Annotated in this window: 65 protein-coding genes (1 of these 65 running past the window's edge); 43 read left to right on the forward strand and 22 right to left on the reverse strand. The window is 48.2% G+C overall.

Going from position 1 to position 56,608, the window contains the following annotated elements:
* Positions 1 to 5 precede the first annotated feature (5 nt).
* Positions 6 to 911 (reverse strand): peptidoglycan-binding domain-containing protein, encoded by a 906-nt coding sequence (locus C5S61_RS27040; RefSeq protein WP_205701354.1) that lies wholly within the window; start codon positions 909 to 911, stop codon positions 6 to 8.
* A 218-nt stretch (positions 912 to 1,129) separates the two neighbouring features.
* Between C5S61_RS27040 and C5S61_RS03440 the strand changes: the two genes are divergently transcribed.
* Positions 1,130 to 2,098, forward strand: a complete 969-nt coding sequence (locus C5S61_RS03440) for an HNH endonuclease (protein ID WP_110513712.1) — start codon at positions 1,130 to 1,132, stop codon at positions 2,096 to 2,098.
* Between the two features lie 81 nt (positions 2,099 to 2,179).
* Complete coding sequence (locus C5S61_RS27045) at positions 2,180 to 2,941, forward strand: hypothetical protein (RefSeq protein WP_205701355.1); 762 nt, start codon at positions 2,180 to 2,182, stop codon at positions 2,939 to 2,941.
* A 41-nt stretch (positions 2,942 to 2,982) separates the two neighbouring features.
* Here the strand turns inward: C5S61_RS27045 and C5S61_RS03450 are convergent, their stop codons facing one another.
* Positions 2,983 to 6,084, reverse strand: coding sequence for an SAVED domain-containing protein (locus tag C5S61_RS03450; RefSeq protein WP_110513713.1), 3,102 nt, complete (start codon positions 6,082 to 6,084; stop codon positions 2,983 to 2,985).
* 103 nt (positions 6,085 to 6,187) lie between these two features.
* Between C5S61_RS03450 and cas10 the strand changes: the two genes are divergently transcribed.
* From cas10 to cmr6, 6 genes are read left to right on the forward strand one after another with little or no spacing between them, the layout of a single operon-like run.
* Entirely contained in the window at positions 6,188 to 8,104 is a 1,917-nt protein-coding gene (cas10, locus tag C5S61_RS03455) for a type III-B CRISPR-associated protein Cas10/Cmr2 (protein ID WP_110513714.1), read from the forward strand.
* Positions 8,104 to 9,294, forward strand: coding sequence for a type III-B CRISPR module-associated protein Cmr3 (locus C5S61_RS03460; RefSeq protein WP_110513715.1), 1,191 nt, complete (start codon positions 8,104 to 8,106; stop codon positions 9,292 to 9,294). The genes cas10 and C5S61_RS03460 overlap by 1 nt, the downstream gene beginning before the upstream one ends.
* Positions 9,294 to 10,583 carry a type III-B CRISPR module RAMP protein Cmr1 gene (gene cmr1 / locus C5S61_RS03465; protein WP_110513716.1) on the forward strand — a complete coding sequence of 430 codons (1,290 nt, stop codon included), beginning with the start codon at positions 9,294 to 9,296 and terminating at the stop codon, positions 10,581 to 10,583. The genes C5S61_RS03460 and cmr1 overlap by 1 nt, the downstream gene beginning before the upstream one ends.
* Entirely contained in the window at positions 10,583 to 11,485 is a 903-nt protein-coding gene (cmr4, locus tag C5S61_RS03470) for a type III-B CRISPR module RAMP protein Cmr4 (RefSeq protein ID WP_110513717.1), read from the forward strand. The genes cmr1 and cmr4 overlap by 1 nt, the downstream gene beginning before the upstream one ends.
* Positions 11,482 to 11,886 (forward strand): type III-B CRISPR module-associated protein Cmr5, encoded by a 405-nt coding sequence (locus tag C5S61_RS03475; protein WP_164689205.1) that lies wholly within the window; start codon positions 11,482 to 11,484, stop codon positions 11,884 to 11,886. Before cmr4 ends, C5S61_RS03475 begins: the two co-directional genes overlap by 4 nt.
* Positions 11,886 to 12,890 (forward strand): type III-B CRISPR module RAMP protein Cmr6, encoded by a 1,005-nt coding sequence (gene cmr6 / locus C5S61_RS03480; RefSeq protein WP_110513719.1) that lies wholly within the window; start codon positions 11,886 to 11,888, stop codon positions 12,888 to 12,890. The genes C5S61_RS03475 and cmr6 overlap by 1 nt, the downstream gene beginning before the upstream one ends.
* Positions 12,891 to 12,943: 53 nt before the next feature.
* Here the strand turns inward: cmr6 and C5S61_RS03485 are convergent, their stop codons facing one another.
* Positions 12,944 to 13,501: a pyridoxamine 5'-phosphate oxidase family protein gene (locus C5S61_RS03485; RefSeq protein WP_110513720.1), complete on the reverse strand. Its 558-nt coding sequence runs from the start codon at positions 13,499 to 13,501 to the stop codon at positions 12,944 to 12,946.
* A 137-nt stretch (positions 13,502 to 13,638) separates the two neighbouring features.
* Here C5S61_RS03485 and C5S61_RS03490 point away from each other — a divergent pair, with 137 nt between their 5' ends.
* From C5S61_RS03490 to C5S61_RS03635, 31 genes are all read left to right on the forward strand, one after another.
* Positions 13,639 to 14,145: a DinB family protein gene (locus C5S61_RS03490; RefSeq protein WP_164689206.1), complete on the forward strand. Its 507-nt coding sequence runs from the start codon at positions 13,639 to 13,641 to the stop codon at positions 14,143 to 14,145.
* A gap of 141 nt (positions 14,146 to 14,286) precedes the next feature.
* A complete protein-coding gene (locus C5S61_RS03495) occupies positions 14,287 to 15,063 on the forward strand; it encodes an ArsR/SmtB family transcription factor (RefSeq protein WP_110513722.1) in 777 nt (258 codons plus the stop codon).
* 109 nt (positions 15,064 to 15,172) lie between these two features.
* Positions 15,173 to 15,673: a DinB family protein gene (locus C5S61_RS03500; protein WP_164689207.1), complete on the forward strand. Its 501-nt coding sequence runs from the start codon at positions 15,173 to 15,175 to the stop codon at positions 15,671 to 15,673.
* A gap of 156 nt (positions 15,674 to 15,829) precedes the next feature.
* Positions 15,830 to 16,618, forward strand: coding sequence for a hypothetical protein (locus C5S61_RS03505; protein WP_110513724.1), 789 nt, complete (start codon positions 15,830 to 15,832; stop codon positions 16,616 to 16,618).
* Between the two features lie 20 nt (positions 16,619 to 16,638).
* The gene (locus C5S61_RS03510; RefSeq protein ID WP_110513725.1) at positions 16,639 to 17,127 is read left to right on the forward strand and encodes a hypothetical protein; all 489 of its coding nucleotides are present in this window, start codon (positions 16,639 to 16,641) and stop codon (positions 17,125 to 17,127) included.
* 577 nt (positions 17,128 to 17,704) lie between these two features.
* A complete protein-coding gene (locus C5S61_RS03515) occupies positions 17,705 to 18,199 on the forward strand; it encodes a hypothetical protein (protein ID WP_110513726.1) in 495 nt (164 codons plus the stop codon).
* Positions 18,171 to 18,566, forward strand: a complete 396-nt coding sequence (locus C5S61_RS03520; RefSeq protein ID WP_110513727.1) for a hypothetical protein — start codon at positions 18,171 to 18,173, stop codon at positions 18,564 to 18,566. Before C5S61_RS03515 ends, C5S61_RS03520 begins: the two co-directional genes overlap by 29 nt.
* A gap of 3 nt (positions 18,567 to 18,569) precedes the next feature.
* A complete protein-coding gene (locus C5S61_RS03525; RefSeq protein WP_110513728.1) occupies positions 18,570 to 19,334 on the forward strand; it encodes a peptidoglycan recognition protein family protein in 765 nt (254 codons plus the stop codon).
* A gap of 161 nt (positions 19,335 to 19,495) precedes the next feature.
* Positions 19,496 to 20,128: a terminase small subunit gene (locus tag C5S61_RS03530; RefSeq protein ID WP_110513729.1), complete on the forward strand. Its 633-nt coding sequence runs from the start codon at positions 19,496 to 19,498 to the stop codon at positions 20,126 to 20,128.
* Positions 20,097 to 21,350, forward strand: a complete 1,254-nt coding sequence (locus tag C5S61_RS03535) for a terminase large subunit domain-containing protein (RefSeq protein WP_110513730.1) — start codon at positions 20,097 to 20,099, stop codon at positions 21,348 to 21,350. The genes C5S61_RS03530 and C5S61_RS03535 overlap by 32 nt, the downstream gene beginning before the upstream one ends.
* Positions 21,351 to 21,563 (forward strand): hypothetical protein, encoded by a 213-nt coding sequence (locus C5S61_RS03540; protein ID WP_110513731.1) that lies wholly within the window; start codon positions 21,351 to 21,353, stop codon positions 21,561 to 21,563.
* A 36-nt stretch (positions 21,564 to 21,599) separates the two neighbouring features.
* Positions 21,600 to 22,226, forward strand: coding sequence for a hypothetical protein (locus C5S61_RS03545; RefSeq protein ID WP_110513732.1), 627 nt, complete (start codon positions 21,600 to 21,602; stop codon positions 22,224 to 22,226).
* A gap of 29 nt (positions 22,227 to 22,255) precedes the next feature.
* Complete coding sequence (locus tag C5S61_RS03550; RefSeq protein WP_110513733.1) at positions 22,256 to 22,474, forward strand: hypothetical protein; 219 nt, start codon at positions 22,256 to 22,258, stop codon at positions 22,472 to 22,474.
* Positions 22,471 to 24,501 (forward strand): phage portal protein, encoded by a 2,031-nt coding sequence (locus C5S61_RS03555; RefSeq protein ID WP_110513734.1) that lies wholly within the window; start codon positions 22,471 to 22,473, stop codon positions 24,499 to 24,501. The genes C5S61_RS03550 and C5S61_RS03555 overlap by 4 nt, the downstream gene beginning before the upstream one ends.
* A 3-nt stretch (positions 24,502 to 24,504) precedes the next feature.
* Positions 24,505 to 25,635: a hypothetical protein gene (locus C5S61_RS03560; RefSeq protein WP_110513735.1), complete on the forward strand. Its 1,131-nt coding sequence runs from the start codon at positions 24,505 to 24,507 to the stop codon at positions 25,633 to 25,635.
* Between the two features lie 32 nt (positions 25,636 to 25,667).
* Complete coding sequence (locus C5S61_RS03565) at positions 25,668 to 27,050, forward strand: phage major capsid protein (protein WP_110513736.1); 1,383 nt, start codon at positions 25,668 to 25,670, stop codon at positions 27,048 to 27,050.
* 50 nt (positions 27,051 to 27,100) lie between these two features.
* On the forward strand, positions 27,101 to 27,514 hold the full coding sequence (locus C5S61_RS03570; RefSeq protein ID WP_110513737.1) for a hypothetical protein: 414 nt from the start codon (positions 27,101 to 27,103) through the stop codon (positions 27,512 to 27,514).
* A gap of 26 nt (positions 27,515 to 27,540) precedes the next feature.
* Positions 27,541 to 27,852 (forward strand): hypothetical protein, encoded by a 312-nt coding sequence (locus C5S61_RS03575; protein WP_110513738.1) that lies wholly within the window; start codon positions 27,541 to 27,543, stop codon positions 27,850 to 27,852.
* A 3-nt stretch (positions 27,853 to 27,855) separates the two neighbouring features.
* The gene (locus C5S61_RS03580; RefSeq protein ID WP_110513739.1) at positions 27,856 to 28,365 is read left to right on the forward strand and encodes a hypothetical protein; all 510 of its coding nucleotides are present in this window, start codon (positions 27,856 to 27,858) and stop codon (positions 28,363 to 28,365) included.
* Between the two features lie 3 nt (positions 28,366 to 28,368).
* On the forward strand, positions 28,369 to 28,704 hold the full coding sequence (locus C5S61_RS03585; RefSeq protein ID WP_110513740.1) for a hypothetical protein: 336 nt from the start codon (positions 28,369 to 28,371) through the stop codon (positions 28,702 to 28,704).
* Positions 28,705 to 28,706: 2 nt separating this feature from the next.
* Positions 28,707 to 29,066, forward strand: a complete 360-nt coding sequence (locus tag C5S61_RS03590) for a phage head completion protein (RefSeq protein WP_110513741.1) — start codon at positions 28,707 to 28,709, stop codon at positions 29,064 to 29,066.
* Positions 29,053 to 29,376, forward strand: a complete 324-nt coding sequence (locus C5S61_RS03595) for a hypothetical protein (RefSeq protein ID WP_164689200.1) — start codon at positions 29,053 to 29,055, stop codon at positions 29,374 to 29,376. The genes C5S61_RS03590 and C5S61_RS03595 overlap by 14 nt, the downstream gene beginning before the upstream one ends.
* Positions 29,294 to 29,638, forward strand: a complete 345-nt coding sequence (locus tag C5S61_RS03600; RefSeq protein ID WP_124033372.1) for a hypothetical protein — start codon at positions 29,294 to 29,296, stop codon at positions 29,636 to 29,638. The genes C5S61_RS03595 and C5S61_RS03600 overlap by 83 nt, the downstream gene beginning before the upstream one ends.
* Before the next feature lie 4 nt (positions 29,639 to 29,642).
* Positions 29,643 to 30,098 carry a hypothetical protein gene (locus C5S61_RS03605; protein ID WP_110513744.1) on the forward strand — a complete coding sequence of 152 codons (456 nt, stop codon included), beginning with the start codon at positions 29,643 to 29,645 and terminating at the stop codon, positions 30,096 to 30,098.
* Positions 30,098 to 30,682, forward strand: coding sequence for a phage tail tube protein (locus C5S61_RS03610; RefSeq protein WP_110513745.1), 585 nt, complete (start codon positions 30,098 to 30,100; stop codon positions 30,680 to 30,682). Before C5S61_RS03605 ends, C5S61_RS03610 begins: the two co-directional genes overlap by 1 nt.
* A 57-nt stretch (positions 30,683 to 30,739) precedes the next feature.
* A complete protein-coding gene (locus tag C5S61_RS03615; protein WP_110513746.1) occupies positions 30,740 to 31,177 on the forward strand; it encodes a hypothetical protein in 438 nt (145 codons plus the stop codon).
* Complete coding sequence (locus tag C5S61_RS03620; RefSeq protein ID WP_110513747.1) at positions 31,177 to 31,485, forward strand: hypothetical protein; 309 nt, start codon at positions 31,177 to 31,179, stop codon at positions 31,483 to 31,485. Before C5S61_RS03615 ends, C5S61_RS03620 begins: the two co-directional genes overlap by 1 nt.
* The gene (locus C5S61_RS26730; RefSeq protein WP_164689208.1) at positions 31,482 to 31,658 is read left to right on the forward strand and encodes a hypothetical protein; all 177 of its coding nucleotides are present in this window, start codon (positions 31,482 to 31,484) and stop codon (positions 31,656 to 31,658) included. The genes C5S61_RS03620 and C5S61_RS26730 overlap by 4 nt, the downstream gene beginning before the upstream one ends.
* A 106-nt stretch (positions 31,659 to 31,764) precedes the next feature.
* Positions 31,765 to 36,792, forward strand: coding sequence for a phage tail tape measure protein (locus C5S61_RS03625; RefSeq protein WP_110513748.1), 5,028 nt, complete (start codon positions 31,765 to 31,767; stop codon positions 36,790 to 36,792).
* Positions 36,793 to 36,795: 3 nt separating this feature from the next.
* Positions 36,796 to 38,166 (forward strand): hypothetical protein, encoded by a 1,371-nt coding sequence (locus C5S61_RS03630; RefSeq protein WP_110513749.1) that lies wholly within the window; start codon positions 36,796 to 36,798, stop codon positions 38,164 to 38,166.
* Positions 38,167 to 38,187: 21 nt separating this feature from the next.
* Positions 38,188 to 39,963, forward strand: a complete 1,776-nt coding sequence (locus C5S61_RS03635) for a hypothetical protein (RefSeq protein ID WP_110513750.1) — start codon at positions 38,188 to 38,190, stop codon at positions 39,961 to 39,963.
* An 83-nt stretch (positions 39,964 to 40,046) separates the two neighbouring features.
* Here the strand turns inward: C5S61_RS03635 and C5S61_RS03640 are convergent, their stop codons facing one another.
* Complete coding sequence (locus C5S61_RS03640) at positions 40,047 to 41,453, reverse strand: DUF8370 family protein (protein WP_110513751.1); 1,407 nt, start codon at positions 41,451 to 41,453, stop codon at positions 40,047 to 40,049.
* A gap of 1 nt (position 41,454) precedes the next feature.
* Positions 41,455 to 42,081, reverse strand: coding sequence for a hypothetical protein (locus C5S61_RS03645; protein WP_110513752.1), 627 nt, complete (start codon positions 42,079 to 42,081; stop codon positions 41,455 to 41,457).
* Positions 42,082 to 42,753: 672 nt separating this feature from the next.
* Between C5S61_RS03645 and C5S61_RS03650 the strand changes: the two genes are divergently transcribed.
* From C5S61_RS03650 to C5S61_RS03665, 4 genes are all read left to right on the forward strand, one after another.
* Positions 42,754 to 43,002, forward strand: coding sequence for a helix-turn-helix domain-containing protein (locus tag C5S61_RS03650; RefSeq protein ID WP_110513753.1), 249 nt, complete (start codon positions 42,754 to 42,756; stop codon positions 43,000 to 43,002).
* Between the two features lie 80 nt (positions 43,003 to 43,082).
* Entirely contained in the window at positions 43,083 to 44,240 is a 1,158-nt protein-coding gene (locus tag C5S61_RS03655; protein ID WP_110513754.1) for a DNA-processing protein DprA, read from the forward strand.
* The gene (locus tag C5S61_RS03660; protein ID WP_110513755.1) at positions 44,240 to 45,415 is read left to right on the forward strand and encodes an HAD hydrolase-like protein; all 1,176 of its coding nucleotides are present in this window, start codon (positions 44,240 to 44,242) and stop codon (positions 45,413 to 45,415) included. The genes C5S61_RS03655 and C5S61_RS03660 overlap by 1 nt, the downstream gene beginning before the upstream one ends.
* Positions 45,416 to 45,423: 8 nt before the next feature.
* Positions 45,424 to 46,107, forward strand: a complete 684-nt coding sequence (locus tag C5S61_RS03665; protein WP_110513756.1) for a S1 family peptidase — start codon at positions 45,424 to 45,426, stop codon at positions 46,105 to 46,107.
* A gap of 248 nt (positions 46,108 to 46,355) precedes the next feature.
* Here C5S61_RS03665 and C5S61_RS03670 read toward each other — a convergent pair whose 3' ends face one another.
* From C5S61_RS03670 to C5S61_RS03755, 17 genes are all read right to left on the reverse strand, one after another.
* The gene (locus tag C5S61_RS03670) at positions 46,356 to 47,294 is read right to left on the reverse strand and encodes a replication-relaxation family protein (protein ID WP_110513757.1); all 939 of its coding nucleotides are present in this window, start codon (positions 47,292 to 47,294) and stop codon (positions 46,356 to 46,358) included.
* Positions 47,295 to 47,602: 308 nt separating this feature from the next.
* Positions 47,603 to 48,514: a DUF3102 domain-containing protein gene (locus C5S61_RS03675; RefSeq protein WP_110513758.1), complete on the reverse strand. Its 912-nt coding sequence runs from the start codon at positions 48,512 to 48,514 to the stop codon at positions 47,603 to 47,605.
* Positions 48,511 to 49,368: a PRTRC system ThiF family protein gene (locus C5S61_RS03680; RefSeq protein WP_164689209.1), complete on the reverse strand. Its 858-nt coding sequence runs from the start codon at positions 49,366 to 49,368 to the stop codon at positions 48,511 to 48,513. The genes C5S61_RS03675 and C5S61_RS03680 overlap by 4 nt, the downstream gene beginning before the upstream one ends.
* The gene (locus C5S61_RS03685; protein WP_164689210.1) at positions 49,349 to 49,999 is read right to left on the reverse strand and encodes a Mov34/MPN/PAD-1 family protein; all 651 of its coding nucleotides are present in this window, start codon (positions 49,997 to 49,999) and stop codon (positions 49,349 to 49,351) included. Before C5S61_RS03685 ends, C5S61_RS03680 begins: the two co-directional genes overlap by 20 nt.
* A complete protein-coding gene (locus tag C5S61_RS03690; RefSeq protein WP_110513761.1) occupies positions 49,989 to 50,681 on the reverse strand; it encodes a hypothetical protein in 693 nt (230 codons plus the stop codon). Before C5S61_RS03690 ends, C5S61_RS03685 begins: the two co-directional genes overlap by 11 nt.
* Positions 50,650 to 51,657 carry a hypothetical protein gene (locus tag C5S61_RS03695; protein ID WP_164689211.1) on the reverse strand — a complete coding sequence of 336 codons (1,008 nt, stop codon included), beginning with the start codon at positions 51,655 to 51,657 and terminating at the stop codon, positions 50,650 to 50,652. Before C5S61_RS03695 ends, C5S61_RS03690 begins: the two co-directional genes overlap by 32 nt.
* Positions 51,579 to 52,043 carry a hypothetical protein gene (locus C5S61_RS03700; RefSeq protein WP_110513763.1) on the reverse strand — a complete coding sequence of 155 codons (465 nt, stop codon included), beginning with the start codon at positions 52,041 to 52,043 and terminating at the stop codon, positions 51,579 to 51,581. Before C5S61_RS03700 ends, C5S61_RS03695 begins: the two co-directional genes overlap by 79 nt.
* A gap of 16 nt (positions 52,044 to 52,059) precedes the next feature.
* Positions 52,060 to 52,266, reverse strand: coding sequence for a hypothetical protein (locus C5S61_RS03705; protein WP_110513764.1), 207 nt, complete (start codon positions 52,264 to 52,266; stop codon positions 52,060 to 52,062).
* Positions 52,263 to 52,718: a Rad52/Rad22 family DNA repair protein gene (locus tag C5S61_RS03710; RefSeq protein WP_110513765.1), complete on the reverse strand. Its 456-nt coding sequence runs from the start codon at positions 52,716 to 52,718 to the stop codon at positions 52,263 to 52,265. The genes C5S61_RS03705 and C5S61_RS03710 overlap by 4 nt, the downstream gene beginning before the upstream one ends.
* A 132-nt stretch (positions 52,719 to 52,850) precedes the next feature.
* Positions 52,851 to 53,081, reverse strand: coding sequence for a hypothetical protein (locus tag C5S61_RS03715; protein WP_110513766.1), 231 nt, complete (start codon positions 53,079 to 53,081; stop codon positions 52,851 to 52,853).
* A gap of 21 nt (positions 53,082 to 53,102) precedes the next feature.
* On the reverse strand, positions 53,103 to 53,318 hold the full coding sequence (locus C5S61_RS03720; RefSeq protein WP_110513767.1) for a hypothetical protein: 216 nt from the start codon (positions 53,316 to 53,318) through the stop codon (positions 53,103 to 53,105).
* Positions 53,315 to 53,725 carry a hypothetical protein gene (locus tag C5S61_RS03725; RefSeq protein WP_110513768.1) on the reverse strand — a complete coding sequence of 137 codons (411 nt, stop codon included), beginning with the start codon at positions 53,723 to 53,725 and terminating at the stop codon, positions 53,315 to 53,317. The genes C5S61_RS03720 and C5S61_RS03725 overlap by 4 nt, the downstream gene beginning before the upstream one ends.
* 49 nt (positions 53,726 to 53,774) lie before the next feature.
* Positions 53,775 to 54,212, reverse strand: coding sequence for a hypothetical protein (locus tag C5S61_RS03730; RefSeq protein WP_124033374.1), 438 nt, complete (start codon positions 54,210 to 54,212; stop codon positions 53,775 to 53,777).
* Positions 54,213 to 54,286: 74 nt separating this feature from the next.
* Positions 54,287 to 54,937 carry a hypothetical protein gene (locus C5S61_RS03740; RefSeq protein ID WP_124033375.1) on the reverse strand — a complete coding sequence of 217 codons (651 nt, stop codon included), beginning with the start codon at positions 54,935 to 54,937 and terminating at the stop codon, positions 54,287 to 54,289.
* Between the two features lie 132 nt (positions 54,938 to 55,069).
* Positions 55,070 to 55,333, reverse strand: coding sequence for a MazG-like family protein (locus C5S61_RS03745; protein WP_110513772.1), 264 nt, complete (start codon positions 55,331 to 55,333; stop codon positions 55,070 to 55,072).
* Positions 55,334 to 55,648: 315 nt separating this feature from the next.
* Positions 55,649 to 55,855: a hypothetical protein gene (locus tag C5S61_RS03750; RefSeq protein WP_110513773.1), complete on the reverse strand. Its 207-nt coding sequence runs from the start codon at positions 55,853 to 55,855 to the stop codon at positions 55,649 to 55,651.
* A 105-nt stretch (positions 55,856 to 55,960) separates the two neighbouring features.
* Positions 55,961 to 56,608, reverse strand: partial view of a hypothetical protein gene (locus C5S61_RS03755; protein ID WP_110513774.1) — the 3' portion only. Its footprint extends 213 nt past the window's final position; only the last 648 of its 861 coding nucleotides appear in the window; its start codon lies off the right edge, out of view; its stop codon occupies positions 55,961 to 55,963.

Genomic DNA, 56,608 nt, shown 5'->3' on the forward strand with positions numbered 1-56,608 from the left:
ATCATTTAATAGAAGAGAATATCCCAGTGGTTGGCAAAATATTCATCAGCATAGATGCTGCCATTGGCATCGCGATATTGGGGAGCGCCATCGCTGCGATTGCCAATTGAGGTATAGCGGGTTGTGATGTAATTGGTTACGCAGCTCACGCGGCTAATATCGACTTTATAGCCGTTATAGTGGCTATACGTACCGCTTGAGTGGCCAATTTCAGTGCCGCCAGTGACATTAAAACTACAGCCTGAAGCCTGCTTAAAGCCAATCACGCCAGTGATCGTGTTGCGGCGAATTTGCTCCAATGAGGTACAGGTGCGGTTGTTACGATCGCTACAATTGCCACTCGAAACCACCGGAATGCCAGCAGCACTGAGCATCGCCCGTGCTTCAGCATCGGTCAAATAGGTTGACGTACCACCGCTGGCCGTGCCCGATAACAAGGCAGCCCACGTATCGCCGCCAACAATGCCATCAGCACCCAAGCCTTTGCTTTGTTGAAAACTGACCACCGCGTTATGCGTGCCAGCGCCAAACGCGCCATCGATGCTCAAGCTATAGCCATATTTGTTTTTGAGCTGGCGTTGCAGCGCATTGACGGCGCTGTTCGTATCGCCTTGGCGCACCACAACGAACAATTTCTCCCACGATTGCGCCCCAACAATGCCATCGGCGCTAAGGCCATTCGCTTGCTGAAAGCTTTTGACCACCGTTTCGGTGCCTGTGCCAAACGCGCCGTCAGCAACTACGCTATAGCCGCGAAAACTGAGGCTTGCTTGGAGCGTCACAACATTTTCGCCGCTATCGCCTTTGCGCACGATCGGCCACGAACGCGCAGCAGCAGCTTGGGGATAAAAAAAGGGCAGGGCCAACACCAATAATGCCAACATTCCGATCGTCGTCCGCATTCGTTGCATTGCTAGCTCCTAAGGCTCGGCGATTGGCTGAACGCAGCAAGCAGATAGTTTTTGGGCTGAATTTTGGGGAAACTCACTGCCGAATCGGCCAATCCGAGGCTGTGGTGGATTGATGCAGCCTAGTATACCATTCTTGGGAATCAAGGCAGCAACAATTGACAAGCAGCCCTACAATCTGCATAGTAACCAAAAGCGTTTGTAGCATTGAGGGAATATGGATGCTTACATTCTATCAACAGGCTTTTGAAAAACTTAAGCTCTCGCCAGCGCAATCGTGGCCAGAAAGCACCTATTTTCGTGCGCCATATAAGCCATTCATGCTGCTTGCCGTCAGCGATTTAATAGCAACAGGCACAATTACGCACAATTTTATCGAATATTCCGATCTGCTGCTTGAAACCTTCGACCGCTATTGGCAGATGTTGTTTGATTCGACAAAATTAGCCAATCCAATCCAGCCATTTTTCTACCTGCGAAGCGAAGGTTTTTGGCATTTGCAAGCCCAACCAGGCATGGAGCAACGATTAGCAGCGACAACCGACATCAAAACGATCGGCCAATTAAAGCAACTTGTGGTTGGCGCAAAACTTGATCAAGCATTATTTGACTTGCTCCAACAGCCATTTGCCCGCGAACAACTACGCCAAAGCTTAATTCAACCCTATTTCATGCGCGAATTACAGCCAGCGCTCGCCACAATTGGCCAAATGAATACGGCCATTTTCAGCTATGCTGATCTTTTAGTTGAGCACAGCCAGCGCACATTTCGCGAAATTCCAGCAATCGATACGCCCTATCTGGTCGAAGTTCGCTCGAGCGCTTTTCGGCGGGTCGTTGTGCCAAATTATGATTATTGTTGTGCAATTTGTGGTATTCGGATTATCACTCCAGAGGGTCGCAGCGCCGTTGAGGCTGCACATATTATTCCGTGGAGCAAAAGCTACAACGATGATCCACGCAATGGAGTGTCGTTATGTGGCTTACACCATTGGCTGTTCGATCAAGGCTTATTGACGATCACGCCAAACTATCAGATCCAAATCTCACGCCTAGTTGCTGAGCAACCAGCAGCCAATCAAGCGGTATTGATGTTTGCTCAGCAGCCAATCCAATTGCCCCAGCAAAAGCAGCTTTATCCAAACCAAATAGCCCTAGATTGGCATAATCAGCATGTTTACCGCCGATAAAGCTGCACGATCCACATTTGTGCCATAGGTCGTTGCTAAAGTAGCTCCAACAATCAGTTGAAGTATTGAAGGAGTTCAGCGATGCAACGTTTTCTTGGTTTTATGTTAATCAGCCTACTCTTGCTGGCATGTGGTCAAACGACTGGTCAAAACATTGAATCAGCGGCGAATGAAATCCAAGTGGCGCAAGCAGTGCCAACCGACAAACCAACGCCAAAACCGACTGCCAAGCCACGTCCAACCAATACGCCGCGCCCAACGGCCAAGCCCAAGCCAACGCGCACACCACGCCCAACGGCGACCGCCACGCCTATTCCAGAGCCAGTGATCTTGACAGGGGTTGGCCAAACCGTCACCGATGCGTTTATGCCGCCTAGTCCAGTCAGCATTATCAAATTAACCCATACTGGCCGTCGCAACTTTATCGTCAAAGCCTATACCGATGGCGGCGATGAAAGCTATTTGGTCAACGAAATTGGCAATTACACTGGTTCGCGCGTGCTTTACGGCGATAGCAGCAGCTTTTTGGAAATCAATGCAGATGGCGAATGGACTGCTGAAATTGTGCCAATTGGCTTTGAAGCAGCAGCCGCCAATGGCTTCAGCGGCACAGGCGATATGGTCAGCGGCCTGTTTATGCCCAGCAAAGAAGGGCCGATTCCATTCCAATTTAGCCACAATGGCGATAGCAACTTTATCGTTCAAGTTACCTGCCAAGGTGGCATGGATTATGCCCAAAACGAAATTGGCGCAGTTGATGGCTCGGCAATCGTCAAATTCAGCGAAGGCCCATGTTTGTGGGATGTGCAGGCCGATGGCGCTTGGACAATTAGCCCGAAATAAAGCAAAAGCCCACAGATCGCGACTGATCTGTGGGCTAGGCTTTAATTCTGTTTAATCAAGCACGAAGGAATATATTCAGCCCGATCATTCATAAATTCATAGCATTGAATCGGCGTACACGCATTTAATTCTTGGCCAACGAAGACCGCCAAAGCCACTGGCAACGCATAGAAGAAATGCCAAACATTACGGCGTGACATTGTGTCGCGATGGGTGCGCAATAATTGGCCAAATTGGTTGGCAATTGCTGAAGCCGAGCGACCATCGTCGCCAATGGTTACTGCGTTAAATCCAGGTTCAGTTACGCTATAGCCAAAAAACGGTAAGTCCGACAATTCATGATCTTCAATATATTCTTGAGCCGCAAAATATACATTCCGCGCTACACTTAAACCGACAATCGCGTCTTGTTTAGGATCAGCAATTGTTGGCAGATCAAGCTTTGGCAGGCTTTCAGCAGCAGGGTTATTATGATTCTGCCACCATTCAGTTGTTTGCAAGTCAAACGAGGTTTTGGCCCGTTGTTCATAGGCCACTCGTAGCTCAAAATTAGCAGTGCTAGAGAAAACCGCCCCAAACGCCATTGCCACCGACAAACGACTATTCATTGGTCGAATAGCAAGTCGTTTGGCTACTGAGGTATTTAATACTTCACGTAGATCATATAAGGCCTGCATTAACGACTCCCAATCAGCAGGTTCAAAACCCAATTTACGCGTATCAATACAAAGAAGTGCAGGTTGATCATATTCTGCTTGTTGATAGCTAAAAATATCGATATCGAGAGATTTTTGCGAATCCCAATCTTCAAGGAATGGTTCTAATACATCTTCTAAGATTGTTTTAGCTAATTGATTAGGCATTAATGTAGAATCAAGCAATTGAACTTGTTCAATATACTTACCAAAAATCTGCTCAAGTTCACCAAACATGAAGCTATTATCAACAAGATACAGCTGATGAGAAGCATCTGCATCAAGGTAGTCAAGATACGGCTGAAGCGCTGATCGATTCGTTCTTAAAAGTTCAGTTCCAATCAGCGCTGACGCAATTGTAAATTTGGTTTGGCTATGGAATTCTTGGGCGGTGTTGGCTCGAATAACCCGCAAACCACGTAGTTGCAACTGGAGCGCGATTGGATCGAGCGTTGGATGTTCATCAATCACCAGCCACATGCTTGGCACAAGCTCCGGTTTCGGTGCGAGGTTCGCCGCTGCCAAAGGCGACAATTGGCCTTCGATGTGGGTAATTTGGGCATTAGTTTCGCTCATTTGGTTAATTAATTGCAATGGAGCTGCCATCAACCCACCATACTGGGCCGTTTGCAACTCCAGAGTAGCCTTATTGCGCTTATAGACCGCTAATAGTTGCAGAAGATGTTCTTGATCAGTCAACAGAAACTCCTTCTTTAGAGCACGAACAATACGAAACCCAAGATTAGGTAATTGACGATTAGCAATGTTTGATTCTAATGATAAATCCTGAGCTTTTACAGTATCTGCAATAGATAATTTATTGTCCTGAGATTCATGAACTACTTTAGCAAAAGACTGATGCGTATCCCGTATTTGCTGCAATGACTCACGAAATGAACCTCCTGCCGTGTAGAAGGATAAAACATCAGCATTTTCAGAATTTGTTGAAGTCCACTCCCAAACATTTCCAAAGATATCAAAGACTTCTACATTTTCGTGAAGCCCAGAAAAACAATTTATACAATATGGATAATCAAATAATGTTGATATATCTTTGAGTTGCATTAATTTTGATGGATCATTAATATCTGGATACTCATGATCCATCATATTGATCCATTCTTCTAGACTTAGTAAGCGAATTTCTTCAGTTGAATCGAGCCAACCTTGCTCATTTCCTTTATTACTTAACCAGTTACAATATGCTTCAGCTTCGTAGTAAGAAATTCCTACAACAGGCTGTAGATCATGATTATAGCCGTAGTGAAACCAATACTTTGGATAATTCCACAATCCAATACTACCTCTCTCAAATAAAGCTTTATCTTCAAAACGAACTTGTTGCTCCTTTAAGAATACTTTCCCTTTTTCTGACCAAAATTGCAGTTTATTATATGCATTATCATCAATAAAGCGCTTGAAATCGGCATTTGATATTAAGTATCTTGAAATAGAAATATTATTTGTATTAAATAAATAATTATCAATTTGTTCTTTCTTCAATTTAATCTCATTAATAAAATATATTGGAAAAATTTTAATATAATTATCGCTAAATAAAAAATCATCTTTCATAAAGTTACTATATTCAACCATCAATGAATAATTTCTTGCTAAAAATGAACTTTCATCAGATATATTCTTTATATTAATAAAAATATTATTCTTTATAATAATTTCATATATATCTTTATTAATTAACATCCTTGATTCTATTGACTCACTATACAGTAATTTATATAAATAATTATTATCTTTCGATTTGTATATAATATATTCAATAAATATCTTATTTAAATAGTAAACATCATTTATTTCTTTAATAAAATTAAGTTCTTCTGCCAATTTCAGCAACTTATTTACTTCTTTTTTAATAATTTTCGCTTTTCTATTAACTATATCTACAATATTGCCTTCGGTATATTCGTAAACTACTTTCTCAGAATCAAAATATAACAAATTAACAAATTCAATAATCTTATCTATAATTTCTTTTTTAATAAATCTATCTATATCTATATTCTCAAATAGTACACTATAATCATCACTTATAATCTTAATATCATTTCTACAGTGTATTAAATTATCAATAACTAAATCATAACATTCATAATATTTTCTATTATTAGTTCTTATAGAATCATAGTAATAAGCAATATTAATATCCAATTTATTTAGCATTAATAAATATTCACTACTTATTTCAATAAAATATATCTCTGAATTTACATCAATTTCATCTATCTTATTAATTTTAAATGAATATAATTGCGATTTTGTTTTATTAATTTCATCAATTTCGTTGATAATTGAATTATTTAGTTGTATATCTATATTTATTCCAAGTTTACTTCTTTGAAGTTCATACACACGAAGATTATTTTCATGAACCCGCAATCTATCCTTAAGATTCTGTATTTCTTGTTGAGTCATATCCATATTAGCCATACGCTAACATCCTCTAACTAAACCAAAAAACAACTCTTGCCTAGCATGGGGTTGCATTGCTATAATAGCGCAGAGTTCCCCGTTTGCCTAGAGGAGTGTTGCAATGAATCGATCGCTGTTGTTGATCGCCCTAGGGCCAGTTCAAGAATTTATTGAGCAGGCACGGCGTACCCGCGATGTTTGGTTTGGTTCGTGGGTGCTCAGTCATCTTTCTAAAAAGGTCGCCCAAACCCTGCCCCGCGAAGATTTGATCTTTCCTACCGGCAAGAGCCTTGATTCATCAGATAAACGCCTCAGCTATAGCAACCAAATTTTGGCGATTGTGCCTGATGCAAAGACAGCCATTGCCCAAGCTCGGGCAGCGTTTGATCAAGAAATTAACAGCTTCGTCGCTCAGCTAGATGCGTTACTTAAAAAAGATCAGCAAAGCATCTACAAGCATTATCCTGAGATAGATAAACCAGATCAAATTAAAGCCCAGCTAGTTGATTTGTTTGAATTCCAATATGCTTATGTCGAGTTTCATCTTGATCAGGAGTATGCTCAACAGCGCAAAAAGCTCTATCAACTCTATACGGCACGCAAAAATACCCGTAATTTTAGTTCAATCACTTGGGAGCAGACGCTGCCTAGACATGAACGTGAGCTAGAGTTCCCGCGCAATCAACGAAAACCAACCATACGATCAAATAAATCATCGCTTGATGGTTGGCGTACATTTGTAACCAATGGTGAGAAATCGGGCGAAAATCTCTCAGCTGTCGATTTGCTCAAACGCGAATTAAAACCACATGATATTGATACGACCTATCCCGAAGGGCTTGATGATTTTCCCAGCACGTCGCACATGGCTTCGCTAGCATTTGCCGAACATATCAATCAAAGCCCTTTGGCTCGTGAAGGTTGGGATCGCTATATCCGTAATCTCCGTAAAAATAATTATCCTTTCAGTGAATATTTACCCAAAGGCGAGCGATTTAAGAAAATTGCGCTCTTCCCTAATACTGAAGAACATGAACGTTTATTTGATGGTTCTATTATTTTTGAATCGCGATTGGGTGAAGATTTAAATAATACTGAAGAGAATAAACAATTACTTAAAGTTTTCAGGAGTTATCTTAGCGAATTTATTGCGGCTTATGCTAAAGATAAAACTCCACCTAGCCCTTATTATGCGATTATTGCCGCCGATGGCGATAAAATGGGCGATTTAATCGATTCAATTACCGATGTACAAATACATCGCGATTTATCCAAGGCCGTTACATCTTTTGCCCAAGCAGCAGCTCAGATTTTAGAAGAAAAATATCAAGCGGCGGTTATTTATGCTGGTGGCGATGATGTGCTCGCTTTATTGCCATTACATACGCTTTTGGAAGCTACCAAAAAAATCAGTGATCTTTTTGTCGAATATATGAAACCCCTAGCAGAGCAACAGGGTGTTAGTACACCAACGCTCTCGGTTGGCGTGGCAATTGTGCATCACCTTGAAGCCTTGCAAGATTCGCTGCAATTGGCCCGTAAAGCTGAGAAAATTGCCAAAAAGCCGCGTAATGCTTTGGTAATTATTCTGAGCAAACGGAATGGCTCCGATAAAACTATTGTTGGCAAATGGAGTACTTCGTTTCATAAAAACTTAACAGCGCTGGTTGATGCTCATGCTCAGCATATAATTCCTGATGGCTTTATTTTTGAGCTGGATGAATTACTTAAACGATTTGATTTTAATCTCATCAACGATCCAGCAGAACGGCAACAAACATTAACTATTATCGAAAGCGAGACTAAGCGAATTTTAAAACGCAAACAAACCCAGCACGCTGGTCAAGCTCTATTTTTGACCGATGAAATTGTGACTCAACTTCACAATATTATCGCGTATTGTGCTGCGCACACATCTAATACAGCAAAGCCAGATCAATATTTGCGTGATTTTATTGCCATGAATTTGGTTGCCCGCGAGCTTGCCACGGTTCAAGCCTTATTTGAAGCGGCGCAGAGCCAAGGAGTACCCCAATAATGCCACTTGATCTCTGGCTGATTCAGCCAATTAACTCGCTCGTTGTTGCCGATGGTCGGCCATTTGAAAATCAACCAGGTTCGCGGGCGAAAAGTCTCAACTTCCCGCCGCCTTCGGTCACCGTTGGCGGGTTTCGAGCGCGGGCGGGGGTCAAGGCAAATTTTGATTTTTCAGCCAAACTAAGCGATCTCCAATATGCCAATCTCATGGCGATGCAGGTACGCGGGCCAATCTTGCTCAAAGAATCGCTTGATCTGTTGATTCCATTTGTTGCAGCGCCTGCTGATGCCTTAATTCGCCAAGATGGGGCAGATGTTACCTGCTATCGTTTACAACCGCTTGATCCAAGCCTTTTTCCAAGCAATCAGACCGATCTTGGCAATCCACAAAATCCTGATCAGCCGAGCTTTGCTTTGGTGGGGAGCAAGCAGGAGACCAAAGGCAAAGCTCCGGCCAATTTGCCACGCTTTTGGAATTGGGATGGCATGTTCTTGCCATGGTTAATGAATCCACTTACAGGTCCAATTGACCTCCAACAGAAACAAATTGATGGTCAAATACTCGATTTAGTCCGCGATACCCGTACCCATGTGGCGATCAAAGCCAGCACCCAAATTGCTGAGGATGGGCGCTTATTCCAGACCCAAGGCTTGAATTTTCATACCCTTGAGGCGAGTTACAGCTTAGGGCTTTGGGGCGAAAATCCAATCGAAACCGCAATTGCCAGCCTTGGAGCCGAGCGGCGCTTGGTAAAGTGGCAACAGCCAACAACCCCAATCTCGCCGTATTTTACAAGCATCCATCCAGCTATTTTAGATGCTATTAAGCAAGCTAAACGCTGTCGGATTGTGCTGTTAACGCCAGCAATTTGGGATAACGGCTTTTACCCAAGTAGCTTGGCTAGCTTTGGCTTGCCAATCGAGATTGCAGTTAAAGCTATCGTCAACCCTCGCCCAGAATATGTTTCTGGCTGGGATTTGAGAGAAAAGAAACCAAAAGCAACCCGCCGCCTCGCGCCCGCTGGAACTGTGCTGTTTGTTGAACTTGCTGGTAGCGAGGATGCGATTGAGCAATGGGCCAGCCAATTCTGGTTTAGCAATAGTAGTAGCGACGACCAAGCTAACAACGATGGCTTTGGCTTAGCCGTGTTGGGGACGTGGAACGATGGCTATTTACAGGAGCTAGCATAATGTTTAATCGTAAACCAGCAGCAGGCCCACCCAACATTGGCAACTCAAAGCTTGAAACGCTTGAGCGCAGCTACCGTTTAATTACGCCCTTGATGGGAGGCGGAGTTAAGGCTGGCGAGAACGATCCGAGTTTGCTCATTCGCCCCAGCAGCATTCGCGGCCAATTGCGTTTTTGGTGGCGGGCCTGTTTTGGTGGGAGTAATACACAAGCTGATAGTCAGCGCCTGCTAGAAGATATGTTTGAGCGCGAAGCAGCAATTTTTGGCCAAGCTGCCAATAGTCAATCGAGTGGGGCTTCAGCAGTGCAGGTTGAGGTGCAGGTAACCAATATCGGCAGCCAATTTCGCGCAACAACCAATCGTGGCCAAGAAGTACGAGTTTCGGCCATGAACTCGCCATATGGCTATGCAGCATTTCCATTGCAAGATAAACCAAATGCGACAGTACGTGAGGGTATCGAATTTCAATTAACCCTACGCTTTGCAGATCCTGAACTCCGCGCTACCTTAGAAACAGTGTTGTGGGCTTGGCAAACTTTTGGCGGCATTGGCGCACGCACACGGCGCGGCTTTGGGGTCTTGCAAGCGCTCGATAAAACCGAAGATCGCTTTGCGTTTCGTAATCGAACTGAGCTACAAAACCAGATCAACCGTATTATCGGCGACCGCATCCATTGGCCCAACGATGTGCCGCATCTCGCGCCAAATATGCAACTACGTTTAATCAGACCAAAGCCGAATCAGACGGCCTTAGATATTTGGGCCGATTTGCTCAAGCGCTATAAAGACTTCCGCCAACAGCGCAATGAGGGCAATCAAAACCGCCCAGGTCGTAGCCGTTGGCCCGAGCCAGATGCCCTGCGACGGCTAACGCGCCAATACTCGCGCCTGCATGAACGGCCAATCAGCGAACTTGATGCCTTTCCACGTGGCGAATTTGGCTTGCCAATTATCTTCCATTTTAAAGATAGTGATGATCCAGCAGACTCAGAACTGCGGCTGCAAGCAAACCCAACAGCGAGCCAACAGAAAGGCGATCGCTTTGCTAGCCCAATGCTGCTCAAACCAGTTGCCTCCAATGGTCAGCTTTTTGGCTTGGTAGCAGTGCTTGAGGGCAGTAGCCTTGATGGACGGCAGGCCATTATCAAACAGCGCCGCATCAATACTGCACCAGTGAATATTCGGCTAGAAGCCAACCAAATTGGCACCATCGTAGATAAAAATCGTCGTCCTTTGCTAAACAACCAAAGTGTTATTACCAGCTTTCTTGCAACGATAGAGGAACAATAATGCAAACTCACCTCATTTTTGTGCATGCACTTTCGCCAATTCACGCTGGCACTGGCCAAAGCGTCGATGTGATTGATATGCCGATTGCGCGCGAAAAAGCCACTAACCTGCCTTATATTCCTGGCTCATCGGTCAAAGGTGTTATTCGCGATGTTTATGCCGACCTAGAAAAGCGCAAGAGCGTTTTTGGGACAGAAGAACAAGCTGGCGATGCGATTTTTGCTGATCAACGCCTGTTGTTGCTGCCAATTCGCAGCTTATATGGCACATTTGCTTGGGTAACCTCGCCCTATGTGCTCAACCGCTTTGCGCGCGAAGCCAAGACCTGCTTTGACGATTCCAACCCAATCCCAACAATTAGCTCAGCTGCTACGACCAGAAAAGATTCTAGTGACCCAAAAAAGGGTCATGCTATTGCATTAGTGACCAAACAAAGTGTCTTGAGCGCAAACGACACTGTGTATTTAGAGGATTTGGATATTCCGGCTAGCGCTAATCCTGATGGCAATGCTGCTGATGCATGGGCACAATGGTTAGGAGCAACCATTTTCAAGCACGATGACCCATGGCAAACGATTTTGCAAGAGCGCTTGTGTATTGTGCACGATGAAATTTTCAACTTCTTAGTAACGACAGCCACCGAAATTACTGCCCGCATTCGGCTTGATGACAATACCAAGGTCGTAGAAAAAGGTGGCTTATGGTACGAAGAAGCCTTGCCTGCTGAAACAATCTTAGCTGGAATTGTGGCGATCAACGATCAAAAGGGCAACAAAAATACCGCTGCTGTTGATGCAGCGCTGGAGCAAGTTGCCCAACAAAACCTGATTCAATTTGGTGGCAATGCCACAGTGGGGCGCGGGCTATGCCGTCTAGCGTTGGTCAAAGGAGATCGAAAATGAGCTTCTTAGAACGCCAAACCCTTGAGCAACGCTATGCCACCAAGGTTTTTGAAAAAGCCAATACCTATAGCGATAAATCAAAAGATGTACGCACCCGCTATGGAAATTTAGCCTTCAGCTTGCCGATTATGATTCGCAGCGCTGGGCTGGTTCAAGCACTGCATTTTGCCAGCACCCGCAAAAAAGCTGAACAAAAAGCATTTTTAACTGATCTCGCCCTCGTGTTAGGGTTTGATAATACCCAACATTTGCTTGATACAAACCGAAATGCCTCAATTACTGAATACATGCAACTGACGCGCAAAACCTTGGCCGTGCTAGTGTGGTTCAAGCGGTTTGCCCAATCGATCCTCGATCTTGAGGCCAGCGAGGCAACAGAGTTAGATAACGGGGGAGAATAATGCGCCGACAAGCATTAGCCACCATTAAACCAGCCCCAACCACCCATTCAGGGTTATGGCTTGATCGATTTCTGCAAGACGAAGGTGGAAATGAGGATGCCAAAACCAAAGCTAAGGCTAGCTTGGTTGAGCAAGTGGCAGGTCTGCAAGTTCCAGCGCTCTATACGCATTTTTACAATCGCTGGGCAATAAGCCTTAAACAAGCTGCGGCAACATGCCGCACCGCCACGGTACAAGGGCGCATGATTGTAGGCTTGGGCAATACCAGCCCAATCGAAACCTCAATCTGTTTGCATCACACCTATGGCGTACCCTATATTCCAGGCAGCGCAATCAAGGGCCTCGTCGCGACCTATGCGCGCCAGCAGCTTGGCGACGATTGGGCCAAAGGCTCAGAAACCAAAGCCGAAACTCCATTAAACGCCTACCAAACCATGTTTGGGCATCCTGAAAGTGCTGGCTATCTGACGTTTTTTGATGCCTTGTATATTCCCAATAGCAGTCAGCCCTTGGCAATCGATCTGATGACTCCGCATCATATGAATTATCAACAGGGCAATTCGCTTCAAGCGCCTACAGACTTTGATTCGCCGAATCCGGTGGCATTTTTGAGCGCAACCGGCAGCTATTTGTTTGCAATTGGCGGGGCTGAAGCGTGGGTAAACGCAGCGTTTGCAATTCTCGACAAAGCCTTGATTGAGTATGGCATTGGCGCTAAAACCTCCAGTGGCTATGGCCGTATGAAGCTAGAGCCACCACCACGCGATACCAACCAAGATGCCTTAGAGCAATTTTTGGCTGATTTCAATCGGTTGAGGCCTAATCAATTTGCTAGCCAAATTGGCCGCTATATCCAACAGTGGAGAGAACTCGGAGGTATTAAGCAAAAACGTGAGGCTGCCGAAACCATCATTAAAATGGCACGGGTTGTTATGCGTGAAAAAGATTTACTCACCAAGCCATGGTTTAGCGAATTAATCACATTTATTGAGCAACATTCATAAGCATTCATGGGGCCACAGGGTAATAGCATGTGGCCCCATCTTTTAGAACACTATTAACCAGCCTCAGTTGCCAAATGGGTTGGCAAGCCATCGATACTGGCCATATTTTTCTCGGCCCGATAATCGACTAAGCCTTGCTCGCCTTTGGCTTCGGCCCAGCGCAAGGCTGTATCGCGTTGACCAACCAAATCCATTAAGGGCACGCCAAAACCACACGATGTTTGCACACGCTCGACCTCAACCACGACAATTTGGCGAATGCCTGGGTAAATGGGAAACTGTGCAAGTTCAGTTTCCCATTCAGCCATCATCGGCAGAATGACCCGCCCTCGGCCATATAAGCGCAGAATGCGCGGCGCGCCAGTAAAAGCGCAAAACATCAAGGTAATGCGGCCATTTTCTAAGACATGGGCCGACGTTTCATTGCCACTGCCGCTTACATCGAGGTAGGCCACCTGCTGCGGCGAACGAATCCGCAGGCAATCAAGGCCTTTGGGCGAGAGGTTGACATGGCCAGCAGCGGCAAGCGGAGCGCTGGCCACAAAAAATAAGGGTTGCTGCACAATAAATGCTTGCAATTCAGCAGTTATCTCAGGATGCAATTTTGCCATGTTGGCCTCCATCAACGAGCGAATCAACAATCAGGAACATCATACGCTATCAGGCAATTGGCAGCCTCTGCTATTGGTATGGCTTATGCCCTATGATTAATCGCACGGACGAACATCTGCATTTTCAGGAGGCGCACATGGATAGCATTTGGAAAATCAGCATTTGGCAACAATATGGGGCCGCGCTTGCGATGCTGGATGATGGCATAACGCGCTGCCCCGACCAGCTTTGGACGCTCAGTTTATGGCACGACGCTGATGATCAACGCTATGGCCAATTTTGGTTTGTGGCCTATCATACCCTTTTCTGGACGGATCTGCTGCTGACTGGCACGATGGAAGGTTTTGCGCCACCGCCGCCATTTATTCGTGGCAAGCTGCCTGATCAGCCTTATTCCAAAGCCGATGTTTTGAGCTATCTCGCAGTCTGTCGCCAGCGCTGCCAAACGACGATTGAAGCCTTAACTGAAGCCAAAGCCAAGCAAATCTGTGTGTTTGAATGGATGCAAATTAGCTTTCTTGAATTGATTTTCTACAGCATGCGCCACATTCAGGAGCATGCCGCGCAGCTCAGCTTGGTGCTTGGCCAGCAGCATATTCCAGGCGCTGATTGGATTCCGCGCGCAAGCGCCAACCATGCGTAATCACACCGCATAGCTTGATAGCGGCCCTAACCTTGCGGGCCGTTGGGTGTTTTAGCCACGATCAAGCAATTTCGCACAAAGGTTTCAATTTGGTCTAAAAAACACTTGACATGTGACCATTTAGTCACATATAATACAGCTATGGAACAAGAACTTGTCTTTCGAGCCCTCGCCGACCCAACCCGTCGGCAGCTGCTCGACCTGCTGTTTGAGCGCGATGGCCGCACGCTCAAAGAGTTGGAGTCGGCAATGCCGATGACGAGGTTTGGGGTGATGAAACACCTGCGCGTACTTGAAGAAGCTGGACTGATTGTGACGCGGAAGGTGGGTCGCGAGCGCTTGCACTATCTCAATCCCGTCCCAATCCAGCTTATTTCCGACCGTTGGATGAACAAATATGCCGCCAACCGAGCGATGGCACTGATCGATTTGAAAATGGCACTTGAAGGAGGAAGTAACAGCATGACCAGTGAAGCAAAACCAAAATTAGTCTATCAAACGATTATCAAAGCTTCGCAACAACAAGTGTGGGATGCAATTACCAAGCCTGAGTTTACGAGCCGCTATTACTATGGTTGTACAGTTGAAACGACTTTAGAGGTTGGTTCACCATTCAACTATCAACGCAGTAATGGTGCGCCAATCGTTGAAGGCGAAGTGTTGGTGGCCGATGCGCCAAATCGCTTGGTGCATAGCTACCATTCGCTTTGGGCACCTATGAACGCCGATGCACCAACCAAAGTCACTTGGGAACTTGAAGCCATGCCCAATGGCATTACCAAAGTTACGGTTGTGCACGAAGATTTCGAAGGCGAAACCGCAACCTACCAAGGTCTCAACAGCGGTGGCTGGACGTGGATTCTCAGCAACCTTAAAACCGTGCTGGAAACCGGCGATTCGTTGCCAGAACAGTATTAGGAAGTAGCAGCGGCACGACTGACGAGCTTTCATGTTTCACGCCTCAGCGGCTCTCGCTTTGCGAGCCGTTGCTGGCGTTTTAGGCTTTCTTCGTTGGGGGATTGATACAATGTGGATTATTGACCAAAGCATGCTCTGGCGGCAGTTTGATCGTGCAATTACCAACCTTGAACAGGCTATTCACAATTGCCCTGAGCACTTGTGGGAAACCCAACTCTGGCCAGACGAGCAAGATCAATGGGTTGCAGCCGGATTTTCCAACTTTTGGTATCTTGCCTATCACACGCTCTTTTGGATCGATCTCTATTTAACTGGCACTGAAGACGGCTTTATGCCACCAGCGCCGTTTGCGTTGGTAGAAATGCGCGACAATGAGAGCTTGCCGCGTACTTATACGCCCAGCGAGTTGCTGGGATATTTGGATCATTGCCGCCAAGCCACCCAAAGCACAATCATGCATCTCAGCACCGAACAAGCTCAGCGTCGCTGTTCGTTTAGTTGGGGCGAAGTGCCATTTGGCGAGTTGCTGATCTATACCCTGCGTCATGTCCAAGAGCATGGAGCGCATTTGCATATGTTTCTTGGCCAGCAAGCTCGGCGCGAAGCCTAATTTGGGCATAACAAAAGGGCCGTTGCTTTTCAGCAACAGCCCTGGTTGGTGAGCCGGGTGGGCAGCCAACCACCAACCTGTAACTTCACCATGCCCCAAATATGGACTGCGTATCGAACCCCACTGGTCAGAAACGTAGCATATTAGGGGCATTCTATGTTAGAGCAACATAACCGGCAATCCATTAAATCATTGATCATCTTTGGCAGCGGCGCGGCTTACGTCCTATCCATTGTCATGATGGAAGTGCTTGTAGGCTTTGCCTTAGGCGATATTAGTGAATCACTCATTATGCGTGGCTTAGTAGGCATTGGCATTTTGGGCACTTTCATTAGTGCCTGCTTGATTCCACTCGCATTGCACTACTGGCTAGCGCCTGGCACCCAATTCATTGTGGGCATCCTCTTTTGGCTGGTTGATATTGCGGTGCTGGCAATCAATGCTACCACCAGCTATCAACTGATTAAGAATCTTGAGTTGTCTAGCTTCTTCACCATGTGGCAATTAGCGATTCCCTTCATTGGCCCAGCTATCACCATTCTTGGCTGGGGCTTGGTATATCTGGCCGATGATGGCCAAAAGGATCGGCAATCGGATCGGTTACTTGAAACCTCAAAACGGGCCTTGATGCGTGAAGCTGAATATGCGCGGGTCAGTGCCGAGCATGAATTTGCTATGCGGCAAATTGCGCAAGTGAAGCAATCGCTGATGATGGCATTACAAGCCAGCGATATTGCGAAGGTTGCCGAGCAGGGCGCGTATAACTCAGCGCTGCAAATCACCCGCCAAATTGTTGGGCTGCCATTGAATAGCCCAAATCCAACCGAGCCAATTCAAAGCCAAACCCATGATCAAATTGACCAACCGCAGGATTTACATTTTGATACCACGCCCATCATTTATCCCAATAGCGACGGATATGCTGATCAACCAAAAAACGATTAGCGCCAACGATTGATACCGATGTGGTGCAGCCTGACACCAGCTGCACCACACCCCAATCGTTGGCCGATCTCCCACTGACACTAGCCAATGAATCAACTGACACTATCGTTTTTGCAACTGACACCAATGATTTTGAACAATTACCGCTGCTCTTCGACGAATTCAACATTCTCGAATGGCGCAGAGAAATCAAAGAACGGGGCAAGTATTGGCAGTGGCGCAAAGGCAGCGGGGATTATCGACCATCGCGGTATGGTGGCACCTTTGACCAACTTGATGATGAACGGAAGGCCCAATATGCCGTCAACAAACACATCTACGGACGAAACCGAGCAGCCCAAGCCCAAGAAAAAGAAAGTGACACCAACGAACCAAACCAACCAGCGGTACAAACCAGTGACACCAGCCGAAGCGCTGGAGATGCTGCGCAGCGCCATAGTGTATTGCCAGATCAGCGGCGTACCATTGAAGTTCAACCAGAATCAAGCCGGATTACGCCTTCAGCTTGATGACGTATTTTTGGATGGTGTTCGATTCATTCATCGACCAGTGACACTAGCCAATCCTACAGTGACACCAGTTTCAAAACCGCAAAAAAGAAACTGACACCAAATTCCGAAAATTTCGGAATTTGGAAAAATGTGGGATATGTGGGATATGTGGGATAAAGTCATGACTTTTCAAATCTTTTATTGTTCCCACTGTGGTACGCCGTTGGGTTTCATTCCGCATGATGGTTTTGCATTAATGTGTGGGCTTGCCAGCATCACAACCACCACCCCAATCACCTGTGGAGCCTGCAAGAACCAAACGGTCTGGTATGCACCAAAGCGGCAGCGACGCAAAAAGCAACGACTAGGGATCGTTAGGCAAACCACTTGACGATTGAAAACAAATGTGCTAAATTCTTAATACATTTGCATATCCGTTCGTGATGGCTGGCTTGATGATTGTCGCTGGTATCACGCTCACGAAGAAGCGGCTCGTGTTAGTTCCTTGGGAACTAGCGCGAGCTTTTGCTTTTTAACCCATCTTCTACCGGATTTCGATTCTGGCCTTGCGTTTGTTATTTTCAAGGATCTCCCAATGGCCGAGGCTGAACAAGCAATCAAATTGATTAATGGCAATGGCCTTATTGGAATCCTGATAGTGCTGTTGTTTTTTCTAAGTCGATCAGCGGTCGCAAGCAAAATTTGGGATTGGTTTGTCTCGTGGTTCAATCCCGAACGTGCTGATGCCAAGCAGAAGGCTAAGCAAGATGCACAAGAGCGTGAATCGCGACTACGCCGCGAGGAACTTGAGCTTCTTTCGCATGTCTATGATGGCGAGTTGCTCGATGCCTACAAGAAAAATACTGAGGTCAATACCCAAGCCGTGATGACCATGCAAGCGATTCAGATTGAGCTGCGGGCATCCCGCCAAGACCTTGATGATATGAAGCTGGATATTGCAGGTATCTATGCCTACATCCGTCAACCCCAGCTGAGCCGCGAACGCCGGAACCCAACCCAACCAAATCAATCATTACCAACAAATCAGGAGGGTAAGCCCAATGCTCGTAACCATCAACGCAATCGCTAACGCCATTGTCCCTGTGCTGCTTTCGGTCATTTTTGGCATTTTGGCCCATTCAGCTCCAGCGCTGATCAAACTTGGCACGGCATTCATTAATTCCAAGCTGACCGAACATCAACAAGCAGTTCTTTATGCCGCCGTGAAGGTCGGCGAACGGGCCGCTGCTGCGCAAGGCTTTACCCCTGAGAACGCATGGGAATCGGCCAAAGACGTTGCGGTCAACGCTGCCATCGAGTATGCCAAGCGGTTTGGCATCTCCCTCGACCCAAAAACGCTCACCCCGTTGATTGAGGCCGAAGCGGCCAAGCAAGAGCGCCTTCGGCCAATGGTGATTGATAGTTCGTTCGTGCCGGTTGTGACCGACGGAGTGTAGCCAATGAGTATCCTTGATTTGCCAGTTGTTGATATTCGGCATCTGCTGTTGCGTCGCCCATCGCGCCATCTCATCACACGGCCACTGAACAGCATTAGTGGTAGTGCAGTGCATTACAACGGCGATGCTACCGATATTGCCGTGCTTGAAAGCGCAGAGATTCGGCATCTTCAGGCAATTGCGAAGTATCACGTTGGAAAAATTTGGGGCTATGCCCAAGGCGTGGCTATTTATGGCCACGGCATTATGTATCACTACGCTATCGGCGCGACTGGCACGATCTACTGGCTGCGCAACCAGAGCGACATTCTTTGGCATTGTGGCAATGCGACGGGCAACAACACAACCGTTGCTGTACACGCGCCTATTGGTGGCAAGCAACGCCCAGCGGATAAACAATGGGATTCCATGATCAAACTGTTCAATGCGTTGGCTGATGATCGCGGGTTTCATGCGAAGTCCAAAACATTGGGTCATAAGGAGTGGAATCCCAGCGAATGCCCAGGCATCCCGCTGATGGACAAGATCAAAACGTGGAGAAATGAAACGGATCGCCGTGGTCGCTATGAAGTTATTAGCCCAGATGGGGCCAACGTTCGACAAGCGCCCACGACCCAAGCAGGAATTGCCGTGGTCTATCCGGTCGGCTATCAGTTTGATGTGTACGGCATTACCCGTGGTCAATCAATCGCCGGCATTGATGAATGGCTGAACAGTGGTGACATGCGTGGTTTCGTGCACCCTACAACATCGCGAAAGATAGCCTAATGATCTGGTATGCGCTGAGCTATCTCGGCTTCGTGTATGTCTTTTTGATCGCTATCAATATCGATTTATGGCGATTTTTCAGAGACCTTGATCAAGAACCCTAGATCTCAAACGTATTATTACCCGCCGCGCCAGCGGCGACACGACCGAGGCGGTGACCAATGACCACCAACAAAGCAGAAAAAGCATTGACGGCGAAACAACGGCGCTTTGTTGATGAATATTTGGTCGATTTCAACGCCACACAGGCGGCCATTCGTGCGGGCCATTCTCAACGTTCAGCGTCATCAATCGGATCGGAAAACCTGAGAAAACCTGAGATTCAGACCGAAATTAATCGTCGACTCGATAGCATCATGCCCAAGGCTGAAATCTTGGGGCGGCTCGCACAGCAGGCTCGCAGCACCATGCAGGATTTCTTTTTTATCGGCATGGAAGAGCGAACGATTGAAAAACGCCGGATTCAGATCAGCGTTGACGACAAGGGCCGTCAAGGGCAAGAGGTAATTTTGGAGGAAACCGAGGAGAAAGCCATGCGTCCGGCTGTCTACCTCAGCCTCGTCAAAGCCCAAAACCTCGGCAAGATGCACTTGATTAAGAAGTATTCGTTGGGACCAAAAGGTGAATCAATAGAGCTATACAACGCGCAGGATGCACTGACCACGCTGGGCAAGTATCACGCGATGTGGGTGGATCGCGCGGAAGTCACTGGCGAGGATGGTGGTCCAATTGAAATTTCTGAAATCGTTGTAAAGAAGAGCCATGAGCGTCCCCCAGCTCTGGACGACGACTAATGGCCGACTTGAGCTTGATCTGCACTATGGGCAGACGCAGGCTTGGGAGTCAGAACGCCGATTCATCGCGGTTATTGCTGGGACGCAATCAGGCAAAACATCGTTCGGGCCGCAATGGCTGTATCGCGAGATTAAACGACGTGGGCCTGGCGACTATATGGTGGTCACGCCCACCTATCCGCTGTTAGAGGTCAAGGCACTACCGGAATTTCGGCGCTTGTTTGAGCAAACGCTGAAGCTAGGGCGCTACTACGGATCGCCTGTTCGGCGCTTTGAATTCAGCAAGGCGGGAGCCAAGCGAATCTTTGGCTTGAATGCGGATACAACCACGGTGTTTTTTGGTTATGCCGCTGATCCGGAATCGTTGGAATCCGCAACCGCCAAAGCCGTCTGGTGTGACGAAGCAGGGCAAAAGAAGTTCAAGCTCGCCAGCTGGGAAGCACTCCAGCGGCGGTTATCGCTCAATGAAGGACGCGCACTGATCACAACCACACCCTATGACCTTGGTTGGCTCAAGGTGTTGCACGACAAGTGGTTGAAAGGTGACAAAACAATTGAGGTAGTGAATTTCGCCTCAATTATGAATCCGGTGTTTCCACGGGCAGAGTACGAACGGGCACGGGCAGAGCTTCCCTTGTGGAAGTTCAGGATGTTTTACAAGGGAATGTTTGAGCGGCCTGCTGGGCTGATTTATGGGTCATTCAAGCCGGAGATTCACAAGGTTCCGCGCTTCACGATTCCAGACGATTGGCAGCGCTACCTTGGCCTCGACTTCGGGGGCGTGAATACCGCCGGATTGTTCTACGCTGAGGAGCCAACCAGCAAGCGCCTGTATCTGTATCGCGAATACAAAGCAGGCGAAAAGACAGCAGCAGAGCATGCACGCGACCTGCGCAAAGGCGAGCCAATGATTCCGCTCTGTGTGGGCGGCTCGAAAAGCGAGGGGCAATGGCGGCGTGAGTTTCGGATGGCTGGCCTGCCCGTCAACGAACCTGACATCAAAGAAGTTGAAATTGGGATCAATCGAGTCTTTGGCGCTCACGCTCGCAATGAAATCTATGTCTTTGATGATTGTGATGGCTACTTAGCCGAGAAGGGGAGCTATAGCCGAGCACTGGATAAGGAAGGCGAGCCGACCGAGGAAATTGAGGATAAATCGACCTTCCACTTTATGGACGCTGAGCGCTACATCATTGGGCGTATTCGGCGGGGGATTGTCTAAATGGGACGCAAGAGCCGCAGAAAACGGGAGCGCCGAGCACTTCAGCACGGGCTATCAGGGATTGAGGATGTTGTGCCGTTCAATTGGGTGCTTATGGAGGCATTACTAAAACGCAAGCGCAAGGATGATCCATTGTTGTTTGGCGATGTATTCGACAATCAGCCTGATGGTATCGAATCGGGGGAAGCGCAGGATGGACGACCTATTGGCTAGGCTTCGGATGCAGGTTTTTCATAAAGGGGATATCCCGTGGATCAAGAACAATCGGATTACACAGTACGCGATTTGGTTCAGTCCCTACACGGCGCAGTTGGCCGTTTCTGTGAGCTTATCGCTCCGGCGTTGGAACAATATGAGTCTGTTGCGCCGGAGATAAAAATCACGCTGCCAGTCGATCAGGGCGAAGAGGAAGCGCCAACCGCTGCTGTCTCAATCCATCCATTCGCTGAAGAAGTGGGCGATGCAATCGCAACACTCAGTCAAAACTTTTTTGATTTTTTCGACACCATGCAAAACGTCTATGCCCGCCAACGTGGCGACGCACGCCGCGATTCTGTGCCCACTCGCGATGATCTTGTTTTTCGCCTCTTTGAGCGCTGGCGATTGACGGGCGGCCCTGTTGGGAATGCTGCCACCCAAAAGCAAAAAATCATTGCTGAACTAGAAGCCTTGTTTGCTCCAGCTCCAGCAGAGCCAGATTTTTCGGCAGCCGTGTGCAAGGCTGTCTTTGATGCTGAGCGCTGGCGGCAACTCACGAGTGATATTGAGCATGTTTTGATCACGTTGGTTGATGACAATGACACGATGACCTATCGCCGCCGAGCAGCGACCAGAGTGATTACTCGTTTTATTGAGCAATTCATTAGCAATGAGTAGCACTTGGGAAATTCCCAAGTGGAGGAACTATGAAGCACATCACCACACCAATCAAACTCTTTTGTATTGAAGCCATTGCCATGGTTTTGGTGTGGATGCAGCTGCTTAGCCAATGGCTGCGCGAATCGCTGCCTATTGTGCTGTTGGTTGTTCCGTTTGTCTTTGGCTGGTTGGTTGGGGTCGTGGTTTCGTTCTGTATCTGGCTGATCGCGGCAGTGGTTGAAGGCTATCGGAGTGGCCGACTATGAAGTTTATTGAGGCAATCAAGCAGCGCGTCGCTGCAATCCGAAAAGCCAGCAAGTACCTGCCCCATCTGCATGGTATTGAGCATGTGTTTAGCAGTGCGCGAACCGGCGATTCACTCTATGAAATCGACAACTACATGGAGTTCGCGGGCATCTACAACAGCTATGTGTGGGTGCGCAAAGCCGTCAACGTGATTGTTGAGTCGCTGGCTCCGCTGCCCGTGCGCGTTGTCGATAGCAATGGCAAGCCGCTGAAATCACATCCGCTCAATGACTTGTTCGGCTATATCAACGATACGACCACGCCCAGTCAACACTGGCAACAGTATTTTATTCACTTGATTCTTGGTGGTGAGAATCCGGTCGAATTGGTCACGAACAAGGCCAAAACGAAGGTGATTGAGATGTGGAATCGACGACCTGATCGGTTGTGGATTCTGCCTGATTATGCACGGCTCAACTACCCGCGCATCGCTGAATTTGTGTTTTATGGCCAAGACGCTGACCCGATCCGCGTCCCTGCTAGTCACATGATTTTCGACCGTTTCTACAATCCGCGCAACGTATGGCGCGGCATCACGGTGCTTGGCGCGCTGCGCACCGGCGTGAAGTTGGATGTTGCTGGCCAACGTTGGAATGAAAGCATTGTGACCACGGGAGCCAAGCCAGAGTATGCCGTGACGACTAAGAAGTTCTTGACGGACGGTGAAAAAGAACGGCTTGAACAGCAGGTGATGGACAAACATGGGACGGGCCGACCGCTGATGCTCGACGACGAAACCACGATTGTCCCCTACAGCTGGGCACCAAAAGATATGGAGTGGGTTGAGCAGCGGCGTTTTGCCCGTGATGAAATTGGCGGCTTGTTTGGCATTCCAGACGAGATCATGGGTTATGGCAAAGATACCTATGACAACCTGAAAATGGCTGAGCGCTTGCTGTGGCGGGTCACACTGAAGCCCTACATCGGGCGGCGTGATTCGGTCTATACCAAGCACTTTACCTACACCATGCCGCTGCTTAACAAGGGCGAGCGCATCGAAACCGATGTCAGCGATGTCAGCGCCTTGCAACAAGATGATGATGCGCTGCTGGAGCGGGCAACTAAGTTCTTTGGTATGGGCGTTCCGTTCAATACCGTTGATCAATCGCTGTCATTGGGGATTGGCGCAATCCCCGGTGGCGACGTGGGCTACCTGCCATCAAACCTGATTCCGGCTGATGAAATGAACGCTCCGCTGCCAACGCCGCAAACCAAAGGATTTGAGGTTTTAGTCAGAGCCAAAAAGCCGAGCGCAGCCCGCACAGGCCGCGCACTCCAAAAGATTCGCAAGCGCATCGCAGCGGATATGGAAGTGGCAATTGAAGGCTATTTCGAGGAGTTGGCCAACAACGTTGTGTCCCGTGCGCGAGCGAACAAATTCGCACGATTTTGGCACAAGGCCTTTACCGAAAAAGCGGTGCCTGACCTTGATGTGCTGATCACGGACGACGATGTGACCAAGCTTGGTGACATTGTTGGCAGTTTCTATCTGCAAATTTGTGAAGCCAGCTGGGAGACGTGGAATAAGGCCTTAGGGGTCACGGTTGAATTTGATGCCGATAACGCGGCAGTCGTCGCAGCGCTCGACCAAGCAGGCGAGCAAGTGCGCATGATTGACGAAACGACTAAGAGCGCTTTGCAGGAGTTACTGAAATACGCAACCGAGCAAGGCTGGACGATTAGTCAATTAATCAAAGGCGACGAGAACCAGCCAGGCATCAAGGCACTGATTCAGGAAACCTATAAAAACCGTGCGCGCACGATTGCCCGCACCGAGCTGGGGACGGCCCAAAACATCTGCACGTTGGCCCGCTATAAGGACGCTGGCATTAAGGAGGTGGAAGTTTTTGATAACGGCCAAGACGATCCTGATTCGGCCTGCAAAATCGCAAACGGCCAAAAATGGACACTCAAGGAAGCGCAGCAAAAACTGTTGCAGCACCCCAACTGTACCCGCGCATTTGCACCAGTAGAACCGAAAGGATAGGTCATGGCTCGCATCATCAAAGCTGGCCCCGATGCGCCAGTCATTCACAAAACATTCAACTTTGAAGTAATTCGCAAGGCGGAAGCAGGCGAAACGCCAGGCGGCAGGATTCGGGTTAATACCGCACGGCTCGATCGTGAGAACGACATCATTCCACCAAGTGGTGCCGTGCTCGATAACTATTTGCTCAATCCCGTTGTGCAATGGATGCATAACTATGCCGACCCATGGTCAACCATTGGCCGCTCAATCGTGATCGAACACTCCAAAGAGCATATCGATATTGATTTTGAGTTACGCCCAGCGGCGAATGAGTACGACCCGCAAACGATCATTCTGCTGCAATGGAGTGGCCTATGGGTGAAATGCGCCAGTATCGGTATGCGGCCACTGACCTATAAAGCCAATTCCAGCGGTGGCTTCATTTTTCCATCGTGGGAATTTGTGGAGTGGTCACTCGTGCCCATTCCGATGAATCCTGACGCATTACGCCAATTAGGCGTGCAACCATCTGCCGAGGTGGTGCGCCGCTTCTATGGAGGATTTGAATCTATGGCAAAAGCACCCATGCATCCATCCATTCCCGTGCTCGACGGTGGTGGCTTGCTTCAAAAAAGTATCAGCCTTGATCGCTTGGTTGAGGAAGTCAGCACCGCGATTTATCGCGTGTTGTGGGATCGGGATAGCGATGGCTATTACCACTATGACGGTGTGCGTCGCCACGTGGCAGCAGTCTACGAGGATCACGCGATTGCCTGTATTGGCCTTGCCTTCTACCGTGTTGATTTCACGATTGAGGCTGGGTTGGTCAAGGTTCAACCACGCGATGAATGGGTTGAAGTGGATCGCGAGTGGCCCGAAATCAGCACCACCATGACGACCATTGAGCGCTCGATGCTTCAGGTCATTGGCAAGGCTGGAGCACGGCACAGCACCAAAGATATGAATCTCGTTCAACAAATGCACGATACCGCGTGCGCACTGGGCGCAGCCTGTGGCAGTGACGAAACCAAGGCCGAGGCTGATGAAGATGTAACCACCAAAACGCAACCAGCACCGGAGGAGGTGATCGACATCGACAAAACCAATATTCGCGAGGTGATCGCCTCGCTCAAGACCGTCATCAAACGCTAAGTAACCATTGAAATTTCTATTGAGGTACATCCATGGCAAGTCAAGCCGAATTTGAAACCCTGGTAGGCGAAATCGCCCAATTGTCCAATGCAATCCGCGAAGGCGGGTTGATCGATTCCGAAAAACTCAAGGCTGAGTTTGCAACCCAATTCAAGGCCTTGACCGATTTGCAAGCCCAGCAAAAGCTGGAAGAAGCCCCTGATCGGCGTGTGCCTGGCGCGTTGGTTGGCCCCAACGGCGAAGTGCTATCGAAGAGCAACCGCTACCACGGCATGCTCAAGAATTTCGAGCAAGCAGGCAGCAGCCGCTATGGTGCAACCAAGGTCAAGCCGGTTGATCTGTGGATGGCGCACAACCTGATCAAGAGCGCCCATGCCCTTATGCCAAAACTCGTCAATGCCCCTTCCGATGATCTGGATATGGCAATCAAGGCCATGACCGCTGAAGGCACAGGCACGGGTGCTGAAATTGTCCCAACCGATATGGCCACGCAATTGTGGGATGACATGTATTTGGCATCGCGCATTATTGGCTTGATGCAACCCATCAACATGACCAGTAATCCATTCGAGATGCCATTGGGCTTGGGCCGTCCAACGTGGCGCAAAGGCAAGGAGCGCACGCGCACCACGACCAGCGACTCAAGCACTCAAAAAGTCACCTTGACCGCAACCGAGTTGGTTGCCGATCAGGAATGGTCATACACCCTGAACGAAGATGCCGTGGTGGCGCTTATGCCAGCCATGCGCGCCAACTTGGCGTTGTCTGGTGGCGAGGCCATGGATGCCTTTGCCTTGAATGCGGATAGCACCTTGGCGAGCAGCGGCAATATCAATAGTGACGACGCTGCTCCTGATGCCGATAGCTACTACCTGAGCGAAGGGCAAGACGGCATTCGCCACCAATGGTTGGTGGATAACACCGCCCAAAACTTTGATGCTGGTGGCGATGCGTTGGTTGATGGCGATATCACCTCAACCCTTGGCAAGATGGATAAATATGCCACTGATCCATCGAAATTAGCCATCTTGACCGATGTCAGCACCTACTTGGGCGGGTTTCTCAAGTTGGATACCGTAACCACCATCGATAAATTTGGCCCCAGTGCTGTCGTGTTGAGCGGGCAATTAGGCTCCTATCGCGGTGTGCCAATCGTGCTCAGCGAGTCCTACAACAAGGCTGAGGCTGATGGCAAGCAATCAAGTATTCCTGCTGCCAATACGCTGGGTGGTTTTACCGCAATGAACCGCGCCATGTGGACCGTTGGCTTTATGCGCGACCTCTTGATCGAAGTTGACCGCGATGTGCGCGCCCGCACCTACATCATGGTGAGCAGCTTCCGTCAAGCCATCGCGGCCCATGGCACGCGGTCAACCGCCAAGCACACCGCTGGCTGCCGCAACATTTTGGTCTAAATATGCACAGCCCTGCGTGAGTGGGGCTATGCCTAGTTTTTGAGGTAGTTATGGCCAATGAACTTGATCGCAATGATGGCGTGGATGTGACCTTGATCTTCAGCATCGCTAACCCAGCAGCTAGTGCCACAACTGCACTGACGTTCCCGCAGGGCACGACAGGCTTCAAGGTCCCCGCAGGCTATCAATTCCATCCCATCTGCTTAAGCGGCGCAAGCAATGCTGACTTAGCAGCCGGAACCGCCACGTTCGCGGTAACGGCGGGGGGTGTGGTACTGGGCAATGGCCCAACTGCTGTGCTCAGTGATACGGTGCAACAAGCCGTCGGCGTGAAGCGCGTCGATGCCGCACCAATCAACCCAGGTGTATTGGTCGGCGTGTCGGTTACGACCAACGGCGCATACGCGCCAACAACCGCTGACCTTGATGTGGTGCTGATTGGCAAATTACTGCCCGCTGCATAGGCAATTGCACGCATAAGGAGGTTTTGTTGAAACTCGAATGTATTAGCGCCTATAGCAACAAGCCGCTGAAGGTCGCCTATAACCTAGGCGATGTCTTTGAGGTTGATGAAACGATTGGTCAACACTTGCTGAACGATTCACCCGATTCATTCGTGAATCTATCCGAGCTTGAGGCCATTGAAGAAAAAATGGCAACGCTGCAACGTCAGCTCGCGCAAGAGCCAGCGGGTCAGCCAACCCCTGATCCGGCAGGTCAACCCCCGCCCGATCCGCAACAAGGCCAAGCGCCTGACAATCAGGTATCGGAACCAAAAGGTAAGAAGAAAGCAACGGAGTAAGCAATGGCAAGTCTCTTAACACTAGCCGAGTTTCGCGCGGTGGTCACAACGGGCATGGACAATACCGACCTTCAGGCCGTGATTGACCGTGAAGAGGCGATCATGACGAGCCGCATTGGCGCGCCGAACGATGGCGTTGCCAGTATCACCACGGTGGTGCGGGGCAGTGCAACCAACCTCTATTTGCCGCATCGCCTTGTGAGCGTGGTCAGTGTTGAGGATCGCGACACCGGAGCCTATTCCCCCGTTGCCAGCAATCTCTACGAGGTCTGGGAGGATGGCGGGCGCATTGAACGACTCTACGTCCGCTGGGGTGCGCGGGTGCGTGTGCTCTATGTGCCTGCCGATGATCGCCCACAACGCAAAGCGGCCACGATTGAGCTTGTCCGAGGCGCGATTGAGCGCACGGCCATGGTGCGTGAGTCGGTAGCCCAAGAATATAGCTATGAAGCTCCTGATTGGGAGCGCGAACGCACCCGCATCTATCGAACTTTAGTCTTTATGGGAGTCTAAGCAATGGCAAACGTTCCTGTCACCGTTAATGATGCACGCCGCAATCTCAACGGCTTAAATGTCACTGATAACGGACTGGTTGTTGGCGCAACCGATACCTATTTCATTCCCAATAATGGCCGCGTCGTCTTACTGGTTACGTCAACCCCAGGTTGCACCGTTACCGTGCAAACACCTGGCTCCGTTGATGGCCTTCCCATTACCGACTTAACTGCATCGGTCGGCGCAGCCAAGCAGCATATTATCGGCCCATTCCCAACGACTATTTACAATCAAGCCGATGGCACCATTCAAGTCACCTTTAGCGCAGCGGCAACGCTGTACGCCGGACGCGTCTAAGTATGGCAATCGATGCACACTTGAATCATCGCTGCGATATTCAGCGAGCGGAAACCATGCAGGATGATTACAACACGGACATCCTGACGTGGAAGACCCACCTCGCCGATGTGGTCTGCCGCCTTGTAATCAAGGAAGAACGTGTGCAACGAACCGACGAGGCTGAACGTGCCGTCATCACGACCTATGCGCTGATGATGCGCGCAGGAACGGATATCAAGCATGGCGACCAAATTGTGAATCTTGTGATTGATGGCGTTGCCACCCCTGGCGTGTACCGGATTGACCACATCAAGCCACGCCGCGCCAAGAGCCAGCGCCATATCACCTGTACTGTGGAGTATTTCCATGACCGACGTTGAACGACCTACCATTGATTGGTTACTGGCAACTGGCAATGCGATCAGTATTCGGGGCCGCGTGTTTATTGCGGCTGATCAGATCGAAGCATTAGTTGAAGAAGCACTGCCTCCTGAGCCAACGCCGGAACCAGAGCCGCAGCCTGATCCCGAACCAACGCCAGAGCCAGTGCCAACGCCGGAACCTGACCCTGAGCCAACGCCGGAACCGAAACCAGAAGGAACTGCTGATGCGCAAGCGGGTAAAGCTCGATTGGCGCGGCGAGCAAACGCTACGCCAAGTGACCAACCGAGCCACAGCGGCACTGAATGAAATTGATCGCACCGCCGAGCGCCACGCCAAAGCCGAACTCTACCCAGGCCACGGCGTGCGCACGGGTGCGCTGCGACGGTCGATTGCGTCCATTCCCGCCGTCACGCGTGGGCGGCGCATCATTGGCGGAATTGGCACAACCAAAGGCGATGTGAGCGCCTACGCGCGGGTGATTCATCGCAAGTATGCATATTTGACCAAAGGCTTGCAAAAGACCATTCCAAGCGTGATTGAGATTATCGAACGCCACATGAGGAAATAACACCATGCCGATGATTGATCCGATTGCTGCCATTCTGAAACTGTTCAGCGATAACACCAACGTTCGCGAGATTGTTGGAGATCGCGTCGCTGGCAAGCATAAGTTTGCCCAAGCGGGCAGTCCTAACGCATGGAAAGCCGATCAATCGTGCATTGTCGCCAAGGACGATCTGGGCAGCGTCCCCGATATCGACATTGGCGATCATGTGGGCCGCGTGGAGCTGCGCTGTTATGGCGCAACCCCCGCAGCGGCGCGGAAGGTCTATAACACCCTGATCGAATTAATGCGCGCCATACCAGGCCGCACGACGGCCAATACCAGCAACGGCACGGCGCTGATCTATTCCCTCGTCATGGACGCATCGCCGTTTACGACCGTTGACCCTGATTTGTCGATTGATATGGTGGTGGGCTATGCCCGCTACCGTATCCATGAATATGCCCTCGAGGAGTATCAATAATGGCTGGAACTGCAATGAGTCCTTACGCCCAACTGGTTGGCCCAGTTGACGTGTATGTCGCCCCCTATGGCACGGCAGAGCCTGCTATCGATGCAGCAGTACCCGTAACGTGGTACAAGCTTGGCCCAACCACCGGCGATCAAACCATCGAACACTCTGGTGATCTGGAGGTGTTTCGCGACAACGATCACCAAGCTCCTGTCAAGGTCACACGACCCGAAGAAGATTTGCTGGTGACGTTCACCGTGGTCGATATGACCTATGAAAAATATGCCCGCATCATCAACAACGTTGGCCGGATTGCCACCGGCACCAGTGGTTCCGCCAACGTCAAGCGGTTGGGCTTCAAGCGGGGCGCAACCCCAACCGAATACGCGCTCCTGCTGCGTGGGGCAGCCGATAGCCCCTACGGGTTGTACCCAGGTCAAAACTACATTCCCCGCTGCGTGCAATCGGGCAATCCGGCTCCTGCTCGTGGCAAGGCAACCCGCGCCGAGCTGGAATGTGAGTTTATGACCTTAGAAGACGACGCTCAGGCGAGCGACGACGACAAAATGGGTTGGGGTACCGTTCAAATCAACTAATCGATTGTTGCATTGGGGCGGTGATTATCCGCCCCGATAGCTCATAAGGAGTTTCCCATGCCAAAAGAATTTACGCTGCTTAATCTTGCACCAGAACCATTGGTCTTTAGCGACTACGATGGCAACAAATACGATGTCTTACGGCCCAATCAATTTGGGTTGCGCAGCCTTGCCATCATTGATCGCTTGCAGACGCAAATCGCAGCCCACCAAGCGGAATTAGCCGCGCTTGCCGATGTGGAAGTCGAAGATGATGAGCATGAAACCGAGTACGAGCATGCCAATCAGCAGTTCGAAAAACTTCTGAATTCATTCATCAAGGCCGTTGTACCAAAGGTGACAACCAAGGTCTGCCAACACATGTCACTGGTTGAAAAGCTGCAATTTATGAACTGGTGGAGGGAAGAAACCGCCCCAAAAGTGAAAGCGCCGGAGACGGCAGCGGGGACAACACTGGTCACGAAGCCGATCCGGAAAAAATCTTCGCGCGGATAGTGCGTTTTTATAACATCGACCCTGATCGTTTTTTTGAGTTGCCCATTTGGCAAATTGACATTCTGTCACGCCAAATGCCTGCGCTCGATGCAGGCGACCAGCTTGTTGGCATTGACGTGGCCACAGCACCACATTTAAAGCGCTCAGACTATCGCGAGAAGATTCGCCACTTGCGCAGTGTGGCATTCACCGAATCACGACCGATTGCGCAGCCAATGGAGAAAGAAGAAATCAATCCGGCGAAAGCCGAAGAATGGTTTGCATCGATGGGGATGCGCATCAAAACAAAGGAACAGGAACCTGCATGAACGAAAAACTCTTCTGGGCAATACTCTATCGATCCTTATTGGCGATGGCCAATGCAATCAAGAAAATGTATCTCGATCCGAAGCGCACACCGCGCACGCCCATGGCCTTGATCGAACAAAGCTCAACCAAAGCCCGCGAATGGTTTCGCGAGCGCGGAACCCGAACGCAATAACCCAATCGGTTAAGTAGCCGCCATCGCCGCACCACGCGCCCATGGCAAACCCGCACATCGCCACTATCCCGTGCCCATGTGTTTATCCCCAACGGGGTAGTGTGCGATGGCAGAATTCTCTTTAGGTAGTGCCGCCCTTGGCACGGAAATTAATTTAGACGGCCTCTATAGTGGGATTGAGGAAGCCCATGGCGTAGCCGAACGTGGCTTTACGTCCATTGGCGGAACCATTGCCAGCACGCTGAAATCCGGCGTTGTCCTCGCTGGCGCTGCCATTACCACGGCGATTGCAGGCGTTACTGCATCGGCCATGACCTCGTTTATTGGCTTTGAACGCCAAATTCAAGAAGTATTCACGCTGCTGCCGGATACCTCGCAGCAGGCCATGAGCGCGATGTCCAGCCAAGTCAAGGATTTTGCTACGGACTTTGGCGTATTGCCCAAGGATGTTGTTCCCGCGCTCTATGAAGCCTTGTCCTCTGGCGTGCCCGAAGGCAATGTGTTTGATTTCTTGGCGGTGGCGCAAAAAGCAGCCATTGGCGGGGTCACGGATACAAAGACCACGGTGGACGGCCTGACCAGCGTCGTCAATGCCTACGGCGCGGATGTATTGAGCGTGCAGGATGCCAGCGATCAGATGTTTACCGCTGTGGCCTATGGCAAAACATCCTTTGCTGACCTCTCCAATTCGCTCTATAACGTGATCCCTAATGCCCAAGCGCTTGGTATTTCCTTTAGCGATGTCACGGCGGCCATTGCGTCCATGACCGCGATGGGCGTGCCCACGAGCGTCAGCACCACGCAGCTGCGCCAGCTCCTCGTTGAATTATCCCAATCCGGTGGCGAAGCTGCCGAAACCTTCAAAACCATTGCAGGCGTGGGCTTCAAAGACTTTATTGCGCAGGGCCATAATCTTCAGGATGCCTTGATCCTGATGGAAGAAGCGGCGCGCCAAAACAAGGTCGGCATCAATGATCTGTTTGGGAGTGTGGAAGCGGGTGGCGCAGCCCTCGCCCTAACGGGGCGTAATACGCAATCATTTAGCGCCGCGCTCGACCAAATGGCCAATAGCTCCGGCGCAACCGAGCGGGCCTTTCAGGTCATGGATCAAGGTATTGGCCGCTCGATTGACTATATCAAGGCCTCACTCTCGACCTTGCTCCTTGATGTTGCCGAGCGGTTAGCGCCAACCTTCGCTGTTTTCGCCGATTGGGTGCAGGCCCATATGCCGCAAATCAGCAGCATGGTGTTGGGCGTATTTGATGCGATTGGCGCGGCGATTCAGTTTGTCAGCCCCTACTTCGCCGCCTTTGCCAACGGCGCACAAGCCGCCTTTGGCGTGTTCATCGACTTGGCCCAATCCGCGGTGAACTATGGCCGCAACATTGGCGAACAGTTGGCTAACGGGATTTTGAGTGCTGCGAGTTATGTGATGCAGGCGCTTAACTCGATTGCCAGCATGATCACCTACTGGCTGGAGCCCCATTCACCACCAAAAATCCTGCCGGAAATCGACACCTGGGGAACGGAAACGGCCCAAGTTTGGATGGATGGCTGGGGCGAGGTCGATTACCAGATTTTTGACCAAAGCGGGTCAACGATTGAATCGCTACTGAAGTCGATGGTTGATACAGGGGTGCTGCCGGAAGAGGGCATGATCCCGATGCTGCTTGGCTCGCAAACCGCTGTGGCCGCAGCCATTGACGAATTGCGCACCACCGGAACCGTCTCCGAGCGTGCGTTTGCTGCTGTGCGCAGCAGCGCCGGAGCCGCAGGCGATCAGGTTGATCGTATGTTCCGCTCGATGGTGGCCATGGAGCAGGCCAACCGCGATGCCGCCACCGCACAGCGCGAACTGAACAGCATCACCGAGAAATACAACGCCATCCTGTCGCCGCTCGATGCACAGCTGCAAGCAATCCGCGATCAGCAAGCCGATGTGCGTGATGCGCAGCGGGCCGCGCAGCTGCAAGAGTTAATCAACAGCACGGGCGGCGACGAGGCCGAACGCCAAGCCGCTGCGCTGGAGCTGCAAGCCCTGAATCTCGAAAAGAAGATTCGCGATACCAAGAAATCCCAAGGCGCGGAGCAATCCGCTGCGCAAGCCAAGCTCGATGCGGCCACCAAAGCCAAGAGTGTGCTGGAGGCGGATATTAGCCTGCAAAACCAGCAGATCAAGGCCCAACAACGGCACAACGATCTGATTCAACGCCAGATCGCGCTGTTGAGTCAAGCGGCGAGCGCAGGCGGCGGGGGTGGCGGCGGCGCGGCCATGGACGATGCGGCCAAGAAAGCCGAAGCCGCTGCCAAAGCCCAACGGGATTATCAATTTGCAACCGCTGATACCGCTGGCAAAATCGCCTTACTGCGTGAAGAGCAATCCAAATATACCGAGGCTGACGCAGAGTATTGGCGGCTCAAAACCCAAATTACTAGCACCGAGCAGCAGTATCAACGGGAGGTCGAAGCCAGCGCCGAATCGCAACGCGACTATGAGTTATCGCTGGCCGATACCGAAACCAAGCTTGCCAGCCTGAAGGCCGAGCAGAGCCAATATGCCGTCGGTTCTGAAGAATATAACAAAATCCAAAAAGAGATTGTGAAGGTCGAAAAGGAGCGTGAAAAGGCTTTAGCCGAGGTTGAGAAAAAGAACGCCGATGCGGCCAAAGCCGAGCGCGATTACCAGTATGCCACGGCTGACACCGCTGGCAAAATTGGCATGCTGCAGAAGGAATTGGAAGGCGCGGAAAAAGGATCATCCGAGTATTGGCGCATTCGCACCCAACTCAATAGCGTTGAACAACAGTACCAACGCGAGCAGGAAGCCAGTGCCAAAGCAACCGAGGGTGCAGGCGGCGCGGCCAAGGGTGCAGCGGGTGGTGTAGGCAATCTCAGCGGGCAGTTGGCCGATCTCAAGGGCGCAGCGGGGGCCATTCCCAAGCCCATTGAGGATATTCAGAAAACCGTCACCGATACGGCGCAATCCTTTGTTGATTTCAAGGATCGGCAACTCGAAGCGCTCGATGCTGCGACGGAATTTATCACAACAAATCCATTCTCAACGGCGCTACAAGGCATCTTGTTGTCATTAGGCAAGGTCTTGGTGCCATTGCGCGAGCTTGGCGCACAGTGGGGTGAACAATTTCAGGCTGGCCTGCTACCCCGAATCGTGGTGCTGATCAGCGATGTCAAAACGGCGCTCGCTGAAAAAGGGTTGCTTGGCGCAATTGCCGCAGGTGTATCCGGCGTAGGCGGCATCATTGGCGATGCGCTCACAGCAGGCTTTGCCCAGCTGGGCAACATCAATTGGTCAAAGGTCTTTGATACCCTGCCAGGCAGAATCCTTGCCGGATTAACCACCATCTTCGGCGCGATGAGCTTTGCACCAGCCGCAACCGCCCTCTGGGGTGGTTTAGCACTGGCCTTCTCTGGGCCAAACCCCGGCATCACGACAATGTTCGCCAAAATCGGCGGTGCATTCAAGCCGTTGCTTGGCGCGCTCGATGATCTGTTCTTGGTCTTTATCAAAACCTTCAAGGGGTTTGCGCTCAACGTGGCGGGGATTATTGACCTGATCATTGGCGGCTTTACCACCTTCAGCACATGGATTGGCGGGGTGCTGGCCCCAATTGGCGCAGCAATTACGAAGGTGCTTGGACCGATCGGCGCAGGGCTATCCAAGCTGCTTGGGCCATTCTCCTCACTCTTTGGCTGGGTCACACGGCTGGTTAGCCCGCTGGGCGCACTGCTTGGGCCATTAGCGGGTGTGGGCAGTGCCGTGGGCGGATTGCTAGGCCCATTGCTCGCCGCCGTTGCGCCATTTGTAGCAATCGGCGCAGCCATTGCCTTGCTGCTCAATCAATCGCCAGAATTGAAAGCCGCCCTTGAAGGCTGGACGGCGCAGCTGGGCCAATGGGTGCTCGATGCGATCCCCGGCTTATTCGGCGCACTCAATACCTTTATTGGTGGGTTGCTGAATTGGCTCGCAGCCGAACTGCCACAGGTCGTAACCACGCTTGTGGGCTGGAGCAAGGCGATTTTTGAGTGGGTCGTGGCAGCCATTCCGCCGTTGCTCGATGGCTTGGCTGAGTTCATTGGCAAGCTCTTCAATTTCATTGTGGAGAACGTACCGAACCTTGTGGCCCAGCTTGCAGGCTGGGGAGCCTCGATTATCGGCTGGGTGATCGACGCGTTACCCGGATTAGCGGGCAATCTTGGCACGTTCTTGGGCAAACTCTTGGGCTTCATTATTGAGGCAATCCCCGGAGTCGTTGCGAACCTTGCCCAACTGGGCGCGAAATTCATCGGCTGGATCATCACCGATGTGTTGCCTGGGCTGCCTGGCACGTTGTTCAAAATTGGCGAGGCAATCTATGGATTCCTTGCAGGCGTGCTGGAGGGTATTGCACCCAAACTGGCCGCAATTGGCCTCGCCTTTATTAACTGGATTAGCACCGACGTGTTGCCCGTTATCGGCGGCAAGCTAGGCGAAGTTTGGGATGCCATTAGCGGCTGGATCAGCGATACCGCTGGCAAGGCCTTGACGAAGGCCAAGGAAATCGGCAGCGGCATTGCCAACGGGATTAGCGATGCGGTTTCAAGCGGCTTGAGCAATCTGCGCTCATTCGTTGCGCGCATCATCAATCCGATTATTTCCGGCATCAACACCGTCATTGACGGCTTAAATATGGTCAATCCGGGCACGGCCATTGGACACATTGCCTATATGGCGAAAGGGGGGATTACCCGTGGTGGTCTGACGGTGATGGGGGAAGAAGGCCTTGAACGGGTCACGGGCAGCGGCATTGACGTGCTGGCTGGGCCGGGCTTGTTTGATGTGCCTGCTGGACTGAAGGTCACGCCAGCCGCGCAAACGATGCGCGACCTGTTGACCCCCATGCAAAGTGCGCTCCAACTGCCAAGCAGCCTTACCCGCATGCCCGCACGGATGCAAGGCTTCCAACCATCCATGCCCGCAGCGGCTACCACGACCGAGAATTACACGATTAACCAATATTTCAACGCGACGGATAGCCAAGGCGTGCGCGAAGCGGCGCGTCAAGGCTTAAACGAGGGATCGAAGCAGATTGCAGGGAAGGCCCGCATCAAGCAACAAACCTACCGGAGGAAATAACTCATGACTCATGGATTTTGGCTTATTAAACAAGCAGAAGTGCCAATCGTGCTCAACTTGAACGATCAGTCGGTCAATTGGAAATATCGCTTAGAACAAAACCGCTGGCAGCCACCTATCCCCGATCGTAACCCGGGCAGTGGCGAACCCTACCTCGATACGTATGAGTCATTCGAGTTGGCCATCGGCGGCGTTGACGAGGATGACGTATCCGTCAACTTGAATGCCTTGCAAGCCATGCTCGATGATGCCGCCGATTTCAACGATGGGATGAGCAGCACACCCGTGATCTGGCGCGAGCAGATCAACAACGGCGTAGCCTACGATGCGCTGATGGCATCGGTTGAGCCAGCCCGCTTTGGGATTACGCTCACCAGTAATTTCCTCGTCGATACCAATAACCGTTTTTACCGCAATGTGAAGGTTGAATTCCCACGCAAGCCGATTCTCTGCAACAGCATCGTCGTGAATTCAAATAGTCCAAGTGGTGATGCTGATGCGATGATTTCGAGTCTGAGCTTCGCCATCGCAGCCGATATCGCTAGTCCCGCAAGTCTTGACTTGGCGTTGAGCAGCTTGCCCACCGCCGCGGTCATGCCGACCATTCCGGCAGGAATCGTGATCATTGGTCCAGCTGAAAGCTTATTTCCATTCAACGCCGCACCCTTGGCCACGGGAACAGGCTATAGTTCCGTTGCTGATGCCGCGAATAATGCGCCCTTGGGAAATGTGATGCGCTATACCCCGCCAAGCACGAGCGAGGTAGTGCATACCACGAAGCAATCCATCAACCAGACCACGCGCTGCTTGGTGTTTGCCAAGGTGCGCAATAATTCTGCGAGTGCAGGCTTTAGTATTCGGCCTATTGCCACGACCCTGGGTGGGCAGTTGATCTATGGCCGCTATACCCATATTGATGAAGCCAGTGGCCCGTCACCGCGCGTCGTCAGCCTTGGTATTCTCAGCGCGCCCAGTGCGCTGGCGCAGCTGCACGTCGGCATTACGGCCACCGCGACGGGCCTTGGTACACTCGATATTGCGGACATCTTTCTTGTCGCCCTTGATCAAGGACGCACGTCCATCATTCCCTATGGCGCAGTGACGCGGCCTAACAACAACCAAGGCACGCTGTCAATCAATGACAACTATCTCAGCGCTGACACGCCAAATCTCAGCTATGCGCAAGCGGCTGCCGCGCCGCTCGATGTGTTTAGCGAGGGAGATGCCCGCATTTTCCTCAAAGGCAAGGGGCATAGCCTTCAAATCCTGACTACGAACGGCACGTCATGGAAGATCATGCCCAGCGGCAGTGGCGCAGCCCCACGGGTCACGGCCACCCTGAAGCGCCGCACGGCCTCATTGATTCCGCGCTAAGGCGAGAGGAGGAACACAGCGATGATGAAAATCTATGATTATGCCATTAGCCTGCTGAATCCGGCCACCAACACCATGGTGGCCAACCTCAGCAAACGCGCGTTCGATATTGACGTTTCCATCGATGCACTCACGTTCCGTGTGCGCGCCTTGGCCGACGAGCCAGCCGTGTACCTTGATAACCCGCCCGCCCTGCACGCGATTGTGCGCCGCAGCGACGGCAAGCGGTTCGTGTTTCGCGTGAACACACCCGCGCTGGAAGCCAACAATATCCTGTTGTTTGAATGTTTTAACCTAATTGCCTGCCTCGATGATGATGAGGCCTGTGTGCAATGGTCAACGATGGATGATGCCAACTGGCTACCCGTCGGCAAAGAGCGCGTCAGCAATCGGGCCGAGGAGCTGCACGAGTTTGGCAGCGAATACCCATCAATCTATCCCAAGAAGGATGAGCGCTTTAGCGTGGGCTTTATTGGCAGCAAGGCCTTGCAAGTGCCGAGCGGGGCAACCCGCAAGCAACGGATCATGCAGTGCGATTTCGAGTTTCGCGCGCCAACCAACTGGACGGGCGTGCTCCAGCGCAGCGATGCCAACTTTGGGTTTTTGGCGCGGATTCTCACGATCACCGGCAGTGGTGCAGGCGCAGGCACCATCGTCAACGGTGCATTGTGTGAGTCGTTCAGCGATACCGATATTATCAGCATGGATCTGTGGTATGACGCAGCGCTGGCGCTCTATGCAGGCGAAACGGGCGACGTGTATTTTCGGATCAAAAACTGGCGCGTCGCTGCCAGTAGCGCCAACATGGTTAACACGGTGACAACCACCGCTGCAATCACCGCTGGCGCAAACCGCACCGTCACCCTGGCCTCGATGGTCAATGTGTATGTTGGCCAACGACTCGTGTTTGAGTCCACCACTTCCGCAACTGGCGCAGTCAATAGCGAGAGCGTGGTGGTCAAGAGTAAAACCGCGACCACCTTTATTGCCGACTTTACCAAGAATCACGCAATCGGCAGCACCGTCAAAGGCATTGTGATTACCGATAAGGAAATCATTGAAGATGCGTTGACCAACCTGCGCACGCTGAACCCGAATTGCGGATTGTCCGCTGCCAAAATGCTGATTGTGAATAGCGGCGAAGATCAAGAGGAACGCACGTGGATCAATGAGAGCTATCGCAAGCTGCTCGATGATCTGGCCGTTGATACCGACTACGTGTATGGCGTGGATCGCGAGGGGCGGTTGTATTATCGGCCACGCGGCACGTATGCGCGAGCGTGGGCTTCGAGCCGCACTAAAATCACGATGAAGCGGCCACTCGATAAGCTCTATAACAGCATTCGCGCGGCCTATCAATCCGCCAAGGGTGTGCTGGCACAGACGGCCTACAGCACCAACACGGTGTCAACGTTGCTCTATGGCATCACCCGCCGCAAAACGGTCAAGGTTGATACGACCAACGCGGCACTGGCAGGAGCAGCCCGCACCTATGCGCTGAACGATAGCAAAAATCGCAATGCGCAAATCGATGTGGTGCCACAGCGCCTCACCGATATGTCGGGCGGCGTGTATCCGCTCGATGAAATTGAACCAGGCGATACCATCACCATCACCGACTTGCCCGCGTCCTTCAGCGAGGCCAACCTACGCAAGTTCATTGTGGCCGAGCAATCCATCGATGCCAGCGCGGGCACGGGCACGATTACCCCGCAGGAACCCATTCCCACGGTTGAGCACTATTTGGCCAACCTGACCGATATTGGCCCCGCCCAAGACACCCGCCGCATGCGCTAGCCCAGTGGCGAACGCACAAACGCCGATCTATCACTGGATCGGCGTTTGTGCAATCTTATTGAATTACTAGGCAAAAACCAAAATCATTGAACTTTTGTACGAAAATCCCGATAAATTTTTTGGATATAATGCATTGGATATGCTCCTCGGCATTTCATGTCAAGCATGTTTTTAAGATCTGTATCTGAGAGAACTAGAATAATTTTTTTAGGATATGAATCATTATAAACAGAGAATATCTTTCTCTGCTGAGCTTCCTTAACTTGATTCCGAGTGACTATAAAACCTAATCGTCCTAGGCGGTCACCTAAATAAGTATTGACTTGGTTAATATAAATATTATCAATATCTATTGTATTCTTCACTTCAAACATTAGGAAAACCGAAGAATGTTCTGAACGTATATAACTCCAAAAAGATTGATCTGAATCATTTGTAAATACTATATCTCTTCTTTCTGTACCATCTATTGTTTTTACTTCCATTTCACCATCGATAAGTTCGGGAACAAATAGAAAGTTAAGTATTTCTAGAATAGTTTTCTGGTAATATGCTGCATCTTTATTTCCAGGCAATATATTATCAAATTTCACTTTAAGTAATTCAGTTTCAGGACATATTCCATTACCATCAATATAATTGACCGAAGGCTGTGCATCGTTTGCAGTAGATTCTTTTACATAAACATAATTATCTAATCTATTCATATCTGTTCGAGTTAAGGATACAATTTTTTCTTTTTCTATCTTATTTGTAACTATTTTAGCTTTATCAGTAGATAAACGGCCTTTAACTCGTTTTGCGCGTAGGTATGCTGAGAATTCTAGCCGAAAAAAATCTTCATAGTTAATCCAAGGCAGAACTCGAACAATACGTCTAGGAACAAATAAAAGAGGAGTATTATCAATTGGACTAATTGGTAGATCAAAATATCCGTCATACCATCTTAATTGTGTTGGTTCAAAATTATGAGTTAGTGGAACTCCACTAACTAGAGGTATTCCCCAAATTTGACATTGCTTTTGAGTATAACTTATAAGATATGGCTTTATAAGATTTGCTGTAATATCACTAATACGATCTGGTCCGATCCCCAAAGAAACGAGTTGCATTTCTTCAATATGCTTTATTCCACGCTCAATTAATGCAGGAGATTCCAAAAGAGTATCAATGATAAGCTCAGATAAAAATTCACCTATCCCTGAACCTTTTTTACCTTTTTTTGTATAACCAAGTCCAATTTCACTGACTTCAGGAAATAAGAACAAATCGCGTGCCAAATCCATTTGATTTTTTTTAATTAATTCAATACCAGTATTAAAGGTATGAATAAGAGTTTGATGAAGATCTTGTAATTCTGGATCTCTGCTCTTATAAAGAAGAAACGGATCAATACCAATTGGTATATCGACTCCAATACGAGGGATAAGAAAATCAACCTCATATTGAGATATACTTGGTAGTAGTGGTGTATTTATTTCGTTTTTCATACTAATTTTCCGTTAAGAAATATTCTTTAATATCCATCTTATCTAATTTATCTAGATTAAATTCTTTTTGAGATCGTCCTATCATCCAATTATCATTATTATGAAATTTCATCACGGTATATTCATTAAGATCATCTCCTTCCATAGCACATTCAAGTGCATACTGAATCAGTCCTGCTTCGCTAATCTTGAGCTTAATATTGTTTCCTATATCATCTAATTGTGTATTAAGCCTATCTAATCCTTGCCTAATCTGACGTAAAACAACAACAGCATCACGATGCTGAGGATTATCTCCGGCAGGTATAAACTCCTTTATTCTCTGAATGTAAATATCATCAACCAACAATAATTTCGTCTCTCTAATTACATCATTCATTTGTTCTAGAACAAGATCAGTAACAGGCTCAGCTGGAGCTTTCTTCGATAATTTGTCTATTTCATCATATAATCCTAAAGATACGCTTTGAAGAAGTTTTAATTCCTTTATTTTATCTTTTCGATATTCTTTTAACTTATCTTTTAAAATTAAAATGATATTCTCAATTTCCTCCAACTTAGCAACTATTGCATCATGTAATTGATTATTCTGAGAGTTATAAGTCGATTTATTTCTTGATGTATTCATGGTACTCCTTAAATTACAAAATCTTTATCTTTCAGTCACATAATGAGTATTAAGTATTGAGGATAGTTTGGAAAACTGCACCTCTTTTTCACCTACGAAAACAAGTTGTAACCAGCGAGGAATGAACTAAAAACGTAGTTAGTGTAAGCATATCGAAGATATATAGAAAGGTCTATTACAAGAGCTATACATACGAATAAACCACATTTAGTGTTATTTCAAGTGTTAGGATTGTTGATTATCCGTAAAAACCTTATCATCACATGAGCATCATATCAAATCAATACATAGATGACTAGTCAAACATACGTGCTATTTAAGTAATAACCAAATGCTAGTCATAGAAATAATTGGTGGTTGCTAAGTTTGGTAATACTAAAAAGGCTATGTCCTTAAGGGAAAGGTTAGATAATTTAATATAGAAGCCCTAAATTATAAAGACCGCTTGTGGTTACTTGTGGAAGAAGAGAGAGGAGAGGGTTTAGGCTGATTATAGCATACACCTATAAGTAATAAACTAAATCTATCTATACTGCAAAGATCAACAAGCAAGAACTAACTATAAGGAATATTGCTAAGGTCATTAGATACTATGATATAAATTTTTACAGTAGCTTGTTATATAGTATACTGGCCTATATTTTCAGATAGGATTGAGTAAAGGAGTTTTGCGTGATTCGATGGAGATTGCGAGAGATTGCTGAGCCTGAAAGATGGAATATTAAGAAACTTTCTGAGAAGACTGGATTAGCATATAAGTCTGTATATGCTATCTGGAAAGATACTGCAAGGAGAGTGGATCTTGACACATTAGATAAACTTGCATCTATCTTAAATGTTCAACCAGGAGATTTATTTGCATACATTCAACAATGTCCTATAAAAGAATTTGGATCCCAAGAAAATCATGAAGTTATATAAATTCATCTATTTATTCTATCAAATACATAAAATTACGATTACGTAATTTATAGATAATTTAGATATAGGAATATACTATCATGGATAATAATTCACAACTATCTATGTTTTCAGATCCTCTCAGAGGTAACAATGATATTGAGAAAGATAGCAAGAGAAATGCTGTCTATTTGATTGCACTCTCAAATCTAGATGGTGTAGGGTTTTCAACTATTAAAACATTGTTTGATTCCTATGAAGGTGATTTTTCAAATATTTGGAACAATTCTAAAGATGAAGTTTATAAATACCTTCAATCATCCAAAATACCAAATTCATTTATAGTATCAAATTCAATTTATTCATTATCAAAAGAAGACTTAAAAGTAGCTGAAAATCAATATGAAATATTGAAATATAATAGATCGATTAATATCGTTTTCAAAAATTCAGCTGAATATCCTCAATCATTATATGACTTACCTCATCCTCCAACATGGTTGTTCATTCAAGGAGATAGTAGAATAGTACATGATCCAGCTATTATTGGCGTAGTAGGAACACGTACACCTACGCCTATGGGTCTTGATTCCGCTCAGCGGCTTTCTGTTGATCTGGCTCGTGGGGGATTTTATATCCTATCAGGCTTAGCCGAGGGTATAGACGCTATGGGTCACCAAGTAGCAGTTGACTTTGATATACCTACTATTGCTGTTCTAGGTCATGGATTAGATATAATATTTCCAGCATCGACCTCTATTCTTAGGCAAGAAATTATTGAACGTGGAGGTGCAGTAATTAGCGAATATTTACTTAAAGACACCTATGCTCGTGAAAGGTTTGTTCAAAGAAATCGAATCCAGGTTGCCTTATCAAGAGCAGTAGCAGTAATTGAGGGAAAACAGAAAAGTGGAACTGCTCATACAGTCCGCTTTGCAAAACAAGTAAAGCGCCCATTATTTGGTGCCTGCATAGGAGATATATTGCAAATACCTCAACATGAATTATTAATCGATCTAATCAGACAATCATATCCTGTATTTGATATTGGTAATCAGGATAACAGAAATAACTTACGGACGTTTCTAAGTAATCTTGTACCAAAAGATCAAAGGAAGTATAGTCATGGAAAACCTCATCTTTTTAAAGGATTAATAAAGGAAGTAATTCGATTATCTGAAAACTATGACGCAAATCATAATGACTTTTCCTGGTTAATCGATCAAATCTCGAATTATCGTGATGGAAGGAGTCAATAATGTCTATTAAAGTAGTAGTTCTTGACTTAAAAGGTACGCTAATTGATCAATATAATAATTTAGTTAATGGAATTGAAGAAATGATAGAATTGCTTCAATCTATCGAATTAATTATTTATATTGTATCAAACAGGGATATAGATACTCTAACTAAACAAAAATTCAATATACCAAATAATAACTTCTTATCCCCAAGGATATTAGGAGATGCCTCTATAAAGAAAGGTTCTGGAAAATTTATTGATCATATTTGCTTTTCAGAGGGAGTTAGTAGGAATGAAATTGTTTATCTAGGTGATACTAATAATGATATGCGGGAAGCAGTTAATGGAAAGGTTGCATTTTTTTTAGCATTATGGTCTGACCAAAGCTATCCTTATGGAATAAGAATAGCTTCACCACAAGTATTTTATAAAGTCATCAATACATTTTTTATAAAAAAGCACCTTTGGTATTATCAAATACAAGATCTAGATCCTATGAGAAGGATGGTAGATATTAGAGCTTTAATGAGTTCTAATATAGCACAAGATACTGGAATTAAAGCTTACCTTAAACAGATTTATGATAATAATCCTAATAGAAAAATAAAAGGTTTTACAATAAAAGATATTTTATCAATGCATTTATTTGCTAGTATATATCTTGAAGGTATTCACTTAATTCGAGAGAATAATAATCCTTCTATATGGGCAATATATCCAGGTCATAGTGGTATAAAGAATAGTGCATTAATTAATATCATTAAGAATGCGTCAAAATATATAAGAATATCATTTGAAGAAAATCTAGTAAACCGACATACTTCAGCTATAAAAAGTGCTTATGCTAGAGCAAATGGCAATCATCCATCTATAAATAATCAAATAACAACAATAAATATCGATGCAGAGAAGAGGAAAAAGATAAGAGGTAGATGTATTATTTTATTTGATGATTTTACAACATATGCTCATAGTTTTGAAACAGCAAGAAATTATTTACTCAATGCAGGAGCAAAAAGAGTAATATGTATTGCTGTTGGAAAATATGGATCATCATCATACACATCAATATACCCAAAAACTGATTTTACATGGGATAGTTTCACGAAAGGATCAGCAGATGAATCAAATTTCAACACTCATCTAATACGACCTACAATAAACTCTAATGCTTTAGAATATTTCTCTTAGGAGATTTTATGAATATAAAAGACTTATACAATCAATACCATAAGGCCGTAGTATATATAATTGTAGAAAACTCAGATAAGGATCAGGGGATCGGAACAGCTTTTCATATAGGAAGTAATGTTTATATAACAGCACGTCATGTTATCGAAAACAAAAAAATTATTAGTATTGCTCATGCGCATATATTCCCATGGAAAGAAGGAAAATTAAGGCATCCTCCTTTCTACCATCCTGATGAAACAGCCGATATAGCAGCTTTGATAGTAGATGATCTTGAAATCGATGTTTTTATTCCTTTAGGTTCACACTTAGATGATTGGATTAATGATGATCAATTTATATTAGCCAAGATTCTCATAATGGGATATCCGCCTATACCTTTCTCTCGAGAGCCTATTCTTTGCGCAACAGAAGCAGAAATTAATGCAGTTGTTGATAGATATAATGTAAAACATCCTCATTTTATTGTATCGGCAATGGCACGAGGTGGCTTTAGCGGCGGTCCTTGTCTCATTGAATGGGATTTTGGATTAGGTTTAGTTACAGAATCACTAGTCCATAATGATCAACCAACAGAATTAGGATACATGGCAGTACTTACTGTTGAGCCAATCCTAGTATGTTTGAAACATCATAAAATATTACCACAAGAACAAATCGATGGATGGGGAGGTTCGCAGTTAAGCGATTAATATAGTAAATATATTAATATCGCTTTTCTAAATACATATTCACAAGATTTATTATTAATCAAATAAAGATAAGAGCATCATGCAATAACTGAATGGTGCTCTTATCTTTTAGGAATCCCGGCTGTTGACCTTTATCCCAAACGCCAATAGTCAAGCTTGAGACTTGAATGCAGCGGCTTCAGCCATCTACTCAGTATCAATAAAGATGGCGCATTCTTAGGTTGAAACGATCGGAATTAATATCGCATCTACACTACCACTTTCTCAAACCACGCCGCTCGTAAAAAGCGATGTGGTTGCTGGATTCGTTGGCCTTGCTTCGTATACTGGGTTGTCCAGATCGGCGCAAGTACCCCCGATACACGAACATCGTCGATGGTGGCAATGAGTAATTGACTGCCGGTCCAGCCCATTTCCCATGCATCAAGCACCGCTCGTTTGCGGCGTTCGTTCGGCACGGTAAAGGCAATCAATGGCCAGTTATAGCGCCCTTCCCAATAGCGCGATCGATATAATTCACGATACGAGTTGGCTTTGCCAGTAATAATGCTCAGTTCCTCGGTGCCACGATCAATTTCAATCGCAGAGAGTTGATCGATCTGCCCCAGTTGTTGGCCAACCCCAAGCCATGGATACAACGATGAGCGCTCCTGATCGGGTAGTGTCGCATCAGCCCAGCGGCGCAGCACCACAATCCCATCGGCACGTGGCCGAGCTGTTGGGCCTAAATCCATCTCAATATAACTGCTCATGCCCACAATGCCAGGCACATACGCCAGCGATTGAATCAAACTGGTGATGACCTCGGCATATTCGATCTGGTGCTCGGCTTGATGTTGGGGATTGAACATCGTGGGAGCTAAGCGCTCGATCCCTTCCTCCAGCGTGGGAAAGGCCTGTTTGACGATCTCCCAACCCAAGGGCGTGAGACTATACAAGCGGCCATGGCGTGTCCAGCTCAGCGCCCCACGGGGATCGTAGCCATGCGATTGAAAGTGTTCACAGTAGCTAATAAGCTTGGCATTGACGAGCTTTGCCAAGGTGCGATTAACGGTCTGGATCGTCACGGTAAAGGGATGGCCCCATGCCGTACTGAGGTGGCGCGAGAGTAAGCGCCCAATGCGGGCAATCAAGAGTAAGACCTGCATCTCGATCGGATTGAGACCAATCGTCGTGGAATGCGCCATGGAATACCCTCCTCAGCATAAAAAGGTGGCTGTGCAGCCTGTTAAAGAATGTCGGCACGACTAAATGGCCAATTTAGGCCATTCTGATGGGCTATAGATTTCTTGTCGGTTTGTGAGTGGTAATAATACAGAAAGAACGCGATATGAATACGGTTTGAACGCGTCCAACCTCCCCGTACCAAATGACGGCACGCCAAGATATAGAGCGCTAACCAACAAAAAACCGCGCTTCTCTCGTGAAGCGCGGCTAACATTTGATAGATAGTTTATGGTGATTGGGCGTGTTTCGTCGCTTCTGGCGACTGGCATTAGAAATCCCGAAGATTGACCTTCACCCCAAATGCCAACAGGCCAGCTTGTGACTTGAATGCAGGTGTTTCAATAAATGATGCAGCGGCTTCAGCCATTTGCTCAGTATCAATAAAGGGTTGAATAACTTCTTTGCCTTTGGCCTCAATGTGATCTTCTAAGAGCTTCACCCGCTGGTTGGCAAGCGTGACCATTTGCCGCGCTAGCTCTTGCACCACAATGGCAAACGCCAACGGCTTGGTATCAATGTCAACCGCAGATACTGGGCTTGATTGGCCAATGGTAAGCATTGGTGGCAATTCTGGTTGTGCTGAGGGTGCTATACCTAGTGGTTGGCTGGCTAGCTCTTCGCTGGCATCAATAGAGCTAGGTGGTGTGCCAGTAAATTCAGCGCTCGGCACCTCTTGATCGCCAATAATCAGCATGGGGGGAATCTCGGGCTTTGGTTCAGGTTTTGGTGCTGGTGCCGCTGCTGGCTTGGGCTTTGGTGCTGCTTGCTCTTTATGCGTGGTTACAATTTGCTTTGCTACCGCATGGGTAATCTTTTGACCCTGCTCGGCTAGAGTGATCGCTTCAGTTCTGGCATCTTCTGGTGTCGATGGGGCTGCCAATAAATATAACGCGCTCGGTGCAAATTCCGAAATTTTCGGATTTTGGCCGAATCGCTCCGCCACATTCATATAATTGCGGGCAGTATCAGCTGACCATTGAAATTCTGCATCAAGCCATTGCCCAAACTTGCCATGTCCCAAGCGTTCTTTCACATCGATCAGCCGCTCACCAATTTCGATGACGGCCTGCGCAGCGCTGCGCATGCGATCCCGAATTTCAACCGCTTTTTGCTGCACAATTACACGGGTTTCACTGTCAAGGGCGTTGTAATCGAAGAGGGTTAATTGTGTGCTTGTCATGGTTTCACAGATCCTTTAGTAGTAAAAAATTCAGGTTTTTTATTCAAGCTCTTGGCAAGATTCGATGGGGTGATTGAAGTGCTTCGCATTGTCAAAGAGGTTAAGTCAACGATTGTTTCATAGGTTGTTATTCGACCGGTAAAGATCAATTGGTTGAGGTACTGACCAATAATGGTAGCCATCTGTTGGTTAATCAAAAGCGACTGTCGATTATTGGCCATTGCATCTGCACAATCGGTCTGTTGTGGCTCAGCTGGTACTTTGATTAATTCAGGTGCCACTAAGGCCGGTGATGGCAGCGCATCGCATAAACTGCCAAGAGAACAACACCCTTCTACTGATCGGATGCTCTGCTTGCTTCCAATCAACACTTGCCCGCCGTGCTCGTGATTGCCCCCATCAATCCACAAATCAAATTTTGCTTCTAAGCTCTCATGGATTGCTTGCCGCGCTAACGCATTATCAACCGCACCAATAACAATCGTAAAAGGTCGTTGATCCCGCCATGTGCCACGGTGAAGTTGGTTGCCCATCGATCTATTGAGCATGGCCGGAACTGCATGAATTTTCAACCCAAAGGATTGATTGAACCTCGTGGCTAGCGCTAGGGCTTTGTTTCTTCCAATCTCAGCTGGCGCGAAGAGTTGACGGCCAATATTTTTTGGCTCAATCACATCACCATCAACAATTGATGTAAGAATGTTGATACTACTGTGTTGGCAATGTACCATCAATCGCGCTACGGTTTGAAGCACAAACGATCCCGTTCCCCCAGCCCCAACGATAACGATATGAAAACGGGAATGATTCCCTATCACAAAGGGAGAAACAGGCTCAAAAGTCAACGTCTGCATACGCTTTTTCCTCTCGCTGCGCAATATCGATAAATGGGCCGTTCCCATCAAAAATTGTTGTAATTGGTACAACTTGATGATGCCCATAGACGTTCAGCCGGCAGATGATTTCGGGGTTTTTGAAAATATTCCCGATGACACAAGATACTGATAAGCCTGTGTCATCGGCGTTATCAGTTGGCGAAAAATAAGCAGGCATTCCATGGTGGCTATGAATATCGACAAGAACAGGATCGCTGGGCATTTCATACGCAATATGATGAATCGTGCTGGTTTGGCGGGCTGGGATCAAGCGAATGGTCGTATGCTGGTTGGTGATAAAGTATTGCTTCTCTATAGGTCGAGCAATCCCATGTTCGATGCGTGCAGCCTGCTGTGCGTCATTCAATAGAAGTGATAGCCATGCGCTTGGTAAGCGTTGATGGCAGCCCTTCCAAGATACTGATGGCAGGATACCTACTAGGCCGGGTATGGGTATCGATTGTGATGATGTTTGAATAATGATTTGCTGGTTAGCATTGCACCCACATTTAAAGACACCGTTTAAAGCAATCAGCCAGGTAATACCTGGCTGATTGGGGATCGGGTGCTGCCCAGTTGCAATATGGTAGTTATTGAGGTTAGGAAGCATTCCACGCTCCTTTGATGACATCACCAACGGTTCGTGATGCAAGCCGTAAATCATCAAGAGGATAAGAATCCAAGCCATTAATCTGATAATAGAGATTGGTAATATTGCCTGCTGCTCGATTACTTTTACTGCCTGCTAAATGGGTATTGAACCGAGAGCCTGTGAGAAAAAGGTCAAGCATTGGCATTATCGTCGATGGGCTGGCTATTGCCCGTTTATCACTATCACCCCAACAAATTCCCCCATCGGTTGTATAGACATTTGGGAACGGGGCATAAGCTAATAGGGTCTCTTCTGATGGATATTCAGGCGTATTCAATGCCCAGATCGTATAGTCTCGCTTCCAACCGCTCCATATAAGCGGTGGGGTTGGTATGTGAAACGTCCCCCCAGATGCCCAATCGTCAAATGATAGCTTGATAACCCGTGGTGGCACATAGATACAATAATACGGCGATCCTTGAGCGATTCCATAGGCGAGGGTATTGGGTGGCAATAGACCCGTTGATGAAGGAACATTACTCAATACCTGCGCTACATCAGCTGCATCGATGGGATATGATGACCAACCTACTTTTGTTCGCTGTGTCAGAATGATGCAGTTTTCAAAAAAGTCGAGTTGCAGCTTTGGCGGGGTATCAAAAACCACTTCACGCGGGTAAGGTCGCGGCTTCTGTTTCATAGAATAACTCCATTAATGTAGTTGGCTCAGTAGAAGGATGATTCGCTAATACCACCGCAGCCGCGCCATAGATATGCACAAAAATATCGATGGTGGCTGATTCATCCCCATTTAAAAACTCGCTGAATGCCTCAAATTGATCAGCTAAATCACACCCAAACTTTTGTCGTTCAATAATCAATCCAACGGCTTCAGGATTAAGCCAATCAATATACATTGTGAAGCCCCCATCTTCATCAACTTCAGCCATGGCATAATCGGCAAATTCATTGCCGGTTATGCGTAAGGCAAATGGGATCAGCAATCCCAAATTGAATCCATGAATAGGGCTTTGGCTCAGGATGAAAAGAAACTCTTGCATATATCGCGCAAGCCTTGAAGGAAGCACTGGTATTTGCTTCAAGCCAGCAATGACATCAAACCCATCCTGCAACGCCAGTTCAAAATCACCTTCATGGGTTGCCAATGCAGTTTTCATGAATGGATACCGTAATATCCATGTTGCCAGATGATAATCGGTAGCAATTTCATAAAAACTAATCGGGAGACCATAAACGGCCAGCGGTGTTTCGCTAAACCATTTCTTCGCAACCGAAAAGCGCAACTCAAGGCTATAGCTATCGTAGAGTTCATCTTCATCGGTCATATCAGGCTGCATCAATGATCGCCAATCAAGGAACTCATAAAATTCCATGCTTGTGTGAATCAACGTCTCAATTTGGTAGGCCATGCGCACAAAGTAGCGTTTCCCTGCTGATAACGTCAATTGCTCATGCTTTATTTCTTCAAAGTACTTTTTGTCGTATAAAGCAGTTATGTGTATCCCATTAAGTACATGTGACCACATATCAAGCAACGTTGTATCAAAGAATGCGCATGGCTCAAGCTCGCTGACCTTTACCAGCCGAGGGGAAGGGTTAATGCGAGATCGTCGTCGCTTACGGGTAATGCAGGGAGTTCGATAAGCTTCATACATAGCGCAAATCCTTCCAGATTATCTTTCTTTTCAATAACGCGATTGAAATGGGTATCAAATCCTTGATCAAACACTTCCCCAACGGTAAGCATGCCATTGATAAGTTTTGCAAAGTTGGGGGGTAGCTCGGTCGTGAAATGATGCCAAGCTGGGGGCATGTCAGCTAATAGTGTGGCTAGGTCACTGGCTTTTGTGCCAACTTTTTTGACGAATTCAATGGTTTCATATTCTTCGCCATCAATAGTTCGCTTGCCCTTCGTCATTGAAGCATTGGCAACCGACGGATAGGTTGATGAGAGGTGGGATCGAATTGCTTCATTCTCCATGGTGCTCGGCACCCGAAACTCGTTCCCTTCGACAATGATGATCTTTGTATCTGCTGCCATGATTCACGTCCTTTATTTATGCTTGATTATCAATTTTTGGTTCGGCCATCAATTCCGGCGAAACAAACCCTAGTGCCTCTTGCTGCTCAGGCGTTAGCCACTTGGCTATCAACCTAGGGCTTATATTGCGATTGATTAAAAGATTGCGGGCCGCCGCTAGTTGGCCAGCCCGCAAATATTCCTGCACCTGAAGTTGTGTACCTGCAAGGTTAATCAAGGTCATTCCTTAATCCCCACTTGCTTGTACATATGGGCAATAATACGTTCAGGGTACACAAAGCACTTTTTTTCCTGATCGTATTCAGCCCATACTTTGGGCATGCTATAGAGATAGCGGCCCAGCCCGAATGCCGAGCAGGCCCGTTTGAACGCTTGGGCTACGGCAACTGTCGCTTTATTCGGGTCAGTTTGCTCGGCTTCGCCAACATCTTCACGAGTAATGCCCATGATGTTCAGCTGGCAAATAACTGCACCTGTGCCTAAGGGGCGATAGGTAACAGACCACTCACCACCAACCACAGCATCGAGTCGATCTTGATAGGCTCGCACTTCGGCATAAGCAATCGCTAAAGCACGAGTCTTATCCTTGGTCACAACAGTGGGCTTGATCTCGATAATATCCATGGGGAATGGAGTTTCAAGCTTGGGTTTGATAGTGGTGAATGGTTGTGTCATAATGATATTCATCCTATTCAGGGATTAAAACACTTCGGGATCTCATTGGGCTGCCTGCAATGCATCTCAATGCAAAACCCTTTCATATCTCGATAGGGCATTCGCCGAAACAACGATCGGACCAGCGGCAAACTAGGCGGTCGTTGTTAGTTTTCGAGACTGGATATGGTTGGCAACTTGTTGAAGCGCTGCTTCATTGTTTGCCAGCTCTATCCAGCTTTGAACGCCAGGATCATGCTGGGCTGCCTGCAACGCAGCCCGATGTTCCTCTTGCTCTTGTTTTCGCACCCGTTCCTTATAGGCTTCAATCGCTTCGGCTAGGGTCTCGAATTCGCCATCGGCGGTATAAATCCATGCAGCCATTAAGTATGCTCCTTCGTTTTGCTAGACAAGCTCTAATCCGCCGTTAGGGGATTGAAATAACTCCACTCGATAATTGGGAATGCAACGCAATCCAACCACCGGAATATCATCAAATACCGAGCGAACCGCACTTGATAGTTGGCGTTGAATGATTAATGCTTCCTCTTGGTCAAGGCGGCCAATTGCCAGCAAAACTTCTATCTCGCCGTAGTTCATGATGATTTTGTAGCCGCTCATTCGTAGGCCTCAGGGATAAAAGTGAAGGTCGCCCAAGCATGATCAATTGGCTCTTGGCTAGCCAAGAAAGCAGCCTCAGTTTTTGGGGTTTTGTTTGCTGCATAGGCACGCTTGGCAGCAAGATATACATCTATAACTTCAATCATGGCAGGATGCTTGGTCAGGTGATGAATCACCGCATCGCTATAGGCAACCGCCGTGCGAACCGCCTCAGCGTGCATACTGCTATCAAAACCAGCACAATGCAGCAGAGAATAGTGACCGCAAATCCAAATACTGGCATTGACCAGTAGACCAAACCTGGGTACCCAAACCGCTTGGGTTTTAATCTGAATATCATCGTATTCGCCATAGGTGCCAGCTTCATCAAAAACGATAATGGCTTTGGTGGTTACATCTACTTCCATCAATGTTCTCCATAAAGTTGATGGCTGCCCAGCTGGGGCAGCCATCGCACTAGCGAATCTGATTCATCCCTTGGTCAATGTCACCTTGAGTTATGGGCGGATAGTGTGGCTTTGGTTCGGGCCGCTTGCGTGATTCCGTTTGGGATGCTCGCAGCAGCGCCTTTGCCAGATTGCTAACCATCACGATCACCATGGCCAGCACCACTAGCCACACTAGATAGGCAACAAAAAGTAGGTATTCTGGGCCAATCAGCAAACACCACACGGCAAACCAAAAAACCACCGCACTAGCACCACTGATTAATTGCTGCTTGGGGTGCTTGATCAGCAGCGCGGTTGCAATGGCGCTGGCAATTATGCCGAGCATCGGTATAAAGCTCTCAATCATTAATTTCGCTCCATTGATGCTTGCACCGCAAACAAGTGCAAACATCATTATCAACGGTATGATCAGGGCATTGGCATTGGGGGCAACGTTCTTGATCACGCTTGGTCAGGTGATTTTGGATATGAAGCAAAAACCGCTGAGCTTCAAGATCAGCGGTTACTTCATACTCTCGGTTATTCGTCATCTTCGTCATCTTCATCATCAAAAGGCCCGGGATCGTCATAGGCATCAAGGCGATTTGCCTCACGTTCTTCAATGGCAGCCAAACGGGCCGCTTCACGCTCTTGGCTAGCAGCCAACCGTGCTGCTTCACGCTCTTGATGTTCCCGTTCAGTTTTTGCATTCCATGCAACAACGCGATTATTGAACTCACCCAAATCAAAGCCTTTAATATCATTGGCGCTTGGGGCATCGATCAAATCTTCGACATACACAAATTCGTTGGGGGTGGTTGAACACAACATCATGAGCCATGATGTATCAGGCAATGAATCGCGATGATCATCGTCTTGCAGACTAACCTTTTGATTCGCTTTTTCAGTGCATTTTTCCCATGGCCAACCACTCTGCTCTCGACTCCAATCCGAATAGGTATGACCGAGACTAGAACCTTTTAGCTCCATCACTGGGGGTTTTGTTTTATGGGGGACAATCGCAATAAGTTTGAGCCGCTGCGAGATATAAATATCAAACTTGGCACCATCATAATAATGTGGGCTTTGCCCATGCTGCATCAAGCGTTCGTCGATATGGGTATAAAGCTTGGCATTGATTTGTTCACGGAGTATATCGACCGCAGCACCAAAGTCATCGCCTTGGGCCAATGTTGCTTCAGCAGTGATTTCGGGCCGAGTGCTTGAATAATTCCCAAGATTGTGGGTTTCCCCAATCTTCACAATAACTTTGGTAATCTCCATTTGGGTTCCTTTCCCTAAGACTAGAATCTGCTACGAATCCTATTCTTCATCAGCGCTTGGGTAGTTACGCTCGATGGATTCAAGTGCTGAAACCGCAACAGCAGCAACTTGAATCAGTTCTTTGCGAATATTTGCCATTGAGGCATCGCGCCAGTGGTATTCGTTAATTGCCTGGGCAACTTCCCCTACTTCTTCCATCAAAATCGATAGCCATTCGATTAGGTGGTGATTTTGCTCACCCCATTTGCTATCTTGGGACTGTCGTTCGGCGGCAATAGCGGCCAAAATATCTGCTTGGCTCATCATCAAACCTCTATGGTGATTGAATGGATTGTGGGCAGGCCTACGTGATTTCCTGCCCGTTGATCGTGGTGCAGGATTGGCAACGGCGCGGCAGTTTGCCGAGGTGGGGTTGTCGCCCATAGCCTTGTGCAATTGGAATGCTGCGATCCTGCGCTGATTGCGCACGATGTTCCACGACTGCGTATTCAGTTGTTAAGGTATTCCTACTTGCGAACGTGCCGCTGTTCCCAACAACAGCGGGTGAGCATCGATACATAACGAGTTGCGCCACGCTGGCGCTGGTGAGCAGGTAGGTCTGCTCAGGCCATTAGTTGGTTATTCGGTATAAGCGACGGCAACGGTATAGGTATGGCGCTTTTCAGCAATGTCAGTTTCAGGGTCAAAGGCATAGGCGGTTGAAAGACTCGTTACAACGATGTCGGAATTCTCAAGCCATTCATTGACTTTCCGCTCTGCTTGCGCTGCTGCAAGGTAGGCATCATCTTCACGAGTAACCGAAAAAACTTTGATTTTGGCGGCCATTGAAAACTCCTGTTGGTGTGTGGTTGATAACCAGTTGCCGCTTACGCATGCGGCGCTGCACGCAGGCATGCAGCCGATGTGGTGAGCAGGTAGGACTGCTCAGGCCTAGGCAGCTTGTTGATAGGCAGGGGCCGTTGAAGCTTGAAGCAGCAGCTTGTAGGCTGCTCGATGCCAACACAGCGTGCCTTTGGCAAATGCGGTACATTGGCAAGTGTCATTCGCAATGTGGTAGAGAATCGAAGGATTAGAGCGGCTACGAATGGTCAGGCTTGAGCCATTCCACGACCAGCCAGGCAAGGACAATTCGCTAAAGGCTTTGTTGATGGCATTCAACTGAACTTTGTTCTTGGCATAGAGTTGGCGTAGTTGGCCAACCAATTGACCAATTACGAAGTAGCTTGGGGCTTGGGTAATCGCCGGTGGTGAAGATGTAGCCGGCTCGCGGGTCAATTCATCATCGAACGGTTCAAAAAATTCGTGCGCTGGCTGCTCTGGGAAAGCCCGTGATAGGATCTCATACCGCAGATCGTTCAATTTGTTGATAGCATCTGATTTTCTTGGGAAGTATCCAACCAATACGCCGCCGTTGTGGGCCACATATTCATGGCCTACACTGCAATGGGTAACACCAGTTGCCCCTGCAACAGGGCTACAGCATTGGCAATAGCACACGGGTGGCTGTGGCTGGCTAGTTGGTTTTTTCTTAGCAGGCTTGATTGGGGCAGCTGGTGCAGCTGGGGTTGGGTTAAGCTC

This window comes from Herpetosiphon llansteffanensis, assembly GCF_003205875.1.
GTDB lineage: Bacteria > Chloroflexota > Chloroflexia > Chloroflexales > Herpetosiphonaceae > Herpetosiphon > Herpetosiphon llansteffanensis.

Bases quoted from the DNA above. Each gene is read 5' to 3' on its own strand.
- C5S61_RS27040 (WP_205701354.1), bottom strand. From the start codon at position 911: ATGCAACGAATGCGGACGACGATCGGAATGTTGGCATTATTGGTGTTG.
- C5S61_RS03440 (WP_110513712.1), top strand. From the start codon at position 1,130: ATGCTTACATTCTATCAACAGGCTTTTGAAAAACTTAAGCTCTCGCCA.
- C5S61_RS27045 (WP_205701355.1), top strand. From the start codon at position 2,180: ATGCAACGTTTTCTTGGTTTTATGTTAATCAGCCTACTCTTGCTGGCA.
- C5S61_RS03450 (WP_110513713.1), bottom strand. From the start codon at position 6,084: ATGGCTAATATGGATATGACTCAACAAGAAATACAGAATCTTAAGGAT.
- cas10 (WP_110513714.1), top strand. From the start codon at position 6,188: ATGAATCGATCGCTGTTGTTGATCGCCCTAGGGCCAGTTCAAGAATTT.
- C5S61_RS03460 (WP_110513715.1), top strand. From the start codon at position 8,104: ATGCCACTTGATCTCTGGCTGATTCAGCCAATTAACTCGCTCGTTGTT.
- cmr1 (WP_110513716.1), top strand. From the start codon at position 9,294: ATGTTTAATCGTAAACCAGCAGCAGGCCCACCCAACATTGGCAACTCA.
- cmr4 (WP_110513717.1), top strand. From the start codon at position 10,583: ATGCAAACTCACCTCATTTTTGTGCATGCACTTTCGCCAATTCACGCT.
- C5S61_RS03475 (WP_164689205.1), top strand. From the start codon at position 11,482: ATGAGCTTCTTAGAACGCCAAACCCTTGAGCAACGCTATGCCACCAAG.
- cmr6 (WP_110513719.1), top strand. From the start codon at position 11,886: ATGCGCCGACAAGCATTAGCCACCATTAAACCAGCCCCAACCACCCAT.
- C5S61_RS03485 (WP_110513720.1), bottom strand. From the start codon at position 13,501: ATGGCAAAATTGCATCCTGAGATAACTGCTGAATTGCAAGCATTTATT.
- C5S61_RS03490 (WP_164689206.1), top strand. From the start codon at position 13,639: ATGGATAGCATTTGGAAAATCAGCATTTGGCAACAATATGGGGCCGCG.
- C5S61_RS03495 (WP_110513722.1), top strand. From the start codon at position 14,287: ATGGAACAAGAACTTGTCTTTCGAGCCCTCGCCGACCCAACCCGTCGG.
- C5S61_RS03500 (WP_164689207.1), top strand. From the start codon at position 15,173: ATGTGGATTATTGACCAAAGCATGCTCTGGCGGCAGTTTGATCGTGCA.
- C5S61_RS03505 (WP_110513724.1), top strand. From the start codon at position 15,830: ATGTTAGAGCAACATAACCGGCAATCCATTAAATCATTGATCATCTTT.
- C5S61_RS03515 (WP_110513726.1), top strand. From the start codon at position 17,705: ATGGCCGAGGCTGAACAAGCAATCAAATTGATTAATGGCAATGGCCTT.
- C5S61_RS03520 (WP_110513727.1), top strand. From the start codon at position 18,171: ATGCTCGTAACCATCAACGCAATCGCTAACGCCATTGTCCCTGTGCTG.
- C5S61_RS03525 (WP_110513728.1), top strand. From the start codon at position 18,570: ATGAGTATCCTTGATTTGCCAGTTGTTGATATTCGGCATCTGCTGTTG.
- C5S61_RS03530 (WP_110513729.1), top strand. From the start codon at position 19,496: ATGACCACCAACAAAGCAGAAAAAGCATTGACGGCGAAACAACGGCGC.
- C5S61_RS03535 (WP_110513730.1), top strand. From the start codon at position 20,097: ATGAGCGTCCCCCAGCTCTGGACGACGACTAATGGCCGACTTGAGCTT.
- C5S61_RS03540 (WP_110513731.1), top strand. From the start codon at position 21,351: ATGGGACGCAAGAGCCGCAGAAAACGGGAGCGCCGAGCACTTCAGCAC.
- C5S61_RS03550 (WP_110513733.1), top strand. From the start codon at position 22,256: ATGAAGCACATCACCACACCAATCAAACTCTTTTGTATTGAAGCCATT.
- C5S61_RS03555 (WP_110513734.1), top strand. From the start codon at position 22,471: ATGAAGTTTATTGAGGCAATCAAGCAGCGCGTCGCTGCAATCCGAAAA.
- C5S61_RS03560 (WP_110513735.1), top strand. From the start codon at position 24,505: ATGGCTCGCATCATCAAAGCTGGCCCCGATGCGCCAGTCATTCACAAA.
- C5S61_RS03565 (WP_110513736.1), top strand. From the start codon at position 25,668: ATGGCAAGTCAAGCCGAATTTGAAACCCTGGTAGGCGAAATCGCCCAA.
- C5S61_RS03570 (WP_110513737.1), top strand. From the start codon at position 27,101: ATGGCCAATGAACTTGATCGCAATGATGGCGTGGATGTGACCTTGATC.
- C5S61_RS03580 (WP_110513739.1), top strand. From the start codon at position 27,856: ATGGCAAGTCTCTTAACACTAGCCGAGTTTCGCGCGGTGGTCACAACG.
- C5S61_RS03585 (WP_110513740.1), top strand. From the start codon at position 28,369: ATGGCAAACGTTCCTGTCACCGTTAATGATGCACGCCGCAATCTCAAC.
- C5S61_RS03590 (WP_110513741.1), top strand. From the start codon at position 28,707: ATGGCAATCGATGCACACTTGAATCATCGCTGCGATATTCAGCGAGCG.
- C5S61_RS03595 (WP_164689200.1), top strand. From the start codon at position 29,053: ATGACCGACGTTGAACGACCTACCATTGATTGGTTACTGGCAACTGGC.
- C5S61_RS03600 (WP_124033372.1), top strand. From the start codon at position 29,294: ATGCGCAAGCGGGTAAAGCTCGATTGGCGCGGCGAGCAAACGCTACGC.
- C5S61_RS03605 (WP_110513744.1), top strand. From the start codon at position 29,643: ATGCCGATGATTGATCCGATTGCTGCCATTCTGAAACTGTTCAGCGAT.
- C5S61_RS03610 (WP_110513745.1), top strand. From the start codon at position 30,098: ATGGCTGGAACTGCAATGAGTCCTTACGCCCAACTGGTTGGCCCAGTT.
- C5S61_RS03615 (WP_110513746.1), top strand. From the start codon at position 30,740: ATGCCAAAAGAATTTACGCTGCTTAATCTTGCACCAGAACCATTGGTC.
- C5S61_RS26730 (WP_164689208.1), top strand. From the start codon at position 31,482: ATGAACGAAAAACTCTTCTGGGCAATACTCTATCGATCCTTATTGGCG.
- C5S61_RS03625 (WP_110513748.1), top strand. From the start codon at position 31,765: ATGGCAGAATTCTCTTTAGGTAGTGCCGCCCTTGGCACGGAAATTAAT.
- C5S61_RS03630 (WP_110513749.1), top strand. From the start codon at position 36,796: ATGACTCATGGATTTTGGCTTATTAAACAAGCAGAAGTGCCAATCGTG.
- C5S61_RS03635 (WP_110513750.1), top strand. From the start codon at position 38,188: ATGATGAAAATCTATGATTATGCCATTAGCCTGCTGAATCCGGCCACC.
- C5S61_RS03640 (WP_110513751.1), bottom strand. From the start codon at position 41,453: ATGAAAAACGAAATAAATACACCACTACTACCAAGTATATCTCAATAT.
- C5S61_RS03645 (WP_110513752.1), bottom strand. From the start codon at position 42,081: ATGAATACATCAAGAAATAAATCGACTTATAACTCTCAGAATAATCAA.
- C5S61_RS03655 (WP_110513754.1), top strand. From the start codon at position 43,083: ATGGATAATAATTCACAACTATCTATGTTTTCAGATCCTCTCAGAGGT.
- C5S61_RS03660 (WP_110513755.1), top strand. From the start codon at position 44,240: ATGTCTATTAAAGTAGTAGTTCTTGACTTAAAAGGTACGCTAATTGAT.
- C5S61_RS03665 (WP_110513756.1), top strand. From the start codon at position 45,424: ATGAATATAAAAGACTTATACAATCAATACCATAAGGCCGTAGTATAT.
- C5S61_RS03670 (WP_110513757.1), bottom strand. From the start codon at position 47,294: ATGGCGCATTCCACGACGATTGGTCTCAATCCGATCGAGATGCAGGTC.
- C5S61_RS03675 (WP_110513758.1), bottom strand. From the start codon at position 48,514: ATGACAAGCACACAATTAACCCTCTTCGATTACAACGCCCTTGACAGT.
- C5S61_RS03680 (WP_164689209.1), bottom strand. From the start codon at position 49,368: ATGCAGACGTTGACTTTTGAGCCTGTTTCTCCCTTTGTGATAGGGAAT.
- C5S61_RS03685 (WP_164689210.1), bottom strand. From the start codon at position 49,999: ATGCTTCCTAACCTCAATAACTACCATATTGCAACTGGGCAGCACCCG.
- C5S61_RS03690 (WP_110513761.1), bottom strand. From the start codon at position 50,681: ATGAAACAGAAGCCGCGACCTTACCCGCGTGAAGTGGTTTTTGATACC.
- C5S61_RS03695 (WP_164689211.1), bottom strand. From the start codon at position 51,657: ATGTATGAAGCTTATCGAACTCCCTGCATTACCCGTAAGCGACGACGA.
- C5S61_RS03700 (WP_110513763.1), bottom strand. From the start codon at position 52,043: ATGGCAGCAGATACAAAGATCATCATTGTCGAAGGGAACGAGTTTCGG.
- C5S61_RS03705 (WP_110513764.1), bottom strand. From the start codon at position 52,266: ATGACCTTGATTAACCTTGCAGGTACACAACTTCAGGTGCAGGAATAT.
- C5S61_RS03710 (WP_110513765.1), bottom strand. From the start codon at position 52,718: ATGACACAACCATTCACCACTATCAAACCCAAGCTTGAAACTCCATTC.
- C5S61_RS03715 (WP_110513766.1), bottom strand. From the start codon at position 53,081: ATGGCTGCATGGATTTATACCGCCGATGGCGAATTCGAGACCCTAGCC.
- C5S61_RS03720 (WP_110513767.1), bottom strand. From the start codon at position 53,318: ATGAGCGGCTACAAAATCATCATGAACTACGGCGAGATAGAAGTTTTG.
- C5S61_RS03725 (WP_110513768.1), bottom strand. From the start codon at position 53,725: ATGGAAGTAGATGTAACCACCAAAGCCATTATCGTTTTTGATGAAGCT.
- C5S61_RS03745 (WP_110513772.1), bottom strand. From the start codon at position 55,333: ATGAGCCAAGCAGATATTTTGGCCGCTATTGCCGCCGAACGACAGTCC.
- C5S61_RS03750 (WP_110513773.1), bottom strand. From the start codon at position 55,855: ATGGCCGCCAAAATCAAAGTTTTTTCGGTTACTCGTGAAGATGATGCC.